The organism is Streptomyces sp. Q6 (genome assembly GCF_036967205.1).
GTDB lineage: Bacteria > Actinomycetota > Actinomycetes > Streptomycetales > Streptomycetaceae > Streptomyces > Streptomyces citrinus.
The window spans coordinates 2,154,129-2,211,799 of sequence record NZ_CP146022.1 but is presented as its reverse complement, the minus strand read 5'-3'; the positions used below and the strand labels follow the sequence as shown (position 1 = coordinate 2,211,799).

The 57,671-nt window shown below is 71.6% G+C and carries 41 protein-coding genes, 1 tRNA gene and 5 pseudogenes; 23 read left to right on the top strand and 24 right to left on the bottom strand.

Annotated features, from left to right (window positions below):
* The first annotated feature begins 46 nt into the window (after positions 1-46).
* Entirely contained in the window at positions 47-949 is a 903-nt protein-coding gene (locus V2W30_RS10340; protein ID WP_425244516.1) for an RNA polymerase sigma-70 factor, read from the top strand.
* A 47-nt stretch (positions 950-996) separates the two neighbouring features.
* Here V2W30_RS10340 and V2W30_RS10335 read toward each other — a convergent pair whose 3' ends face one another.
* The 3 genes and pseudogenes from V2W30_RS10335 to V2W30_RS10325 all read right to left on the bottom strand — a co-directional run bounded on the left by V2W30_RS10335 (position 997) and on the right by V2W30_RS10325 (position 3,848).
* A complete protein-coding gene (locus V2W30_RS10335; protein ID WP_338695525.1) occupies positions 997-1,725 on the bottom strand; it encodes a glucose 1-dehydrogenase in 729 nt (242 codons plus the stop codon).
* Position 1,726: 1 nt separating this feature from the next.
* A pseudogene (locus V2W30_RS10330) lies at positions 1,727-2,709 on the bottom strand (acyl-CoA dehydrogenase family protein).
* On the bottom strand, positions 2,709-3,848 hold the full coding sequence (locus V2W30_RS10325; protein WP_338695523.1) for an acyl-CoA dehydrogenase family protein: 1,140 nt from the start codon (positions 3,846-3,848) through the stop codon (positions 2,709-2,711). The pseudogene V2W30_RS10330 and the gene V2W30_RS10325 overlap by 1 nt, the downstream one beginning before the upstream one ends.
* A gap of 100 nt (positions 3,849-3,948) precedes the next feature.
* On the opposite strand from V2W30_RS10325, the gene V2W30_RS10320 reads away from it, so the two are divergent.
* The 6 genes from V2W30_RS10320 to V2W30_RS10295 all read left to right on the top strand — a co-directional run bounded on the left by V2W30_RS10320 (position 3,949) and on the right by V2W30_RS10295 (position 9,306).
* The gene (locus V2W30_RS10320; RefSeq protein WP_338695522.1) at positions 3,949-4,767 is read left to right on the top strand and encodes an SDR family oxidoreductase; all 819 of its coding nucleotides are present in this window, start codon (positions 3,949-3,951) and stop codon (positions 4,765-4,767) included.
* Positions 4,768-4,786: 19 nt separating this feature from the next.
* Positions 4,787-5,413, top strand: coding sequence for a TetR/AcrR family transcriptional regulator (locus tag V2W30_RS10315; RefSeq protein ID WP_338695521.1), 627 nt, complete (start codon positions 4,787-4,789; stop codon positions 5,411-5,413).
* A gap of 21 nt (positions 5,414-5,434) precedes the next feature.
* A complete protein-coding gene (locus V2W30_RS10310) occupies positions 5,435-6,592 on the top strand; it encodes an acetyl-CoA C-acetyltransferase (RefSeq protein ID WP_338695520.1) in 1,158 nt (385 codons plus the stop codon).
* A gap of 34 nt (positions 6,593-6,626) precedes the next feature.
* Positions 6,627-7,247, top strand: a complete 621-nt coding sequence (locus tag V2W30_RS10305) for a TetR/AcrR family transcriptional regulator (RefSeq protein ID WP_338695518.1) — start codon at positions 6,627-6,629, stop codon at positions 7,245-7,247.
* Positions 7,248-7,420: 173 nt separating this feature from the next.
* Positions 7,421-7,624, top strand: a complete 204-nt coding sequence (locus V2W30_RS10300; RefSeq protein WP_005318814.1) for a cold-shock protein — start codon at positions 7,421-7,423, stop codon at positions 7,622-7,624.
* An 83-nt stretch (positions 7,625-7,707) separates the two neighbouring features.
* Positions 7,708-9,306 carry a DEAD/DEAH box helicase gene (locus V2W30_RS10295; protein WP_338695509.1) on the top strand — a complete coding sequence of 533 codons (1,599 nt, stop codon included), beginning with the start codon at positions 7,708-7,710 and terminating at the stop codon, positions 9,304-9,306.
* 36 nt (positions 9,307-9,342) lie between these two features.
* On the opposite strand, the gene V2W30_RS10290 is transcribed toward V2W30_RS10295, so the two are convergent.
* From V2W30_RS10290 to V2W30_RS10270, 5 genes are read right to left on the bottom strand one after another with little or no spacing between them, the layout of a single operon-like run.
* Positions 9,343-10,248 (bottom strand): tyrosine-protein phosphatase, encoded by a 906-nt coding sequence (locus V2W30_RS10290; RefSeq protein WP_338695508.1) that lies wholly within the window; start codon positions 10,246-10,248, stop codon positions 9,343-9,345.
* Between the two features lie 43 nt (positions 10,249-10,291).
* On the bottom strand, positions 10,292-11,365 hold the full coding sequence (locus V2W30_RS10285; protein WP_338695507.1) for an NAD(P)H-dependent flavin oxidoreductase: 1,074 nt from the start codon (positions 11,363-11,365) through the stop codon (positions 10,292-10,294).
* Positions 11,362-12,138 carry a CoA-transferase subunit beta gene (locus V2W30_RS10280; RefSeq protein WP_338695506.1) on the bottom strand — a complete coding sequence of 259 codons (777 nt, stop codon included), beginning with the start codon at positions 12,136-12,138 and terminating at the stop codon, positions 11,362-11,364. Before V2W30_RS10280 ends, V2W30_RS10285 begins: the two co-directional genes overlap by 4 nt.
* Positions 12,135-13,010, bottom strand: coding sequence for a CoA transferase subunit A (locus tag V2W30_RS10275; RefSeq protein WP_338695504.1), 876 nt, complete (start codon positions 13,008-13,010; stop codon positions 12,135-12,137). The genes V2W30_RS10280 and V2W30_RS10275 overlap by 4 nt, the downstream gene beginning before the upstream one ends.
* Complete coding sequence (locus tag V2W30_RS10270; protein WP_338703553.1) at positions 13,007-13,828, bottom strand: enoyl-CoA hydratase family protein; 822 nt, start codon at positions 13,826-13,828, stop codon at positions 13,007-13,009. The genes V2W30_RS10275 and V2W30_RS10270 overlap by 4 nt, the downstream gene beginning before the upstream one ends.
* A gap of 108 nt (positions 13,829-13,936) precedes the next feature.
* Here V2W30_RS10270 and V2W30_RS10265 point away from each other — a divergent pair, with 108 nt between their 5' ends.
* Together V2W30_RS10265 and V2W30_RS10260 are read left to right on the top strand one after the other, a co-directional pair.
* Positions 13,937-14,677 carry an SDR family oxidoreductase gene (locus V2W30_RS10265; protein ID WP_338695502.1) on the top strand — a complete coding sequence of 247 codons (741 nt, stop codon included), beginning with the start codon at positions 13,937-13,939 and terminating at the stop codon, positions 14,675-14,677.
* Between the two features lies 1 nt (position 14,678).
* Complete coding sequence (locus V2W30_RS10260) at positions 14,679-15,620, top strand: SDR family oxidoreductase (protein ID WP_338695501.1); 942 nt, start codon at positions 14,679-14,681, stop codon at positions 15,618-15,620.
* Positions 15,621-15,816: 196 nt separating this feature from the next.
* Here V2W30_RS10260 and V2W30_RS10255 read toward each other — a convergent pair whose 3' ends face one another.
* From V2W30_RS10255 to V2W30_RS10245, 3 genes are all read right to left on the bottom strand, one after another.
* Positions 15,817-17,526, bottom strand: coding sequence for an ankyrin repeat domain-containing protein (locus tag V2W30_RS10255; protein WP_338695499.1), 1,710 nt, complete (start codon positions 17,524-17,526; stop codon positions 15,817-15,819).
* Between the two features lie 151 nt (positions 17,527-17,677).
* Positions 17,678-18,583, bottom strand: a complete 906-nt coding sequence (locus V2W30_RS10250; RefSeq protein WP_338695497.1) for a hypothetical protein — start codon at positions 18,581-18,583, stop codon at positions 17,678-17,680.
* 309 nt (positions 18,584-18,892) lie between these two features.
* Positions 18,893-20,635 carry a beta-galactosidase family protein gene (locus V2W30_RS10245; protein ID WP_338695496.1) on the bottom strand — a complete coding sequence of 581 codons (1,743 nt, stop codon included), beginning with the start codon at positions 20,633-20,635 and terminating at the stop codon, positions 18,893-18,895.
* Positions 20,636-20,812: 177 nt separating this feature from the next.
* Here V2W30_RS10245 and V2W30_RS10240 point away from each other — a divergent pair.
* The 5 genes and pseudogenes from V2W30_RS10240 (at position 20,813) to V2W30_RS10220 (ending at position 27,752) form a co-directional block, all read left to right on the top strand.
* Positions 20,813-21,699 (top strand): annotated as a pseudogene (locus tag V2W30_RS10240) (helix-turn-helix domain-containing protein).
* Between the two features lie 6 nt (positions 21,700-21,705).
* Positions 21,706-22,050 (top strand): chorismate mutase, encoded by a 345-nt coding sequence (locus V2W30_RS10235; protein ID WP_338695495.1) that lies wholly within the window; start codon positions 21,706-21,708, stop codon positions 22,048-22,050.
* 122 nt (positions 22,051-22,172) lie between these two features.
* Positions 22,173-24,671 (top strand): aminopeptidase N, encoded by a 2,499-nt coding sequence (gene pepN, locus V2W30_RS10230; protein ID WP_338695494.1) that lies wholly within the window; start codon positions 22,173-22,175, stop codon positions 24,669-24,671.
* Between the two features lie 266 nt (positions 24,672-24,937).
* Positions 24,938-26,322, top strand: a pseudogene (locus V2W30_RS10225) (pyridoxal phosphate-dependent decarboxylase family protein).
* A complete protein-coding gene (locus V2W30_RS10220) occupies positions 26,319-27,752 on the top strand; it encodes a lysine N(6)-hydroxylase/L-ornithine N(5)-oxygenase family protein (protein WP_338695493.1) in 1,434 nt (477 codons plus the stop codon). Before V2W30_RS10225 ends, V2W30_RS10220 begins: the two are co-directional and overlap by 4 nt.
* Before the next feature lie 7 nt (positions 27,753-27,759).
* Here V2W30_RS10220 and V2W30_RS10215 read toward each other — a convergent pair whose 3' ends face one another.
* Positions 27,760-29,565: a bifunctional metallophosphatase/5'-nucleotidase gene (locus V2W30_RS10215; RefSeq protein WP_338695492.1), complete on the bottom strand. Its 1,806-nt coding sequence runs from the start codon at positions 29,563-29,565 to the stop codon at positions 27,760-27,762.
* Positions 29,566-29,716: 151 nt separating this feature from the next.
* Here V2W30_RS10215 and V2W30_RS10210 point away from each other — a divergent pair, with 151 nt between their 5' ends.
* The gene (locus V2W30_RS10210) at positions 29,717-30,421 is read left to right on the top strand and encodes an SIMPL domain-containing protein (RefSeq protein WP_338695491.1); all 705 of its coding nucleotides are present in this window, start codon (positions 29,717-29,719) and stop codon (positions 30,419-30,421) included.
* Positions 30,422-30,564: 143 nt separating this feature from the next.
* Positions 30,565-32,001: a pyruvate kinase gene (gene pyk, locus V2W30_RS10205; protein WP_338695489.1), complete on the top strand. Its 1,437-nt coding sequence runs from the start codon at positions 30,565-30,567 to the stop codon at positions 31,999-32,001.
* A gap of 73 nt (positions 32,002-32,074) precedes the next feature.
* Here pyk and V2W30_RS10200 read toward each other — a convergent pair whose 3' ends face one another.
* Together V2W30_RS10200 and V2W30_RS10195 are read right to left on the bottom strand one after the other, a co-directional pair.
* On the bottom strand, positions 32,075-33,982 hold the full coding sequence (locus tag V2W30_RS10200; RefSeq protein WP_338695487.1) for an alkyl/aryl-sulfatase: 1,908 nt from the start codon (positions 33,980-33,982) through the stop codon (positions 32,075-32,077).
* A 401-nt stretch (positions 33,983-34,383) separates the two neighbouring features.
* Positions 34,384-34,466: transfer RNA gene (locus V2W30_RS10195), tRNA-Leu, on the bottom strand.
* Positions 34,467-34,573: 107 nt separating this feature from the next.
* Here V2W30_RS10195 and V2W30_RS10190 point away from each other — a divergent pair.
* A complete protein-coding gene (locus tag V2W30_RS10190; protein ID WP_338695485.1) occupies positions 34,574-35,230 on the top strand; it encodes an ANTAR domain-containing response regulator in 657 nt (218 codons plus the stop codon).
* Between the two features lie 71 nt (positions 35,231-35,301).
* On the opposite strand, the gene V2W30_RS10185 is transcribed toward V2W30_RS10190, so the two are convergent.
* The 6 genes from V2W30_RS10185 to V2W30_RS10160 all read right to left on the bottom strand — a co-directional run bounded on the left by V2W30_RS10185 (position 35,302) and on the right by V2W30_RS10160 (position 41,869).
* Positions 35,302-36,018 carry an ABC transporter ATP-binding protein gene (locus tag V2W30_RS10185; protein WP_338695484.1) on the bottom strand — a complete coding sequence of 239 codons (717 nt, stop codon included), beginning with the start codon at positions 36,016-36,018 and terminating at the stop codon, positions 35,302-35,304.
* Positions 36,015-36,803 carry an ABC transporter ATP-binding protein gene (locus V2W30_RS10180; protein ID WP_338695483.1) on the bottom strand — a complete coding sequence of 263 codons (789 nt, stop codon included), beginning with the start codon at positions 36,801-36,803 and terminating at the stop codon, positions 36,015-36,017. Before V2W30_RS10180 ends, V2W30_RS10185 begins: the two co-directional genes overlap by 4 nt.
* 5 nt (positions 36,804-36,808) lie before the next feature.
* The gene (locus tag V2W30_RS10175; RefSeq protein ID WP_338703551.1) at positions 36,809-38,590 is read right to left on the bottom strand and encodes a branched-chain amino acid ABC transporter permease; all 1,782 of its coding nucleotides are present in this window, start codon (positions 38,588-38,590) and stop codon (positions 36,809-36,811) included.
* Positions 38,591-38,595: 5 nt separating this feature from the next.
* Positions 38,596-39,525 (bottom strand): branched-chain amino acid ABC transporter permease, encoded by a 930-nt coding sequence (locus tag V2W30_RS10170; protein WP_338695482.1) that lies wholly within the window; start codon positions 39,523-39,525, stop codon positions 38,596-38,598.
* Between the two features lie 103 nt (positions 39,526-39,628).
* Positions 39,629-40,864, bottom strand: a complete 1,236-nt coding sequence (locus V2W30_RS10165; RefSeq protein ID WP_338695481.1) for a branched-chain amino acid ABC transporter substrate-binding protein — start codon at positions 40,862-40,864, stop codon at positions 39,629-39,631.
* 402 nt (positions 40,865-41,266) lie between these two features.
* Positions 41,267-41,869: a hypothetical protein gene (locus tag V2W30_RS10160; RefSeq protein WP_338695480.1), complete on the bottom strand. Its 603-nt coding sequence runs from the start codon at positions 41,867-41,869 to the stop codon at positions 41,267-41,269.
* 209 nt (positions 41,870-42,078) lie between these two features.
* Here V2W30_RS10160 and V2W30_RS10155 point away from each other — a divergent pair, with 209 nt between their 5' ends.
* On the top strand, positions 42,079-44,001 hold the full coding sequence (locus V2W30_RS10155) for a Xaa-Pro dipeptidyl-peptidase (RefSeq protein WP_338695479.1): 1,923 nt from the start codon (positions 42,079-42,081) through the stop codon (positions 43,999-44,001).
* Here V2W30_RS10155 and V2W30_RS10150 read toward each other — a convergent pair.
* The gene (locus V2W30_RS10150; RefSeq protein WP_338703550.1) at positions 43,970-44,464 is read right to left on the bottom strand and encodes a hotdog fold thioesterase; all 495 of its coding nucleotides are present in this window, start codon (positions 44,462-44,464) and stop codon (positions 43,970-43,972) included. The two genes, V2W30_RS10155 and V2W30_RS10150, sit on opposite strands and share 32 nt — an antisense overlap.
* 57 nt (positions 44,465-44,521) lie before the next feature.
* A complete protein-coding gene (locus V2W30_RS10145; RefSeq protein ID WP_338695478.1) occupies positions 44,522-46,810 on the bottom strand; it encodes an FdhF/YdeP family oxidoreductase in 2,289 nt (762 codons plus the stop codon).
* Positions 46,811-47,047: 237 nt separating this feature from the next.
* Here V2W30_RS10145 and polA point away from each other — a divergent pair, with 237 nt between their 5' ends.
* On the top strand, positions 47,048-49,717 hold the full coding sequence (polA, locus tag V2W30_RS10140) for a DNA polymerase I (protein WP_338703549.1): 2,670 nt from the start codon (positions 47,048-47,050) through the stop codon (positions 49,715-49,717).
* A 337-nt stretch (positions 49,718-50,054) separates the two neighbouring features.
* Positions 50,055-51,038, top strand: coding sequence for a serine hydrolase (locus V2W30_RS10135; protein ID WP_338695477.1), 984 nt, complete (start codon positions 50,055-50,057; stop codon positions 51,036-51,038).
* Here V2W30_RS10135 and V2W30_RS10130 read toward each other — a convergent pair.
* A complete protein-coding gene (locus V2W30_RS10130) occupies positions 50,935-51,804 on the bottom strand; it encodes a DUF4184 family protein (RefSeq protein WP_338695475.1) in 870 nt (289 codons plus the stop codon). The two genes, V2W30_RS10135 and V2W30_RS10130, sit on opposite strands and share 104 nt — an antisense overlap.
* 229 nt (positions 51,805-52,033) lie before the next feature.
* Between V2W30_RS10130 and V2W30_RS10125 the strand changes: the two are divergent.
* From V2W30_RS10125 to V2W30_RS10115, 3 genes and pseudogenes are all read left to right on the top strand, one after another.
* Positions 52,034-53,796 (top strand): annotated as a pseudogene (locus V2W30_RS10125) (lytic transglycosylase domain-containing protein).
* A 151-nt stretch (positions 53,797-53,947) separates the two neighbouring features.
* Complete coding sequence (locus V2W30_RS10120; RefSeq protein ID WP_338695473.1) at positions 53,948-54,082, top strand: SPW_0924 family protein; 135 nt, start codon at positions 53,948-53,950, stop codon at positions 54,080-54,082.
* A 58-nt stretch (positions 54,083-54,140) separates the two neighbouring features.
* Positions 54,141-55,133 carry a DUF3068 domain-containing protein gene (locus tag V2W30_RS10115; protein WP_338695471.1) on the top strand — a complete coding sequence of 331 codons (993 nt, stop codon included), beginning with the start codon at positions 54,141-54,143 and terminating at the stop codon, positions 55,131-55,133.
* On the opposite strand, the pseudogene hrpB reads toward V2W30_RS10115, so the two are convergent.
* A pseudogene (gene hrpB / locus V2W30_RS10110) lies at positions 55,123-57,627 on the bottom strand (ATP-dependent helicase HrpB). The gene V2W30_RS10115 and the pseudogene hrpB sit on opposite strands and share 11 nt — an antisense overlap.
* Between the last annotated feature and the right edge of the window lie 44 nt (positions 57,628-57,671).

The window sequence follows — 57,671 nt, the reverse complement described above, 5'->3', positions numbered from 1 at the left end:
GGGTGGGGGCTTGCCGGGTGGGGTGCGCGCTGGCAGCCTGACCGGCGTGATCGAGATCTCCGACGCTTTCGCGGAACACCGGCGGCTGCTGTTCTCCACCGCCTACCGGATGCTCGGCAGCGTCGCCGACGCCGAGGACGTGCTCCAGGACGCCTGGATCAAGTGGGACGGCGTGGACCGGGCCGGCGTCGCCAACCACCGGGCGTACCTCGTGCGCACCGTCACCAACCTCTGCCTGACCAGGCTCACTTCGGCCCGCGCCCAGCGTGAGACGTACGTCGGGCCGTGGCTGCCGGAACCGCTGCTCACCGACGCCGGGGGAGAGGCCGGGACCGAACCGGTGCCCGACGCGTCCGAGAAGGTCGAGCGGGCCGAGTCCGTCTCCCTCGCGATGCTCGTCGTCCTGGAGTCGCTCTCCCCGCTGGAGCGCGCCGTGTTCGTCCTGCGCGAGGCCTTCGGCTACTCGTACGCGGAGATCGCCGAAGCCACCGAACGCGGCGAGGCCGCCGTGCGCCAGGCCGGGCACCGGGCCCGCGGGCACGTCCAGGCGCGCCGCCCGCGCTACGACACGGACGACGACGCCCGCCGCGAGGTCACGGACAAGTTCCTCGCGGCGTGCTCGGGCGGCGACCTGAACGCCGTGATGGAACTGCTCGCCCCCGACGTCACCGCCTGGTCGGACGGCGGCGGCAAGGTGACCGCCGCGCGCCGCCCCCTGCACGGTGTCGACAACGTCGCCCGCTGGCTGCTCGGCGTGCTCGCCAAGCCCGGCACACGGAACGTCAGCTTCGAGAGCGTCGGCATCAACGGGCAGCCCGGCGTCCTGTTCACCGTCGACGGGCACCTCATCGGCGCGCTCGTCGTGGACACGGTCGACGGCCTCATCCAGGAACTCCGCTTCCAGGTCAACCCCGACAAGTTCGCCGGCCTCACCCGCCGCCCCGCCTGAACCGACCGCCCCGGGAGGGGGCCCGCGCCTGACCGACGTCCTCGCGGTCAGCCGGTCGTGGACCCCCCGTCCACGGCGAACTCCGCGCCGGTGATGTACGACGCCGCGTCCGACGCCAGGAACACCACCAGCTCACCGACCTCCTCGGGGCGGCCCATCCGGCCCAGCGGCAGATGCGACCAGTCGGTGCGGCCGACCTCCGCGACCATCGGGGTGTCGATCGCGCCGGGGTGCACCGAGTTGACCCGGATCCGGTGCGGCGCGAGGTCGAGCGCCGCCGACCGGGTCAGGCCGCGCAGCCCGAACTTCGACGACCCGTACGCCGCGTGGCCCTTGATGCCGACGAGCCCGGCGGTCGACGAGACGTTCACGATCGAGCCGCCGCCCGCCTCCTTCAGGGCGGGCAGCACCGCCTGTATGCCGAGGAACGGGCCGAGCAGATTGACCCGCAGCAGCGCCTCGAAGTTCTCGTACGTCTCCTCCTCGACGGGGGCGGTGCGCCACACCGCGGCGTTGTTGACGAGGGCGTCGAGCCGCCCGAACGCGTCCAGCGCGGTGCGCACGGCCCCGCCCCAGCTCTCGGCGGACGTCACGTCGTGACGTGTGAATCGCCCTTGGCCGTCGAGGGACTTGGCGACCTCGCGCCCCTCCTCCTCCCGTACGTCACCGATCACGACGCGCGCCCCGGCCGCCGCGAACAGGCGTGCCTCGGCCGCGCCCTGCCCCCGCCCGGCACCGGTGATCAGGACGACCTTCCCGTCGAGCGAGACCCCCATGTCAGGACCTGCCCACGCGGACCGCAGCCGTCACCGTCGCCCGGCACCGCGCGGGCGTCCCCACGCGTCCCGCAGCGGCCGCGCCTTGCGCAGCCAGAGCGACAGGTCCAGCTCCTGCGTGTAGCCGACAGCGCCGTGCAGTTGGAGCGCCGCCCGCGCCGCCGTGTACGCCGCCTCTCCCGCCGCGACCTTCGCCGCCGCCACGTCCGCCGCGGACAGGGTGAGCGCCGCGCCGAACAGCAGCGGCCGCGCGAACTCCAGGCCGACGAGCACATCCGCGAGCCGGTGCTTGACCGCCTGGAACGAGCCGACCGGAACCCCGAACTGCTCCCGCTGCCGCACGTATGCGACGGTGCGGCGCAGCAGTTCGAGTCCCACACCCAGTGATTGCGCCGCTGTCAGGAACGCCGCCAGGTCCCGCGCCCGCGCCACCGCCTCGCGTATCTCCGGGCCCCGCGCCACCACCTCACCGCTTCCGGGCGCGCACAGGCGCCGCGCCGGATCGGCCGACTCCCGCGGCGGCCCGTGCCCCGCGACGGCGAGCCGCACCTCGTCGCCCTCCGCCACGAACACCGCGTCCGCCGCGTCCGCGTCCAGCGCGAACACCTCCGACCGCAGCGACACCACCGCGTCGCCGGACGCGATCCGGGGCAGCCACTCCTTCGCGGGACCGGCGCCCTCCGGCAGCCCCGCGAGCAACGCCGCCACCGCCGCCGTCTCCACCACCGGGCCCGGCACCCCGTGCCGCCCCAACTCCACGTAGGCCACCGCCAGCTCGACCGGCAGCGGACCCACGCCCTCGTACGCCTCCGGGACCGCCAGCGCGAACACGCCCGCCTCGGCGATCCGCGCCCACAGTGCCCGCCCCGGCCCGTGGTCCCCGGCCGCCCACGCCCGGATCGCCGACGGGGTGTCCGCCGCGGCCAGCATCCGCTCCAGGGTGCGGCCGAACTCGGTCTGCTCCGCGTCCAGCAGGAACCTCATCAGCGACGCCCCTTCGGGAGGCCGAGCAGCCGCTCGGCGATGATGTCCCGCTGGATCTCGTTCGTCCCCGCGTAGATGGGGCCGGCCAGCGAGAAGACGTAGCCCTCCGCCCACGCGCCGTCCGCCAGCTCGCCCTCCGGGCCCAGGAGGTCCAGCGCCGTCTCGTGCAGGGCTATGTCGTACTCCGACCAGAACACCTTGTTCAGGCTCGACTCCGCGCCGATCCGCCCGCCCGCCGCGAACCGCGACGCGCCCCCGTACGTGAAGAGCTGGTACGCCCGCGCCCCGATCAGCGCGTCCGCCACCCGGTCCCGCGTCCCCGGATCCGCACCGCGCTCCCGCCACAGCCGCAGCAGCCGGTCGGCCGACGCGAGAAAGCGGCCCGGGGAGCGGAGCATCAGCCCCCGCTCGTTCCCCGTCGTCGACATCGCGATGCGCCAGCCCTGGCCCACCTCGCCGATCACGTCCTCGTCCGGCACGAACACGTCGTCCAGGAACAGCTCCGCGAACGCCGGCTTCCCGTCGAGGCGCCCGATCGGGCGGACCGTGACGCCGGGGGCGCGCAGGTCGAACATCAGGTAGGTCAGCCCGCGATGCGGCTTGTCCGCCTCCGGGTCCGAGCGGAAGATGCCGAACGCCCGGTCGGCGAACGCGGCCCGCGACGACCATGTCTTCTGCCCGCGCAGCAGCCATCCGCCGTCCGTGCGTATCGCCCGCGAGCGCAGCGCCGCCAGGTCCGACCCTGCCTCCGGCTCCGACCAGGCCTGCGCCCAGATCACCTCGCCGCTCGCCATCGACGGCAGCACCCGCGCCCGCTGCTCGTCCGTGGCGTGGTCGAAGAGGGTGGGGGCCAGCAGATTGATGCCGTTCTGCGAGACGCGGCCCGGGGCGCCCGCCGCGTAGTACTCCTCCTCGAAGATCAGCCAGCGGACGATGTCGGCGCCGCGGCCCCCGAACTCCCGCGGCCACGACACCACCGACCAGCGGTCCGCGTGCAGTTCGGCCTCCCAGGCGCGGTGCGCGGCGAACCCCTCCGCGGTCTCCAGGGACGGCAGCGGGTCGGCGGGCACGTGCGCGGTGAGCCAGGCCCGCGCCTCCTCGCGGAACGCGTCCTCCTCGGCCGTGAACTCCAGATCCATCGGGCCCCCACCTCGTACGCCCGGCGCGCCCGCCCGCTGTTCAGCGGACCTCGGCACACCACCCTTCCCTAACAAGTGTTTGGTAGGTTAGCGTACGAGCATGGACAGCGTCGAGGAGTTCGGAGCGAAGATCCGCCGGGCGGCACCCGCGTACGTGCCGGGGCACGAGTTGCTCGCCGGACGCACCGCCGTCGTCACCGCCGCCGCGGGCGCGGGGATAGGCGGCGCCACCGCGCGCCGCCTGCTGGAGGAGGGCGCCCGCGTCGTCCTCAGTGACGCCCACGCCCGCCGCCTCAAGGAGAGCGAGCAGGCGCTCGCCGCCGAGTTCGGCGCCGACCGGGTCTCGGCCCTGCCCTGCGACGTCACCCGGGAGGAGCAGATACAGGCGCTGTTCGCGCACGTCGGCGAGGTGCACGGCGGCCTCGACATCGTCGTCAACAACGCCGGTCTCGGCGGGACATCGGCCCTCGTCGACATGAGCGACGACCAGTGGAGCCGTGTCCTCGACGTGACGCTGAACGGGACGTTCCGCTGCGTACGCGCCGCCCTGCGCGCCTTCCGCGACACCGGCCGCACGGGCGTCGTCGTCAACAACGCGTCGGTGGTGGGCTGGCGTGCCCAGGCCGGGCAGGCGCACTACGCCGCCGCCAAGGCCGGCGTGATGGCGCTGACCCGCTGCGCGGCGACCGAGGCGGCGGACCTCGGCGTACGGGTCAACGCGGTGGCGCCGAGCCTGGCCATGCACCCGCACCTGGTGAAGGTCACCTCGGCCGAGCTCCTCGCCGAGCTCACCGAGAAGGAGGCCTTCGGCCGGTACGCGGAGCCCTGGGAGGTGGCCAACGTGATCGTGTTCCTGGCCTCCACCTACTCCTCCTACCTCACCGGCGAAGTCGTGTCCGTGAGCAGTCAGCGGGCCTGACGGAACCGGGACACGGCCGATGACTCCCTCGCCCGAGCGGCGCCGCCAGCTCCTCGCCACCGCCGCCGAGGTGTTCGCCGCCCAGGGCTACAGCGCGACCACCGTGCGCCGGATCGCCGACGCGGCCGGGATGCTCGCGGGCAGCCTCTACTACCACTTCGACTCCAAGGACTCGATCGTCGAGGAGATCCTGCGCGGCTTCCTCGACGAGCTGTGGGGCGGCTACGACGCCGTGCTCGGCGCCGGTCTCGGCCCCCGGGAGACGATGCAGGCGCTGGTCACCGAGTCGTTCCGGGAGATCGACCGGCACGGGCCCGCCGTCGCCATCTACCAGAAGGAGTCCGCGGCCCTCGCGGCGCGGGAGCGGTTCGCGTTCCTCGCCGCCTCGCAGCGCAGGTTCGAGACGACCTGGCTGACCACCCTGGAGAGAGGGGGCGCGGCCGGAGTGTTCCGGGCCGACCTCGACCCCCGGCTCACCTACCGGTTCGTGCGCGACACGGTGTGGGTGGCCGCCTCCTGGTACCGGCCCGACGGCCGACACAGCCCCGAGGAGATCGCCCGCCAGTACCTGGCGATGGTCCTCGACGGCATCGCCGTACAGGCATCCGAAGAACCCGATGGAACCGCCCAGTCGATCGCAGAGTGACCGCCAGCCGAAGGAGCCGTCATGGCCGAGGCCTACATCGTCGAAGCAGTCCGCACCCCGGTGGGGCGCCGCAGGGGCGCCCTCAGCGCCGTCCACCCCGCCGACCTCGGCGCCCATGTCCTCAAGGAACTCGTCGCCCGCAGCGGCATCGACGCGGCCGCCGTCGAGGACGTCGTCTTCGGCTGCCTCGACACGGTCGGACCGCAGGCCGGGGACATCGCCCGCACCGCCTGGCTCGCCGCCGGGCTGCCCGAGGAGGTGCCCGGCGTCACCGTCGACCGCCAGTGCGGCTCCTCGCAGCAGGCCGTGCACTTCGCCGCGCAGGGCGTCATGTCCGGCACCCAGGACCTCGTCGTCGCGGGCGGCGTGCAGAACATGTCGATGATCCCCATCGCCTTCGCCTCCCGGCAGGCCGCCGAACCGCTCGGCCTCACCGCGGGGCCCTTCGCCGGCAGCGAGGGCTGGCGCGCCCGCTACGGCGATCAGCCGGTGAACCAGTTCCACGGCGCGGAGCTCATCGCCGCGAAGTGGGGCATCAGCCGCCGTGACCAGGAGGAATGGGCCCTGCGCTCCCACCGGCGTGCCCTGCGCGCCATCGACGAGGGCCGCTTCGCCCGCGAGACCGTCGCGTACGGCGATGTCACCGTCGACGCGGGCCCGCGCCGCGACACGTCCCTGGAGAAGATGGCCGGCCTCGCTCCCGTCGTCGAGGGCGGCACCATCACCGCCGCCTGCTCCTCCCAGGTCTCCGACGGCGCGGCCGCGATGCTCCTCGCCTCCGAGCGGGCCGTACGGGAACACGGTCTGACGCCCCGGGCCCGCGTCCACCACCTCTCCGTACGCGGGGAGGACCCCATCCGGATGCTGTCCGCCCCGATACCGGCGACCGCCCACGCCCTGAAGAAGACCGGCCTGAGCATCGCCGACATCGACCTGGTCGAGATCAACGAGGCGTTCGCGCCCGTCGTCCTCGCGTGGCTGAAGGAGACGGGCGCCGACCCCGAGAAGGTCAACGTGAACGGCGGCGCGATCGCGCTCGGCCACCCCCTCGGCGCCACCGGCACCCGCCTGATGACCACCCTCCTGCACGAACTGGAGCGCACCGGAGGCAGGTTCGGCCTGCAAACCATGTGCGAAGGCGGCGGCCAGGCCAATGTGACGGTGATCGAACGCCTGTGAGGGATGGCTCGGCGCGGGGCGGGACAATGGGGCCGTGCCTACCAAGAAGAAGCCCCAGTCGACGACCGCCGCCCCGCCCGAGCGGCGCGGTGAACTCCTCCACACCGCGGCCGAGGTCTTCGCCGAGCAGGGGTACAACGCCACCACCGTCCGCAAGATCGCGGATCAGGCGGGCATGCTCGCGGGCAGCCTCTACTACCACTTCGACTCCAAGGAATCGATGCTGGAGGAGATCCTGCGCACGTTCCTCGACGAGCTGTGGACCGGCTACGACACCGTGCTCGACGCGGGCCTCGGACCGCGGCAGACCCTGGAGGCGCTGGTCACCGAGTCCTTCCGGGAGATCGACCGGCACCGCCCCGCCGTCGCCATCTACCAGCGCGAGGCGAAGGCCCTCGTCGCCCAGGAGCGCTTCGGGTTCCTCGCCGCGTCGCAGCGCCGCTTCGAGAAGGCCTGGCTGACCACCCTGGAGCAGGGCGTCGCCGACGGTGTCTTCCGCGCCGACCTGGACATCCGGCTCACCTACCGCTTCGTGCGCGACACGGTGTGGGTGGCCGCTTCCTGGTACCGGCCCGGCGGGCAGCACAGCCCCGAGGAGATCGCACGCCAGTACCTTTCGATGGTCCTGGACGGGATCGCCCGACGCGACACATGAGCGGGCCGCGTGCTATGATCTACGTGTTGCAGTTTTGGTACCCATAGACTTTATGTGCGCCTGACGGGAATGTTCCTCAGGCGCATTATTGTTTTCCGGGGTGTGTTCCCGGAATCCGGCGTTCCCATGAGCGTTCTCGGAATGGGGGCTGCTACCTGTTCAAGGAGAATGACATGGCCACCGGTACCGTGAAGTGGTTCAACTCGGAAAAGGGCTTCGGCTTCATCGAGCAGGACGGCGGCGGCGCCGACGTCTTCGCCCACTACTCGAACATCGCCACCTCGGGCTTCCGTGAGCTCCAGGAGGGCCAGAAGGTCACGTTCGACGTGACGCAGGGCCAGAAGGGCCCGCAGGCGGAGAACATCCTCCCCGCCTGATCCAGCATCACCGGGCCGGGGTCCGCACCGCTGACGGTGCGGGCCCCGGCTCGCGCTGTCCCCGTCCCCGGAAGGCATGCCGCATGGCCAGCTCACCCCGCCCGTCCCGCCGTCGCAGTCCCCGCCCCGCCACCACCGGCGGAAAGCGCCGCGCCCCCGAGCAGCAGCGCCGGCAGCAGCCCACGCCGCCGCGCGAGTTCACCATGCCGGAGAACACCACTCCCGCGCTGCCCCCGGTCGACACCTTCGCCGAACTCGACATGCCCGCAGCCCTGTTGAAGACCTTGGCCGCGCAGGGCGTCACCGCGCCCTTCCCGATCCAGGCCGCGACGCTGCCCAACTCTCTCGCCGGACGGGATCTGCTCGGCCGCGGCCGCACCGGCTCCGGCAAGACCCTCGCCTTCGGGCTTCCGCTGCTCGCCCGCACCGCCGGTGCGAAGGCCGAGCCGCGCACCCCGCTGGCCCTCGTGCTCGTCCCCACGCGCGAGCTGGCCCAGCAGGTCACCGACGCCCTCACCCCGTACGCCACCTCGGTCAACCTGCGCATGGCCACCGTCGTCGGCGGCATGTCGATCGCGCGGCAGGCCGGCCAGCTGCGCCGTGGCGCCGAGGTCGTCGTCGCCACCCCCGGCCGCCTCAAGGACCTCATCGAGCGAGGTGACTGCGACCTCGCCCAGGTCCGCATCACCGTCCTCGACGAGGCCGACCAGATGGCCGACATGGGCTTCATGCCGCAGGTCACCGCGCTGCTCAAGCAGGTCGAGGCGGGCGGCCAGACGATGCTGTTCTCCGCGACGCTCGACCGGAACGTGGACCGTCTCGTACGGCAGTTCCTCACCGACCCCGTCGTGCACTCGGTCGACCCGTCCGCGGGCGCCGTCACGACGATGGAGCACCACGTCCTGCACCTGCTCGACGAGACCGACAAGAAGGCCGTCACGGCGCGCATCGCCGCGCGTGAAGGCCGCGTCATCCTCTTCGTCGACACCAAGCGCTCCGCCGACCGGCTCGCCAAGCGCCTGCTGGCCAGCGGCGTGTTCGCCGCGCCGCTGCACGGCGGCCGCAGCCAGCCGCAGCGCAACCGCACGCTGGAGCAGTTCAAGGACGGCCGGGTCACCGCGCTCGTCGCCACGAACGTCGCCGCGCGCGGCATTCACGTCGACGACCTCGACCTCGTCGTGAACGTGGACCCGCCCACCGAGCACAAGGACTACCTGCACCGCGGCGGCCGCACCGCCCGCGCCGGTGAGTCCGGCAGCGTCGTGACGCTGGTCCTGCCCGAGCAGAAGCGCGATGTGCAGCGCCTCATGCGCGACGCCAAGGTCCAGCCCCGTACGACGCAGGTCCGGTCCACGGACGAGGAGCTGGTGGAGATCACCGGCGCCCGCGAGCCGTCCGGGGTGGCCGTCACCATCGCCGTGCCCGAGCCGACCGCGCCGTCCGCCGCCTCGAAGCCGCGCCGCTCGCGCCGCTCCCGCGGTGCCGGTTCCGGCAACGGGGGTACGGGCCGTGCGGCCGGTGGCGAGGGCCAGCAGCGCTCCTCGGCCGCCGGGTCCGGCGGCCGCCGCCGCTCCGCCGGTGGCGGTGCGAACGGCGCCGGTGCGGGTTCCGGGACCGGCGCGGGCGCCGGTGGCGCCCGGCGTGGCCGGGGTCCGCGTGGCCCCCGCAAGGCCGCCGCGTAACCCGGCCGAAGGTACCTCGAAGGAGACGGGCGCGACTCACTCGACGAGTCGCGCCCGCAGCATCGCCACCGTGCGCCGGTCGACACCGAGTCCGTCGGTGACGTACCGGCGGAGGCTGCCGTGGTCGGCGCGGACCTGATCGAGGGCGGCCCCCAGGTACTCCGTGCGCACCTCCTGGAGCGGGATCAGCAGCTCCGGATCGCGCATCGCACCGGACTGCCGCAGGCTCTCGCGCAGCTTCGCGTCGTGCGCCGCGCGGAAGGTGTTGGACGCCAAGTAGTCGTCGACAGCGATCCGTTCAGGCACGCCGAGCAGGCGCAGCAGCACGTACGTCGTCCAGCCGGTGCGGTCCTTGCCGGAGGTGCAGTGGTACAGCAGGCTGCCCCTGCCGTACGCGATGTCGTGCAGCGTCGCCGCGAACCGCGCGCGATTGTCGGCGCTGGTCACGAACATCGGGTAGACGCTCCGCATGAACGCGGCCGCCCGCCCGCCGCCCAGCATCTCCTCCTGCCGGACCGGGTCCTGGGAGGCGATGGCGGCCAGGATCCGCGCGTACAGGCCGTTGTCCGTGACCGGGCGCGCGACGCCGGGCACCCCCGCGGGCAGCCGGTCCGCGCCGTCGTACTGGACCTCCAACGGCACCCGGTAGTCGACGACCTGACGCAGCCTCAGCGCGCTGAGCGTCGTCACGTCGGCAGCGGTCAGCTTGCTCAGCGCGTCGGCCCGGTAGACCAGCCCGTGGCGCACCCGGCCGCCGTGGCCGGCCCGGTGGCCGCCGATGTCACGGACGTTCACCGCTCCTTGCAGCGGGATCTGCCGGATCCTGGGGGTGCCGGGAGCGGCGGTGGCGACGGCCGGGGCGAGTGCCGCCGCCGTCACCGTGCCGAGGGCGGCGCCGAGCACCCGGCGCCGCGGGAACATGGCTCTGCTCGTGGCTGGCATACGTGAACTCCCTTGCGGAAGCGGCCGGTCGACGGCCTGTGGATCACCCTGGTGTCGGCAGGGTGCCGAGCACGTGCCGGGCCTCGGCCAGCACGCGGTCGACGAGCTCCGCGCAGCTGGGCAGGTCCTCGATGAGCCCCGCGACCTGGCCCGACGCCATCACGCCGAGGTCGGTGCGGCCCTCGACCATGGACGCCTTCAGGAGCATGGGGGTGTTCGCGGCGAGCAGGACCTGGCTCCAGGTGAGGTCCTTGCCGTGCTTCATGGCGAGCCCGTCCCTGACCATCTGCGGCCAGGAGAGACCGGAGAGCCTGCGGAACCCGGCGGCGCGCCGTACCGCCTGGAACAGCGCACGCGAACGCCCCGCGCTCTCCAGGGAGTTCACGAGATCCGTGCGCAGCATGCGATGCGGAAGACCGTCGACCGCCCGCGTCACGGTGACGTCCTTCACCGACGCCGCGAGATAGCGGGCCTTCACCGCGTCGGGGACCGTGGAGTCGGACGTCAGCAGGAACCGTGTCCCCATCGCGACGCCCGCCGCCCCGTAGGCGAGCGCGGCGACCAGGCCACGCCCGTCGTGGAAGCCGCCCGCGCCGACCACCGGTATGTCCACCGCGTCGACGACCTGCGGCAACAGCACCGAGGTGGCCACCTCGCCCGTATGGCCGCCGCCCTCGCCGCCCTGCACGATCACCGCGTCCGCGCCCCACGCCGCGACCTTCTCCGCGTGCCGCCGCGCCCCGATCGACGGGATGACGACGACCCCGGCGTCCTTCAGCTCGGCGATCAGCTCGCGCGAGGGGGCGAGCGCGAACGAGGCCACCTTCACGCCCTCGTCCACGATGATCCGGACCCGCTCCCGCGCGTCGCCCGCGTCGGCCCGCAGATTCACGCCGAACGGCTCGTCGGTGCGGGACTTCACCTCCCGTACGGCGGAACGCAGTTGATCGACCGTCATGGTCGCGGAGGCGAGGATGCCGAGCGCCCCCGCGTTCGCCGAGGCCGACACGAGCCGGGGACCCGCGACCCAGCCCATGCCGGTCTGGACGAGGGGGTGGCGCACGCCGACGAGCTCGGTCAGGGGCGTACTGAGCGTGAACGCGCCGCCGCCGCTCATACGGACGGGACCTCCCGCTCCCGCGTCCCCTTCGGGTCGACGACCTCCCGGATCAGCCGCAGTTCCTCGGCCGTGGGCTCACGCGTGAAGGGCACCTCGCCGCCCCGCGGCAGCGCGAGCCGGAAACCCGTCGCCTCCCGCACCTCCTCGACCGTGACCCCCGGATGGACGGAGGCCAGCCGCATCGCGTGGTCGGGCGTCTCGAAGTCCAGGACGGCCAGGTTCGTCACGACGCGCGGAAGACGGTGATAGCGGGTCGCCGAAGGCCCGGCCGCGGCCGCACTGTCGTACCCCACTCCGCTGATCATGTCGACCTTCTCGACGAAGACCCGGCGACTGTGCCGCGGAACCCAGTAACTCACCGGATTGTTCAGGGTGTTGACGGGCGCGCCGCGCACCCCGAGCAGCTGCCGGTCGGGCCGCGCCCAGTCGCCGATGCACGAGATGTTCTGGTTCCCGAACCGGTCGAGCTGGCTCGCGCCCATCATCACGTGCCGCTTCCCGCCGCTCACCATCGCCAGATGCTGCCGGTACGGGAGCCAGCCCTCGGCCTCGCCGTCGAGGCCGATCAGTGTCGCCTCGCCGTCGGTGAGCAGCAGATCGGGGGAGAAGGTCCGCTTGGCGAGCCGCGCCCCGACCGACGGGATCAGGCCCATGGGGCTGGCGAGCACCTCCCCGTCGTCCCGCCAGGCGTCGGCGCACGCGATCACGCAGTACTCGGCGCGGCTGACGGTGGTGGCGCCGGCCTCGGCGCCCGTCTCGGGGGAGGTCACTTCTGCTCCTCGTGCCAGGCCTGTACGGCGGACTGGTACTGCTTCTCGTCGCCGCCCGGCGGCAGGAACCGCGCGGCGAACTCGGGCCAGGGCGTGGTCGCGTACAGCTTCTGGAACGCCTCGTCCCGGTCGTGGTCGGGCACGCAGGAGGTGAAGTGCGCCCCGTTCGGCGTCTCGACGACGCCCGTCACGGCGTACCGCTTGATGAGGAGGGACTGCGGGACGACATCGCTCCCGAAACCGTCGACCAGCCGCTCGCAGGAGACGTACGCCGCGTCGGCCGCCTCGCAGAACAGGTCGTCGAAGTACGGGTCGGGGCCCAGGTACTGGCCGTTGCCGTGCCGGTCCGCGCGGTTCACGTGCACGAGCGCCGCGTCCAGGCGCAGCGCGGGCATCGCGACGAACGTCTCCCCGTCCTCGTACGGTGAGGTGACGGTCCGCAGACGCGGGTTGACGCGCATCACGTCCGAGCCGATGCCCGCCCGCACCGGCAGGAACGGCAGCCGGTTCGCCGCCGCGTGCAGGCCCCACATGAACATCGCCTCGTCGACTTCCTCCATCTCCACCGTGCCCTGCTGGCGCGCGGCCCGGAAGTTCGGTTCGAGCGGGATCGAGTCGAGCGTCACGAACGCGGCGACCAGCTTGCGGATCTTCCCGGCGGCGGCGAGCAGTCCGACGTCCGGGCCGCCGTACGAGACGACGGTCAGGTCTGTCACGTCGCTGCGCAGCAACGCCCTCACCAGCGCCATGGGTTTGCGGCGCGAGCCCCAGCCGCCGATGCCGACGGTCATGCCGCTGCGCAGGCGGGCGACGACCTCGTCGGGTGTCATGGTCTTGTCCGTCGTGGTCCGGTTCCGGTCCGTCATGGTCATGTGTCCTCCTGTCCGGACGTACCGGACTGTCCGGAGGTACCGGACTGCCCGGACGTGTCGGGCTGTCCGAACGTCTCGCGGACCCGGTCGGCGACGCCGCTGAGGTTCGCCTCGAAGGTGAAGCCCTGCTCGAAGCGGTAGCTGCGGTGGACGTCCATGGGGTCGATGCCGTTCAGCGCGGCCTTCGCGAGGCGGATGAGGCTGCCGTCCTTGCGGGCGATGTCGCGCGCCAGCTCCACCGCCGCCTCGCGCAGGCGCTCGCGCGGGACGACCCGCCACACCGAACCGTGCGCGTGCAGTTCGGCGGCGGTGGCCGTGCGGGACGTGTAGAAGAGGGCGCGCATCAGATGCTGGGGGACCAGGCGCGAGAGGTGCGTGGCGGCGCCGAGCGCGCCACGGTCCAGCTCGGGCAGGCCGAACGTGGCGTCGTCGCTCGCCACGATCGCGTCCGCGTTCCCCACGAGCCCGATGCCGCCGCCCAGGCAGAACCCGGCGACGGCCGCCACGACCGGCACCTCGCACCGGTACACCGCCGAGAACGCCTCGTAGCAGCCGCGGTTGGCGCCGAGGAGCACGCTGTGGCCGCCCTTCGCCGCGGCCGTCTCGCGCTGCATCTCCTTGATGTCCACCCCTGCGCAGAACCCCCGGCCGCCCTCGGCGGACGTCAGCACCACGCAGCGCACGTCGGGGTCGAGGCCGGCGGCGCGCACGGCGTCCGCCAGGTCGTACCAGCCCTGTACCGGCAGCGCGTTGACCGGAGGGAAGTCCACCGTGACGACGGCGATCCCCTTTTCGGGTGAGGAGGTGTGGACACCCATGGCGTTCAGCTGCCTTTCCACCTAACGTTTGTTTGGTGAACATGACCGTAGCAGGCGACGGCAGGCAGCGGAATGGGCCGGGCGGGGTGCGGGGGAGAGGGGCGGGAGATGGATCTGACGGGCCGGGTCGCGGTGGTGACCGGTGGTACGAGGGGGGTGGGCGCGGGGATCGCGAGCGCCTTCGCGCAGGCCGGGGCACGTGTGGTGATCTGTGCGCGCAGGCCGCCCGAAGTGCCTTTGGCGGGCTGTGAGTTCCTGTCGGTCGACCTGCGGGACGCCACCGCCGTACGGGACTTCTTCGCGGGCCTCGACCGGGTCGACGTCCTCGTGAACAACGCGGGCGGTACGCCGTACCGGCTGCTCGGCGACAGCGACGCCGAGCGGCACGCACGCGTCATCGAGCTGAACCTGACGGCGCCGCTGACCGCGTCCCTCGCCGCCCGCGAGCGGCTCGCCGCGGCGCGCGGATCGATCGTGATGATCGGCAGCGTCAGCGCCACCCGGGCCTCACCCGGCAGCGCGGCGTACGGGGCGGCGAAAGCGGGCCTGGAGAACCTGGCGCGGTCGATGGCCGTGGAGTGGGCGCCGGAGATCCGGGTCAACACGCTGGTCCTCGGCATGGTGCGCACGGAACTCTCGGCCCTGCACTACGGGGACGAGGCGGGCATCGCCGCGGTCGGCGCGACGGTGCCCCTGGGACGGCTCGCCGAGCCCCGCGAGATCGGCGAGGCGGCGGTGTTCCTGGCGTCGGACGCCGCCTCGTACATCAGCGGGGCGAGCCTGCTCGTGCACGGCGGCGGGGAGCGCCCCGCCTTTCTCGACGCGGCAACGGCCAACAAGGAGGCATGAGATGACGGATCAGGGTGCGGCGTCGGCGGGCGGCGGTCTGTGCGCGGGACGCGTGGTCGTGGTGACCGGGGCGGGCCGTGGCCTGGGCCGCGCGCATGCCCTCGCGTACGCCGCCGAAGGGGCGAAGGTCGTCGTGAACGACCTCGGGGTGGGGCTCGACGGACAGCCCGCCCCCGACAGCCCGGCGGCCCACGTGGTCGACGCGATACGGGCATCGGGTGGCGAGGCGGTCGCGCACGGCGGCGACATCGCGACGTCGGAGGGGGCCGCTTCCCTCGTCGCCGCGGCCGTCGACACCTTCGGGAGGCTCGACACCCTGGTGAACAACGCCGGGTTCCTGCGCGACCGCATGCTGGTCAACCTCGACGAGGACGACTGGGACGCCGTGCTGCGCGTCCACCTCAAAGGCCACTTCCTGCCGCTCCGGCACGCCGCGGCCTACTGGCGCGGCGAGGCGAAGGCGGGCCGCACGCCGGTCGCCCGCGTCGTCAACACCTCGTCCGGGGCCGGCCTGTTGGGGTCGGTCGGCCAGGGCAACTACAGCGCCGCCAAGGCCGGGATACTCGGCCTCACCCTGGTGGCCGCCGCCGAGATGGGCCGGTACGGGATACAGGTCAACGCGATCGCACCGGCCGCGCGGACCCGGATGACCGAGGCCGCGTTCGCCGAGACGATGGCGGCCCCCGAGGCGGGCGCCTTCGACGCGATGGCCCCGGAGAACGTGTCACCGCTGGTGGTCTGGCTCGGCTCGGGCGCGCCCAGCGACGGGGTGACCGGGCGGGTCTTCGAGGTCGAGGGCGGCCGGATCACCGTGATGGAGGGCTGGCACCCGGGACCGACCGTCGACAAGGGCGAGCGGTGGACTCCGTCGGGGGCGGGGGACGCGGCGCGGGAGCTGGTGCAGCGGGCACGAACACCGGGGGAGGTGTACGGGGCTTCCTGACGCCGTGAGGTATCTCCTGGCCGACGCGTGGACGTGGCGCGCCCGCGGTGAGACCGGACGGCCCGTCGAAGCCCTCGCCCCGTACGAGGTGCTCGCCGTGCGGCGCGGCCACCACGGCGCGCTGCTGCGCGCAGGGCGGGCCCGCGGCACTCTCGACGCCGTGCCCCTCCCTCGGCGGGGAGGGGCGTCGGGTCGCTCAACTCCGGCGCGGGAGGGTCCACTCCAGTCGATTCCTGACCCGTACGTCGGTCAGGGCGCGGGCGCCGTCCTGGGCCACGTCACGCGCGTAGTCGCCGGGCGTGGCGCAGGCCAGCAGTCGCGCGAGCGTGTCCACGGCGCGTGCGTCCTGGCGGACGGCGAGCCCGCGGGCCGCCTCCGCCGCCACGTCGTCCCGCGGGTCGTCCAGCAGGGCGGCCAGCGCGGCACGCACCCGCGGGGTGTCCGCCCCGGTTCCGGCGAGCGCGGCCGCGGCCCACGTCCGGACGCCGGGATCGGTGTCGCGGGTGAGGGCGAGGAGCGCGTCGACGGCGGCACTGTCGTCGCCCGAGTCCCCAGCGGCCCCGGGAACACCGCCGGTCAGGCCGTGCAGGGCGAGGGCGACCGCACGCCGTACCTCGGGATGCGTATGACCCGCGAACCGGATCACCTCCGGCACGGCGGCGGGGTCGGTCGACTGCCCGAACGCGCCGATGATGGAACGGAGCTCGAACCAGCTCGGACCCTCGGCGCCACTCTCGTCCCCGGCCCCACTCCCGGCCCCGGCCCCGGCCCCAGTCCCGCTCTCGGCCCCGGCTCCAGTCCCAGTCTCGGCCCCGGCCCCACTCTCGGCCCCGGCCCCGGCTCCAGCCCCAGCCCCAGCACCCGCCGCGGCCCCAGCCCCCGCCGCCGTGTTCCCGCGTCGAGCCATCCTCCGTAGCGAAGGGAACGCCCGGCGGGCGAACGGACGGACCCCGCCCGGACCCGGCGACCCCAACTGCCCCAGCACATCCGCCGCGAAGGCCCGCCGCAACGGCTCCCGGTCCACGCACCACGCCGCCGCCGCGCGGAACGTCGCGTCGTCGCCGCGGCGGCGCAGCACCTCCATCGCCTCGATCCAGTCGTCGTTGTCGGGGTCGCCGCAGCGCACCGCCCGGTCGGCCAACTCGGCCGCGGGTGTCGGGACGCCGAGGTCGGCCTCCAGGAGCGTGGCGATCGCGGCATGGCCCGTCTGCTGATGGTTGCCGCTCGTCGGGCGGCCCGTCGCGTCGAGCAGTTCGACGACGACCGTGACGCCGCCGTCCTCCGGGAACCGCTGGACCACCGCCTCCCGGGACGCGCCGTCCGGCACCGACGCCACAAGCCCCTCCCGCAACCGCTCCGCCACATCCACCCCCAACCACCGCCGCGCCTCCGCCAGCGCCTCCTCGCGCCCCGCCGCCCCCTGTTCGAGGAGCGCCCGCACACACCCGGTCGACCCGCGCCGCGCGGCCACTACCAGCGGCAACTCCCCGCTCGGACCCGGCAGTCGAGGGTCCGCGCCGCCGTCGAGCAGGGCCCGCACCACGGCCTCGTGCCCCAACTGCACCGCCCACGTCAGCGCCCGCCAGCCGCCCTGCTCCACCCCGTCCGCCCGCGCCCCCGCCGACAGCAGGGCCCGCACCACCTCGGCGTGCCCGCCGCACGCCGCCCCGCACAACGGCAGATCCGTACCACTGCTCAACTTGTCGGGGTCCGCGCCGGCCGCGAGCAGCAGCCGTACGATGCCGGGCTCGTCGCACATCGCGGCCCGGTACAGCGCGCTCTCCCCGTCCGTATCGCACACCTCGCCCGGCACTCCGGCCCGCAACAGCCGCACCACCGCGTCCTCGTCACCGCCGTGCACCGCCTCGAACAGGCCGGAAACACCCGCCTTCCGCTCGTCCTCCATACGACGAGCCTCACCCGCAGACCCCCCGAACGCAAAGCAATTGCGGGCAAAAGACTCGCGCCGCCCCCGAGCCCCCCCGGACACCCCTCCGGCCACCCTCCGGACACACCTCCGGAGGCACCTCCGAGCCGCCTCCCCGGGCGCCGCCGCGCTACGTATCGCACTCCAGGACCGTGCGGCACAACCCGCACCGCGCCCGCACCCGTCCCCGTACCGGAACCCGGATCCGCTGATGGCACGTAGGACAGGGGAACGCCACCCGCAACCCGCTCCTGTCCTGCGGACCCTCCGCCGAGAAGGTGTAGGGGCCCGCCGGCGCGGGCCCGCGCGTCCCGTGATCCTGCGCGTAACGGCGGTCCTTCGCGTACCGGCGCCGGCCCGCCCACCCGGCGGCGGTCAGCGGCGGCTGCTGCTCGTCGCGCCGCGCCTGCGCGAGCCCCTTCGCGTACGCCGTGTACGCCTGCGGACTGGTGAACCACGTCTCCGGCGCCTCACCGAACACCAGCGACCGCTTCGCCAGTACGTAGCCGAACTCCTCCGGCGTCAGATAGCCGAGCTTCTGCGACGACGACGCGTCCTCCCGGTACGCGTCGAGGAGCAGCCAGCCCGCGCCCAGATACGTCGCGGCCGTGTCCGTGAGGATCTCGTTGTCGCGCGTCCCCGGGAACTCCAGGCCGAGGCGGTGCAGATACACGTGCATGACCTCGTGCGCGAGCGCCGCCCCGATGTCCCTGCGATGCGTACGGAACCGGTCGTTCAGCTCGATGAAGTACTCGGGGCCCGCCGCGAGTTCGACGCTCGCCGCGTGGTGCATCTCGCGGAAGCTCACGATCATCCGGGCGTCGGGCAGCCGGTAGTGCCGCACCAGTTCGCGGGCCACGCGCTGCGCCCCCATGTGCAGATCGTCCTGGTCGCAGAACGCCACGTCCGCCGGGGCGACACTCGTCGCGAACGTGTGCACCGTGTCGTACGAGAGGCGCTTGTACAGCGCGGTGACCGCCGACCGTACGGTCTCCAGATGCGGGTAGCCGTGCACCACCGGTCCGCCGTTCGCCACGCGCGCACCCCCAGGGGCCGCCGGGCCGTGTCCCTCCGGGGCCCGCCCCCGGGCCCGGCGCCTCCAGAGTACGGCGGGCCCGCCGCCCCCGAACAGCACGCCAGAGCGGCCCGCTCCGCCGGCCTCGGGGGAATCGGGTGCGGCGGAGCGGGCGCGCCGGGCCTCGCGCCACCGGTCCCGGGGGTGTCGGAGCGGCAGCGCAAGGCCGGGCACTCCTCCAGCGCGCCGACCCCACGAACTGTCACAGGGCCTGACACCCGTCTCCGCCGCACACGGGCGCGGAGAAGGGCCCTGCGGGGGCGGCCGTCCTCACCGCAGAGTGATCCGCTCCCCGGCCTCCTCCAGCTCCAGCACCCACACCTCGTTGACGCCCTCCCGCAGCACCGGGCCCGGAACGAACAGCGACTCCTGTGGTCCGACGGCCCAGTAGCGGCCCAGGCAGAACCCGTTCACCCACACGAACCCCCGGGTCCACCCCGGCAGTTCGAGCGCCGCGTCCCCCGCCCCGGACACCTCGAACGTTCCCCGGTGCAGGCCCCGACCGTCGCCGGACCGTCCGTCCCACGGCAGCGCGGCCACCCCCGCGGCCGTGAACGCGTCCAGCCGCAGGCCCCGCGCCCGTACTCCGTGCAGGAACTGCCGCTCGTGCAGCAGGCCGCCCGTGACGCCCTTCGACTCACCGGTGCGCGGACCGTAGTTGACCCGGCCCAGCGACTCCACCCACAGCTCCACGCGCGCGTGCCCCGCGACCTCCCGCGCGAGCTGCGGCTCGTCCTCCGTGAGGACACCGGCCCGCTCTCCGTCGACGTACACGAGAGCGAGGTCCCGCAGCCCGGCCGCCCGCAGCGGGTACGGCTTCCGCGGTCCGGGCACCGTCACCGCGTACCGGACCAGGCCACGGTCCACGTCGAGGTCCTCGAACGACGGGGGCACCGCGTACTCGGCCTCGGGGCCGCCCAGCGCCTCCAGGACGCCGCCCAGCGCCGTGCAGGCCGTCAGCTCGGCCGTGACCGGGCCCGCCAGGGCGGCGGGCTGCTCGGGCACGTCGGGCAGCGGACCGTCCGCGTAAGCGGCGAGCACCTCCCGGAACAGCCAGAACTTCTCCGTGGGCCGCCCGAACTCGTCGATCGGCGCGTCGTAGTCGTACGAGGTGACGTCCGGCTGAAGCTGTCCGCCGTGCAGCGCGCCCCCGCCCCGGTTCGCCCCCGCCCAGCCGCCGAAACTCGTCCCGCCGTGCGCCATGTACAGGTTCACCGACGCCCCGCACTCCAGGATCTCCCGCAGCGCCCGCGCCGCGTCCTGCGCGTCGCGTACGACGTGCTCCGCGCCCCAGTGGTCGAACCAGCCGCACCAGAACTCCATGCACATCAGCGGCCCCTTGGGGCGGTGCCTGCGCAGCGTCGCGAAGCCCTCGCGCGCGTGGGAGCCGAAATTCGCCGTCGCGAGGATCCCGGGAACCGAACCGCCCGTCAGCATGTGGTCCTCGGGGCCGTCCGACGTGAACAGCGGCACTGTCACACCGAGTTCGACAAGGAGGTCGGCAAGAGCGCGCAAGTAGAGGTGGTCCGAGCCGAAACTGCCGTACTCGTTCTCCACCTGCACCATGATCACCGGGCCGCCCCGATCGATCTGCCGCTCCACGACCTGCGGCAGCAGCGCTCCGAACCACCGCTCCACACAGGAGAGGAACTCCGTATCCCTGGTGCGGATCCGCGCGCCCAGGGCGCCCGTCACCCAGTGCGGCAGCCCGCCGTTCTCCCACTCGGCACAGATGTAGGGACCGGGCCGCACGATCACCCACAGACCCGCCTCCTGGGCCGCGTCCAGGAAACGGCCCACCGCCGCCGCGTCGCGCACCTCACCGGGACGCGGCTCGTGCAGGTTCCACGGCACGTACGTCTCCACGCAGTTCAGGCCCATCGCCCGCAGCATCCGCAGCCGGTGCGGCCACTGCTCCTCGTGCACCCGGAAATAGTGCAAGGCCCCCGACAGCAGCCGCACGGGCCGCCCGTCCACCTCGAAGTCGTCCTCGCCCACCCTGAACTCGGCCATCACGTGCTCCTCTTTGCCTGACGGGTCCGCCTGACGGGTCCGCCCGACGGGCGCATCACCCACCGGCCGCCACCTTCACCTCTGGCGGACGGAACGGTCCATGGACAAAGATCGGCTGTTGTTGGACGGCTCTTGTCGGACGGAGACCGGCGCGCGAATCACCACGGGAGGGGACACATGTCCACGTATCACACCTGGATGCGCTACTTCACGCCCAGCCCGGTCCACCACCGGCTCGGCCTCGTCTGCCTCGGCGTCGGACTCCAGCACGGCCTGCTGCCCACCGTCGGACCCCGCACCCTCGACCATCACGTCGCCGTCGTCGTCACCGCGGGCAGCGGCTGGTACCAGGACACCGAAGGGCGCCGCACCACCCTCACCGCGCCCGCCCTGATCTGGCTCACCCCCGGCCGCCCCCACCACTACGGAGCCGACCCCGGCACCGGCTGGGACGAGTGCTTCGTCGACTTCACCGGGCCCGCCACCACCACGTACACCGAACTCGGCTACATCGAGCCCGAGCGGCCCGTCGTGCCCCTCTCCGACGCCGCCCAGGCCCGCGCCGCCGTCGGCCGCATCGCCCGCGCCGCCCGCCGCGGCAACCCCTCCTGGAGGTGGAGACCGGAGCCGCCGTCCACGAGCTCCTCGTCGCCCTGCGCCGCGCCCGCGCCGACATGGCCCCCGACGGCGACCCCGTCCTCCAGGCGCTCGCCCGCGACGCCTTCCAGCCGCTGTCCGTCGCCGAACACGCCGCACGGCACGGCATGACCCCCGCCGAACTGCGCACGGCCGTGCGGCGCGGCGCCGGATGCAGCCCCAAGGACTACCTCCTCGGCATCCGCCTCGGCCGCGCCAAGGAACTCCTCGCCGCCACCGAACTGCCCGTCGCCGCCGTCGCCCGCCGCGTCGGCTACGACGACCCCGCCTACTTCTCCCGCCTGTTCACCCGCCGCGTCGGCACCGCACCCGTCCGCTTCCGCGAACAACAGGGCCGTGCCGTCCCCGGTGGCTGGTCCGACAAGATCCCCGACCCCGACGACCCGCCCATGCTCCACGTAGGCTGATCCGTCATGACCACCAGCACGCCCGAACAGCAGCCCGCAGTCGACCCGGCCGTCCGCGCCGAGCTCGGCCGCCTGCGCGACAGCATCGACAACATCGACGCCGCAGTCGTCCACATGCTCGCCGAACGCTTCAAATGCACCCAGCAGGTCGGACACCTCAAGGCCCAGCACGCCCTGCCCCCGGCGGACCCGGCCCGCGAGGCCCGCCAGATCGAGCGCCTGCGCCAGCTCGCCGAGAACGCCAAACTCGACCCGGCGTTCGCCGAGAAATTCCTCAACTTCATCATTTCCGAGGTGATCCGCCACCACGAGCAGATCGCCGAGGCGACCTCGAGCACCCCCGGCGCCTGAGAAGGCGCCCGGCCCGGAAGGCGTCCTCGACGGCTCCCGAGCGGCGGGGTCCGGGGGCTGAGCAGGAGACCTCGGCACAAACCCCCTGTCCCGATGTCAGTGCCATCAGGCAGCATGACCCCATGCCCGTACTGACGCGCGACGAAGCGCAGAACCGAGCCCGACTCATCGACGTCGAGCGGTACACGGTCGACCTCGACCTGACCACCGGCGCCGACACCTTCGGCTCCCGCACCGTGATCCGGTTCACCGCCCACACCCCGGGCGACACCTTCGTCGAACTCAAGCCCGACGCGCTGCGCTCCGTCACCCTCGACGGACAGCCCCTCGACCCCGCCACCCTCGACGGCAACCGGCTGCCGCTCACCGGCCTCACCGAAGGCACGCACGAACTGCGCCTCGACACCGTCATGCGCTACTCGCACACCGGCGAGGGCATGCACCGCTTCACCGACCCCACCGACGGTGAGACGTACGTCTACACGCAGCTGTTCATGGAAGACGTCCAGCGGGTCTTCGCCGCCTTCGACCAGCCCGACCTCAAGGCCGTCTTCGACCTCACCGTCAAGGCCCCCGAAGGCTGGACCGTCCTCGCCAACGGCGTCACCGAGCACCTGGGGGAGGGGACCTGGCAGGCCGCCACCACCCCCCTCCTGTCCACCTACCTCGTCGCCGTCGCCGCCGGCCCCTGGCACTCCGTCCGCACCGAGCACCGCGGCCTGCCCTTCGGCCTGCACTGCCGCCGCTCGCTCGCGCCCTACCTGGACGCCGACGCCGACGAGCTCCTCGACGTCACGCGCGCGTGCTTCGACCGCTACCACGAGAAGTTCCAGGAGCCGTACCCCTTCGACTCCTACGACCAGGCGTTCGTCCCCGAGTTCAACGCCGGAGCGATGGAGAACCCCGGACTCGTCACCTTCCGCGACGAGTTCGTCTACCGCTCCGCCGTCACCGACACCGAGCGCCAGACCCGCGCCATGGTCATCGCCCACGAGATGGCCCACATGTGGTTCGGCGACCTCGTCACCCTCCAGTGGTGGGACGACATCTGGCTGAACGAGTCGTTCGCCGAGTACATGGGCTACCAGACCCTGACCGAAGCCACCCGCTTCACCGACACCTGGGTCGACTTCGGCGTCGCCCGCAAGTCCTGGGGCTACGACGCCGACCAGCGGCCCTCCACCCACCCCGTCGCCCCCGAAGCCGTCCCCGACACGGCCTCCGCGCTGCTCAACTTCGACGGGATCTCGTACGCCAAGGGCGCCTCCGCGCTGCGGCAACTGGTCACCTGGCTCGGCGAGAAGGACTTCCTCGCCGGGATCAACACCCACTTCGAGCGGCACAAGTTCGCCAACGCCACGCTCGCCGACTTCATCGACTCCCTCGCCCACCACACCGAGCGCGACGTCCACGCCTGGGCCGAGGCATGGCTGGGCACCACCGGGGTCGACACCCTCACCGCGCGGGTCACCGACGACACCGACACCTCCTGGACGCTCGCCCTCGACCGCACGGGCAGCCGCCCGCACCGCGTCGCCGTCGGCCTCTACGACCGCGACCCCGCCGACCCGCACGCCTTCGTGCTGCGCGAGCGCGTCGACGTCGACGTCCCCGGCGAACCCACCGCCTTCCGCGGCCCGCGCCCCGCCCTGATCGTCCCCAACGACCAGGACCTCACCTACGCCAAGGTCCGCCTCGACCCCGCCTCCGAGGAAGCGGCCCTGCGCGGCCTGTCCGGCGTCCCCGACCCGCTCACCCGCGCCGTCCTGTGGAACGCCCTGCGCGACATGGTCCGCGACGGCGACCTCGAACCCGCCGCCTACCTGGAGGCGGCCGCCGCGCACCTGCCCGAGGAGAGCGACCTCGCCCTCGTCCAGGGCGTCCTCGCCTTCGCCCACACCCAGGTCGCCGACCGCTACAGCGGCCCCGTCGACCGGCCCGCCGCCCTCACCCTCCTCACCGCCCTGTGCGAGGAGCTCCTGCGCCGTACCGAGGACGGCAGCGACTCCGGCCTGCGCCTCACCGCCGTACGCCACGTCATCGACACCGCCCAGCACGCCGACACCATCCGCGGCTGGTACGACAACGGCGTGCCCGGCGGCCCCGAGCTCGACCCCGAGCTGCGCTGGCGGATCCTCGCCCGGATGAGCGTCCTCGGCGCCGTCGACGACGCCGTCATCGACGCCGAACTCGCCCACGACCCCAGCGCCACCGGACAGGAGGGCGCCGCCCGCTGCCGCGCCGCCCTGCCCGACCCCCAGGCCAAGGACGCCGCCTGGGACGCCCTGTTCACCACCGACCCCGGCCAGGAGCTGTCCAACTACCTGTTCACCGCCACCGCCCAGGGCTTCTGGCAGCCCGAACAGGCCGACCTGCTGCGCCGCTACGTCCCCCGCTACTTCAGCGACGCCCCCGCCCTCGCCGACCGCCGCGGCCCCGCCATCGCGGACGCCGCCGGACGGTACGCCTTCCCCGTGTACGCCATCGACGCCGACACCCTCAGCCTCGGCGAGAAGTGCCTCACCCACGGCGCCCCCACCCCCGCCCTGCGCCGCAAGCTCGTCGACCAGCTCGACGACCTCGCCCGCGCGGCGAAGGTCCGGGAGGCCGCCGGCTCCTGACCGCCGAACCCCGCGACGGGGCGCTGTCCGCCGACCCGGCGGACAGCGCCCCGTCGCGTTCTCCCGACCCACCACCCACATGATCAGACCCGACACAAAACGTTCAATTCCTGGCCGAACAGCCCCCGTTCGAGGGGAGCGTGCCACAAAACCCCCACAAGCCACCCCCCGCCCGTCCAGGCTGGTGCACCACGGCCGCACGGCCACCCCCGCACGCGCGTGCGCCACCCCCACGCGCGACACCGCCACCGCACCGAAGGACACGCATGAGTACGCTGCCGCCCCTCGCCGGAGGCACCCGAGGACCCCACGCCCTGCGGCCGCTGCTCGACACCGTCCTCGACGCACTCCACGACGGCGCCACCCGCCGCGGCGGCCCGCTCCCCGCCGGCGGCCCCGACGCCGTCACCGCCCGACTCCACGACCGGATCGGCGACGTGCTCCCCGAACACGGAACCGGCGCCGACACCGCCCTGCGCACCCTCGTCACCGCCCTCACCGAAGGCGCCGCCGACCCCGCCGACCCCTCTGCGCCGCCCACCTGCACTGTCCCCCGCTCGCCGTCGCCACCGCCGCCGACCTCGCCGCCGGCGCCCTCAACCCCTCGATGGACTCCTGGGACCAGGCCCCCGCCGCCTCCGCCCTCGAAGCCCTCGTCACCCGCACCCTCGCCCACGAGGTCTACGGCGACCACCACGACAGCGACGCCCTCGTCACCACCGGCGGCACCGAAGCCAACCAACTCGCCGTCCTCCTCGCCCGCGAGCACACCCACCATCCCGAACCCCTGCGCCTCCTCGTCGGCGCCAACGCCCACCACAGCCTCGCCCGCGCCGCCTGGCTCCTCGGCCTTCCCGAACCCCTCACCGTGCCCGCCCCCACCGGCACCCTCGACCCCGCCGCCCTCGACGAAGCCCTCACCGACCTCCCCGGACCCAAACTCGTCGCCGCCACCGCCGGCACCACCGACGCGGGCCTCATCGATCCGCTCCCCGAGATCGCCGACATCTGCGAACACCACGGCGCCCGCCTGCACATCGACGCCGCCTACGGAGCGGGCCTCCTCTTCAGCGCCCGCCAGGCTGCCCGACTGCACGGCCTCACCCGCGCCCACACCGTCACCCTCGACCTCCACAAACTCGGCTGGCAGCCCGTCGCCGCCGGCCTCCTCGCCGTCCGCGACCAGGCCGACACCCGCGCCCTCACCCACACCGCCGACTACCTCAACGCCGACGACGACACCGAAGCGGGACTCCCCGACCTCCTCGGACGCTCCCTGCGCACCACTCGACGCCCCGACATCCTCAAGATCGCCGTCACCCTCACCGCACTCGGCCGCACCGGAATCGGCGCCCTCGTCGACCAGGTCGCCGCCCTCGCGCACCACCTCGCGCGCCTCGTCGACGTACACCCCGCCTTCGAGCTCTACGACACCCCCACCCTCACCACCGTCCTCTTCCGGCCCACCGGCGCGAGCGACGACCGCGTCGCCGCCGTCCGCCGCGACCTCCTCACCGAAGGCCGCGCCGTCCTCGGCCGCGCCCGCATGGACGGACGCCTCTGGCTCAAAGCCACCCTGCTCAACCCGCACACCGAACCCGGCGACCTCGCCGCACTCCTGAAACTGGTGGAAGGACACACCGCCCGATGAACGCCGCGCCCGCACCGACCTCCACCCCCACGACCACCGAAGCACCCCGCGACCTCGTCGGCATCGGCATCGGCCCCTTCAACCTCTCCCTCGCCGCCCTCGCCCACCCCCTCACCGAACTCGACACCGCCTTCTACGACCAGCGCCCCGCCTTCCACTGGCACCCCGGACTCCTCATCGACGGCGCCACCCTCCAAGTCCCCTTCCTCGCCGACCTGGTGACCCTCGCCGACCCCACCAGCAACTGGACGTTCCTGAACTACCTCAAGACCCGCGACCGCCTCTTCCCCTTCTACTTCGCCGAGCGCTTCCACATCCAGCGCACCGACTACGACGCCTACTGCCGCTGGGTCAGCGAGCACCTGCCCGGACTCCACTTCGGCCACCAGATCGACGCCGTCCGCTGGAACCCCGAACGCGCCCTCTTCGAAGTCGACTTCACCCAACTCGACGACCAGGGCGAAGCCGAAGCGCTCGGCCGCACCTACACCAAGAACATCGCCCTCGGCGTCGGCACCGAGCCCTACGTCCCCGAACCGCTGAAACCGCTCGCCGACGCGCCCACCGTGCCCGTCGTCCACTCCGCCGACTACCTCACCCACCGCGAGCGCCTCCTCGCCGCCGACCACATCACCGTCATCGGCTCAGGGCAGTCCGGCGCCGAGATCTTCCTCGACCTCCTCAAAGCCCGCCCCGCAGGCCGCGAGAAGATCTACTGGCTCGCCCGCACCGAAGCGTTCGCCCCCATGGAGTACAGCAAACTCGGCCTCGAACACTTCACCCCCGACTACACCCGCTACTTCCACGCACTCCCCGAAGCCGAACGCGACCGCCTCGTCCCCGCCCAGTGGCAGCTCCACAAAGGCATCGACGCCGACACCATCGCCGCCATCCACGACGAGCTCTACCAGCGCTCCCTCCACGGCGGCTGGCCCGACGCCACCCTCACCCCCGGCGTCAGCGTCCGCACCGCCGGCCGCGTCGCCGCCACCAAGGTCGAACTCCACCTCGAACACCGCCAGCAGGGCACCCGCTCCCGCCTCACCACCGACGCCGTCGTCCTCGCCACCGGCTACAAGGAACGCCCGCTCGGCCAACTGCTCGCCGGCCTCGACCCCTACCTCCGCCGCGACAGCTCCGAACGACCGCGCATCGACGACCAGTTCCGCCTCGTCCTCGACCCGTCCGTCACCGGAGCGGTGTACGTCCAGAACGCCGAACGCCACACCCACGGCGTGGGCGCCCCCGACCTCGGACTCGCCGCCTGGCGCAGCGCCACCATCCTCAACTCCCTGACGGGCAAGGACCCCTACCCGCAGCCGCAGCGCACCGCGTTCACCACGTTCGGCCTCACCGGACACGAGAACCGCGCCACCCAGCACCCCCAAGGGGCCGGGCAGCGCGGCAACCTGATCAAACTCGTCGACTAACGGCGACTCACGAGAACACCGGCGTCCCGTCCCGCGTCAGCTTCCAGTCCACCGAAGCGAAATCGGCCGGGTCGAGGACGCCCTTCGCCGTCACCCACTCCGCGATCCGCGTCCGGATCTCCGTCGACTCCGCCCACAGCTCCTGCGCCGTCGCCACCCCCGGGAACGCGCCGCCACCGTTCGCCCGGTAGTTGTTCACCGCGAACACGAACCGCGCCGCGTCGTCCAGCGCCGCACCCCCGAACGTCAGGTTCTTGATCCGCGAACCCGCCGGCTGCGCGATGTCGATGTCGTACGACACCCCCGACACGTAGTCGTAGTTGTAGTCCGGCCGGTTCCCCGCGTTCGTCAGCTTCTCCACGTCGACGACCGCACCCGCCGCCGTCTGCACGAAGTACTCCGCCGAGTACTCCAGGTACGCCCGCACCTGCGCACCCGTCATCAACTTCGCGACCAGCGTGTTGTCGTACACGTACAGGCTCGACAGATCCCGGATCGTCACGTCACCGGCCGGAATCTCCGAGGTACGCGAGAACGGCGACGCCTGCGACAGCACCGGCAGCGACGCGTACTGCGTCGACTTCAGCGCCTCCGTCACCACATCGGCCTGCACCTTGTTGATCAGGTCGATGATCGGCGCGTCCTTGTAGCGGGCGTCCACGGTCGTCAGCGTCGTCGTCGCCCGGCCCACGACCTGGTTCACGTACTTCACGACCAGCGCGTGCTCGTCCGCCAGCAGCTTCGTGATCTTCGGATCGTCGGCCACCGACGCCGAGTTCAGCAGCTTCGACGACGCCGAGACCACCGTCCAGCGGCCCTTGTCCCACTCCAGATCGAAGTCGAACAGCGCGAGACGCTCCGCGTAGCACAGCGGCTCCGCCAGTACGACCGACCTGCCCGTCTCGTCGTTCGTCACCAGCTGCTGCGGGATCTCCACGTGCGCGTGCCCGACCAGGATCGCGTCGATCCCCGGCACCTTCTTCGCCACGTTCGCCGCCGCGTTCTCCACGTACGGCAGCTGGTCACCCCACGACGACGTCCCCGACGCCCCCGAGTGCGCCGAGATGATCACGACGTCCGCGCCCATCGACCGCAGCTTCGGCACCCACAGCGCGGCCTGCTCCTCAAGCCCGGGGAACTTCAACACGCCCTGCACATACGCCTTGTCCCAGATCGCGATACCCGGGTTCGTCAGCCCCAGGACCGCCACCTTCACGTCCTTGCCGTGCGGCGTCCGCAGCGTCTTGATGACGTACGGCCGGAACGCCGGCTTCTCGGTCTTCGCGTCCACCGCGTTCGCACCGAGTAGCGGGAACTTCAACTGCGACTCGAACTTCCGCAGCGTGTCGATGCCGTAGTTGAACTCGTGATTGCCGAGCGCGGCCGCGTCGTACCCGATCGCGTTCATCGCCTGCGCCATCGGGTGCACCGGGCCGTTCTCCGCGGTGATCGGGTCCACCCGCGCGAAGTAGTACGTCAGCGGCGTCCCCTGGATCGTGTCACCCGCGTCGATCAGCAGCGTGTTCTGACGGCCCTTCTCCGCACGCACCTGCTGCACCAGGGTCGAGATCCGCGACAGACCCTGAGCGTTGCCCGCCGCGTCCTTGTAGTCGGCGTCCTTGTAGTAGTCCCAGTTGAAGACGTGACCGTGCAGGTCCGTCGTCCCCATCACGGTGAAGGAGTACCGCTTCTTCTTCCGGGCCCGGCTCTCCTGCGCGGCCTCGGCCGACGGTGCCACCACGGCACCCGTGAGCGCGACACCGGCACCGGTCGCGGCGGACTTGCCCAGGAAGGATCTGCGGTTCAACGGCATGGAAAGGCTCCTGACCTTCGTGACGTACGTACGAGGCTCACACACTGCAACGCGCGTAGATTCTGGCCCAGTCGACCCACCCCGCAACACCCCTTACAGGTTTCGATCTGATGACCTGAACCCGAACCCGAACAGTGTCAAAGTGGGACCCATGACCCATGACGCCCCCAGCCTGAGCGGCCCCTGTGGAACCCCTGAGGCCCCCCGCCTGGCCGTCCGCGGCGAAGCGCACCTCGAAGCAGACCCCGAACTCGCCCGGATCACCGTCACGGTCACGGCCCGCGGCACCGACCGCCGCGCCGCGCTCGACGACCTCACCCGCCGCAACACCACCACCCTCGACCTCATCAGGTCCTACGGCGACTGCGTCGAGAGACTGCAGACCGGCGCCTTCTCCCTCACCCCCGAACTCACCCGGCACGGCCGCGGCGAACGCGTCCGCACTTATCACGGACGCGTCCACATCACCGCCGAACTCACCGACTTCACCGCTCTGGGTGAACTCACCACCCGCCTCGCCGACCTCGAACTCACCCGCGTCGACGGTCCCACCTGGTCCCTGCGCCGCACCTCACCCGTCCACGCCCAGGCCCGTCAACAGGCCGTCCGCGAAGCCGTCCAGCGCGCCCGTGAATACGCCGACGCGCTCGGCACCACCCTCGCCGCCCTCGTCGAACTCGCCGACACCGGCACCGAAGGCCCCGCGCTCTTCGCACACAGCCGCAGGGCCGGCCTGGCGGGCATCGACACCACGGGCCCGGACGACCCGCCACCGGTCCTCGACCTCGAACCCGAACGCCAGCACATCCACGCCACCGTCAACGCCCACTTCACCCTTCACCCACCCACCCTCTGAATTGCTCATCAGAGCACCACCCCGCGCACATTCAAAACTTGGCGACTACTCTCCGCCGCTTGTCAATAACCCTTCATGCAAAGGTTGTTGAGTAGTCATACCCATCCAATTCTCTACCCGCCGGTAGGGCCTAGGCTCGAACCATGCGCCGAGCAAAGATCGTCTGTACTTTGGGCCCCGCCACCGACTCGTACGAGCAGATCAAGGCCCTCGTAGAAGCCGGAATGGACATCGCCCGCTTCAACCTCAGCCACGGCACCTACGCCGAACACGAGGAGCGCTACCAGCGCGTGCGAAAGGCCTCCGACGAGACCGGCCGCAGCGTCGGCATCCTCGCCGACCTTCAAGGCCCGAAGATCCGCCTCGGCCGCTTCAGCGAAGGCCCCGTACTCCTCGAACGCGGCGACGAGTTCACCATCACCGTCGAAGACGGCATCCAGGGCGACCGCCAGCGCTGCGGCACCACCTACGACGGCCTCGCCGCCGACGTCACCCCGGGCGAGCGCATCCTCGTCGACGACGGCAAAGTCAGCCTCGAAGTCACCGGAGTCGACGGACCCCGCGTCCGCACCCAGGTCATCGAGGGCGGCATGGTCTCCGACCACAAGGGCCTCAACCTCCCCGGCGTCGCCGTCTCCGTCCCCGCCCTCAGCGAGAAGGACCAGGCCGACCTCCGCTGGGCCCTGCGCATCGGCGCCGACGTCATCGCCCTCTCCTTCGTCCGCAGCGGCCGCGACATCGAAGACGTCCACCGCATCATGAACGAAGAAGGCCGCCACCTCCCCGTCATCGCCAAGGTCGAAAAGCCCCAGGCCGTCGACAACATCGAGGACATCGTCGCCGCATTCGACGGCATCATGGTCGCCCGCGGTGACCTCGGCGTCGAAATGCCTCTCGAACAAGTCCCGATCGTTCAAAAGCGCGCCATCAAACTCGCCAAGCGCAATGCGAAACCGGTCATCGTCGCCACACAAATGCTCGACTCGATGATCGACAACTCCCGACCCACCAGGGCGGAAGCGAGCGACGTGGCCAACGCGGTCATCGACGGCACCGACGCCGTCATGCTCTCCGGCGAAACCAGCGTCGGCAAATACCCCATCGAGACCGTCAAGACCATGGGCCGCATCGTCGAAGCGGCGGAAGAAGACATCCTCGCCAAGGGCCTGCCCCCGCTCACCGAACGCAACAAGCCCCGCACCCAAGGCGGCGCCGTCGCCCGCGCCGCCGCCGAAATGGGCGACTTCCTGGGCGCGAAGTTCCTCGTGGCGTTCACCCAGTCCGGCGACACCGTGAAGCGGCTCTCCCGCTACCGGTCCCCGATCCCGCTCCTCGCCTTCACCCCCGTCCAGGCCACCCGCTCCCAGCTCAACCTCACCTGGGGCGTGGAGACCTTCCTCGGCCCCCACGTCGACTCCACCGACGCCATGGTCGCCCAGGTCGACGAGCAGCTCCTCAAGATCGGCCGCTGCAAGAAGGGCGACATCGTCGTCATCACCGCGGGCTCCCCGCCCGGCGTCGCCGGCTCCACCAACCTCGTCCGCGTCCACCACATCGGCGAGGACGACAGCCCGAAGTAGCCGCACCCGATACGCGGTGGGGGCCGCGCCCGGAGTCACGGGCGCGGCCCCCGCCGCGTACTGGGCTGTCCGGCTACGGCGTCACGATCGCGAAATTCGGATCCGGCTTGTCGACCACCGCGAGCAACTTCTGCAACAGCGACACATCACCCGACACCTTGATGTCACCCAGCCCCTTCCCGCCCAGCAGGGCGAGCAACTGCGGCTTCGTCATCGTGAGCGTCACCCCGGCCCCGCCATCGGCCTTCGCATCGCTCCTGTACGTCAACACGCCGTTGCGCAGGGTCAAGTGGTACACCGTGCCCAGCGCCGGGAAACTCCAGTCCATGGTCATCCCCAGATCCCAGGCCTTCGGACCATTGATCCGGATCGCCACGGAATCGATGAGCTGGTCCACGCTCAGCGCCATCATCATCGTCGCGCTGACCGTCGTCGACGCACCCGCCCGCACCCCGTCCGTCAGCTCCTGGGCCCCGGTCAGATAGAAGTTCCGCCACACCGCGTTCTCCGAGGCGTACCCCAACGTCGTATATAAGCGGGCCAGTTCAGCCTTCGCGGCCCGATGGTCCGGATCGGCGAACACCACATGATTCAGCAACGTCGCCGCGAACCGCAGATCCCCGTCCCGCACGAACCCCTTGGCCTTGGCGACCGTCGCCGACCGCCCACCCATCGCCTTCACATACCGCTTCGCCTCCTCCACCGGCGTGTGCTCCCAGAGATGAGCCGGATTCGCGTCGAACCAGCCCATGTACCGCTGGTAGATGCCCTTCACGTTGTGACTCAGCGACCCGTAGTACCCACGGTTCGCCCACCCCTGCAGACCCGGCGGAAGCGTGATCTCCTCCGCGATCTCCCGCCCCGTCATCCCCAGATTGATCATCCGCAGCGTCTGGTCATGCATGTACGCATACAAGTCCCGCTGCTGCGCGAGCAGTTCCGTGATCTCCTGCGCACCCCACGTCGGCCAGTGATGCGAAGCGAACGCCACGTCCACGCGACCCCCGAACAGATCGATGGACTCATTCAGATAGTGCGCCCACTCGCGGGCGTCCCGCACCTGGGCACCTCGCAACGTGATGATGTTGTGCATCGTGTGCGTCGCGTTCTCCGCCATGCACACCGCACGCAGCTCCGGGAACACGAAGTTCATCTCCGCAGGCGCCTCCGTCCCCGGCGTCATCTGGAACTCGATCCGCACCCCGTCGACCGTCTCCACCTGACCGGTCTGCGAGACACTCCGGGTCGGCGCGATCAGCCCGACCGTCCCCAGCGACACCGTCTGCCCCAGACCGCACCCCACCTGACCCCGTGCCGACTTCGGCAGATGCGACCCGTACATGTACGACGAACGCCGCGTCATCGCCGTACCGGCATACACGTTCTCCGAGACCGCGTGCCCCAGGAACCCCTCCGGAGCGATCACGGGAACGTCCCCCGCCCCGTCCGGCAACACCCCGTACGCGCCACCGAAGTGATCCACGTGCGGATGCGTGTAGATCAGCGCTGTGACCTTCTTGGCGGCGGCGTCCCGGTGGTCGCGGTACAGCTTGAGCGCGGCGGCGGCCGTCTCGGCGGAGATCAGCGGATCGATGACGATCAGCCCCGTGTCACCCTCGACGATCGTCATGTTCGACAGATCGAGCCCACGCACCTGATAGATCCGGTCCGTGACCTTGTACAGGCCCTGCTTGCGCACGAGTTGGGACTGCCGCCACAGGCTCTTGTCGACGGTCGAGGGCGCGTCACCCTTCAGGAAGTCGTACGCGTCGTTGTCCCACACGACCTTCCCGGCGGCGTTCCTGACCACGCCCGGCGTGAGCGCGGCGATGAACCCCCGGTCGGCGTCGGCGAAATCGGCGTCAGGAGCGGCGCCGGCCGCGGACGGGGCGGCGAACGCGGATCCGGGACTCACGGCCACGGCGGCCGCGGCGGCGCCTGCCGCGGCCGCGACGAACTGGCGCCGGTTGATCGGGGGCATGGATACCTCTTCGGATCACGGGTGGCTGATGGTGATCCCGAACATCGTCGGAGGCGACCGGACCGGTCAAGGTCTGCCGGGGAGATTGGGGCAGGTCCCAGGGGGCGGCCGGGGTCGCTGTGACGGGTCATATTGCGGGTCAGCGCGTGGGGCCCACGGGGAGGTCGAGCAGGGCCACGTCCGCTCTGCGGGCGACGGAGACGTCGTACGGGTTTCCGTGCGGAGCTGACATTGCGCGCACTCGCGGCGTCGGCAGTCCTGGATCCGCCGCGCAGCAGCGTGATGGCGCGTCGCCGGGACCCAGGCGCGCGGATACTTATGCGGAAATTCTGCATGAATATGTGACGCGAGGCAGAGAAAAAGCGGATGTTCACGAGAAGGTGAACATCCGCTTCAGGAGGTGCCCGGTGTGGGATTCGAACCCACATGTTCTTTCGAACAGATGTGTTTGAGACATCAGCGTATGCCGTTCCGCCAACCGGGCAGGGTGCGGTGAGCTGCAGGGAAGCATACCGGGTCTTCGTATCGCGACGCAGCTAGGTAGGCTCTTGTCAGCAGTACCCCCGCCCTGCTCAACCAAGGAGCGCCCCCGTGACCGCCCCCGAGTCGCCCCAGCCCGTTGACGCCGCCGACGACGACAAGTCGCACGTCCCGCCGCTGACGACCCGTGTCGTCATCGCCGAGGACGAGGCCCTGATCCGCCTCGACCTCAAAGAGATGCTCGAAGAAGAGGGCTACACCGTCGTGGGTGAGGCCGGCGACGGCGAGGAGGCCATCGAGCTGGCCCGCGAGCACAAGCCCGACCTGGTGATCCTCGACGTGAAGATGCCGAAGATGGACGGCATCAGCGCGGCGGAGAAGATCGCCGAGGAGTCCATCGCCCCGGTGCTCATGCTGACCGCGTTCTCGCAGCGCGACCTCGTCGAGCGTGCGCGTGACGCCGGTGCCATGGCGTACCTGGTGAAGCCGTTCAGCAAGAGCGATGTCGTGCCGGCGATCGAGATGGCCGTCTCGCGGTTCACGGAGCTGAAGACGCTGGAGCAGGAGGTCGCGGACCTCACACAGCGTCTGGAGACGCGGAAGCTGGTGGACCGGGCGAAGTCGATTCTCCAGACGGAGTACGGGCTGACGGAGCCGGCCGCGTTCCGCTGGATCCAGAAGACGTCGATGGACCGTCGGCTGTCGATGCAGCAGGTCGCCGAGGCGGTCATCGAGGACGCCGCGGAGAAGAAGGCGTCGAAGGGCTGATCGCACCTGATCGCAGTGATGAGGCCCGCGCCCCGAAAGGGGGCGCGGGCCTCATCGGCGTACGGGGTGGATCAGTCCTCGCCGAGGTACGCCTTGCGGACGGACTCGTCGTGGAGGAGGTCCTGGCCGCTGCCGGAGAGGACGATGGAGCCGACCTCCATGACGTGGCCCTCGTCGGCGAGGGAGAGCGCCGCCTGGGCGTTCTGCTCGACGAGGAGGATGGTCGTGCCCTGGGCCTTGAGTTCGACGATCGTCGCCATGATCTTCTGCATCATGATCGGGGAGAGGCCCATGGAGGGCTCGTCGAGCATCAGGAGTTTGGGCTGGGACATCAGGGCGCGTCCCATGGCGAGCATCTGCTGCTCGCCGCCGGAGAGCGTGCCCGCGGCTTGCTTTCGACGTTCGCCCAGGATGGGGAAGAGGTCGTAGGCGCGCTGCATGTCCTTCTCGATGCCCGCGGTGTCCTTGCGGAGGAAGGCTCCGAGTTGGAGGTTCTCGGCGATGGACAGGCGGGGGAAGATCCGTCGCCCCTCGGGGGAGTGGGCGAGGCCCATGGCCACGATTTTGTGGGCGGGGACGGAGTGCAGCGGTTGCCCGTTGAACGTGATCTTGCCGCTCAGCGGCTTGAGGAGTCCGGAGAGGGTGCGCAGGGTGGTCGTCTTGCCGGCGCCGTTGGTGCCGATGAGGGTGACGACCTGGCCTTCCTCGACGCTGAAGGAGATGCCTTTGACGGCTTCGATCTTGCCGTAGGCGACCTTGAGGTCTTCGACTTCGAGCAGTGCGGTCACTTGGTGTCTCCTTCCGCGCCTTCGTAGGGGGTGCCGAGGTAGGCGGCGATGACGCGTTCGTCGCCTTGGACGACGTCGCTGGTGCCTTCCACCAGTTTCTCGCCTTGGACGAGGACGGCGACGCGGTCGCAGAGGTTGAAGATGAACCGCATGTCGTGCTCGATGACGAGGACGGCGACGCCCTTGTCGCGGATGGCGAAGACGAGTTCCTCGGTGGCGCGGGTCTCCTGGGGGTTCATGCCGGCCGTGGGCTCGTCGAGGAGGAGGAGTCCGGGCTCGCTCGCGAGGGCTCGGGCGATCTCCAGTTTGCGCTGCTCGCCGTACGGCAGGCTGCGGGCCAGGTGGTCGCGTTTGTGGGCGAGACCGATGAACTCCAGGAGTTCCATGGCGCGTTCTTCGGAGGTGGCTTCGGCTTTGCGGAAGCCGGGTCCGCGCAGGAGGGCCGACCAGAGGCCTTCTTTGGTGCGGGTGTGGCGGCCGACGAGCACGTTCTCCAGGACGGTCATGTTGGCGAAGAGCCGGATGTTCTGGAAGGTGCGGGCCATGCCGGCCTGGGTGACGAGGTGGGGCTTGGGCGGGAGGACGGTGCCCTTGTAGGAGACCTTGCCCTCGGTGGGGATGTAGAGGCCGGTGAGGCAGTTGAAGAAGGTGGTCTTACCGGCGCCGTTGGGGCCGATGAGGCCGACGATCTCGCCTTCGCTGACGGTGAGGTCGACGTTGCGGACGGCGGTGAGACCGCCGAAGCGCATGGTGACGCCGCTGGCTTCGAGGACGGTGTTGGTCATGGTGGTCACGCACCTGCCTTGGTGGCCTTGGCAGCGCCGATGGTTCCTTCGGGCAGGCTCTGTTGTTCGGGGATGTCGAGTTGGCCGGTCTCGTGGAATTCGAGCTGGCGGCGGCGGTTGGCGATGATCCCCTCGGGGCGGAAGCGCATGAGGAGGACGAGGGCCAGGCCGAAGGCGAGGAGCGAGTAGTTCTGGAGGAACTGGAGCTTCTCGGGGATGAGGTACAGCAGGCTGGCGCCGAGGAGGGGTCCGCTGACGGTTCCCATGCCGCCGAGGACGACGGCGGCGAGGAGGAAGGCGGAGTTGGGGGGTACGGCGTCGGCGAACTTGTAGGGCTGCGGGTTGACGCTGTAGTTGACGTGCGCCATGACGGTGCCCGCGAGGCCGGCGAGGGAGGCGCCGAGGGCGAAGGCGATGAGTTTGACGCGGAAGCCGTTGATGCCCATCGCGGTGGCGGCGGTCTCGTCCTCGCGGATGGCGATCCAGGCGCGGCCGATGCGGGAGTCCGCGGCGCGGGTGAAGACGAGGACGACGATCGCGGTGACGAACAGCATCAGGAAGAGGTAGTTCGCGAATCGGCCGAGGGTGAAGGAGCCGATGTCGTGCGGGACGCCGAGGTTGAAGCCGAAGATCTCGAGGTCGGGGATCTGGGAGATTCCGTTGGGCCCGTTGGTGATGTTGGGGCCGGAGGAGCCGTCCATGTTGTTGACGGCGATGCGGAAGATCTCACCGAAGCCGAGGGTGACGATGGCGAGGTAGTCGCCGCGCAGTCGCAGGGTCGGTGCGCCGATCAGGACGCCGAAGACGAGGGATGCGGCCATACCGGTCAACGCGGCGGCCCAGAAAGGGAATTGGACGCCGGAGAAGCGGGAGAACTCGGAGCCGGAGACGAGGGCGGCGGCGTAGGCGCCGACGCCGAGGAAGGCGACGTATCCGAGGTCGAGGAGGCCGGTGAGGCCGACGACGATGTTCAGGCCGAGGGCGACGGTGGCGAAGATGAGGATGCTGACGCCGAGGTTGGCGTTGTGGTCGTCGCTCTGGGTGAAGGGGAAGATCGCGGCGGCGAGGAAGGCGAGACCGGCGGCGAATCCCTTGTGGCGTCTGCCGATGTCGGCGTAGCGGTCGAGGAGCCCGGCGTGGGTGGCGGACCAGACGGCGAAGATGATCAGCAGCAGGTAGCCGATGAACGTTTCGCTGTCTTCGTCGTCGATGCCGATGCCGTAGGTGAAGACGATCAGCGCGATGGTGGTGCCGGCGGTGAGCACGAGGCGTTCGGCGAGCGGGCCGAGTCGCGTCGGGCGGGGCTGGTCGGACTTGGTGATGTAGTCCTTGAGCGTGGTGCCGGGCAGGGCGAGTGCGCCGACGACGGGGATCGCGGAGGCGACCATGGCGACGTAGGCGCCGGGGTCGAGGTTGGCGAGTCCGCCGAGGTCGACGGCGATGGCGATGGCGGTGAACCAGCAGACGGTGAAGCCGCTGAGCGTCATCAGGAAGACGGGGGAGGTGGCGCCCGCGGGGTTGAGGAATCGCAGGGGTTTCACGCCCTGGAGGGCGAGTCCGTGGAGGAGCGTGAACAGGCCGGCGACGAGGGCGATGATCTGGAGGCCGGCGGGGTAGCCGTAGACGGTCAGGTCGCCGGGGAATTCGTCGGTCCAGGTCCAGGACATGAAGGTGCTGGCGATGGTGCCGACGGCGCCGATGAGGATGAGGGCGCGGGCGGTGGCGGTGGGGAGCGGGACGAGTCCGCTCTCCTGCGCCGGTGCCTGGGCGGTGGTGGTGTCGGTCATGGTGGTCACGCCCTGTCCGCGACGCGTTCGCCGAGTAGGCCTTGTGGCCTCAGTAGGAGCACGAGGATCAGCAGGACGAAGGCCCAGACGGCGGACCAGCCCTGGCCGCCGAGTTGTTCCATGCCGGGGATGTCGGAGATGTAGGCGGTGGCCATGGCTTCGGCGAGGCCGAGGACGAGGCCGCCGAGCATGGCTCCGTAGATGTTGCCGATGCCGCCGAGGACGGCCGCGGTGAAGGCTTTGAGGCCGGCGAGGAAGCCCATGTTGTATTCGACGGCACCGTATTTGACGCCGTACGCGACGCCGGCGACAGCGGCGAAGAGACCGCCGATGGCGAAGGCGATGACGATGATGCGGTTGGTGTCGATGCCCATGAGCTGGGCGGTGTCCGGGTCCTGAGCGGTGGCCTGCATGGCGCGGCCGGTGCGGGAGAGGCGGACGAAGAAGGCGAGGGCGGCCATGCAGAGGGGGGCCGCGATGATGAGGAAGATGTCGCCGCTCTGGATCCGGATCGAGCCCAGGTGGTAGGGGCCGAAGGGGAGCTGGGGGAAGACGCGGGCGTTCTCGGCCTTGGGGTACAGGTTGAAGACGAGCTGCTGGAGTGCCAGCGAGAGGCCGATGGCGGTGATGAGGGGGGCCAGCCGTGGTGCTCCCCTGAGTGGTCGGTAGGCGAACCGTTCCGCTCCGACGGCGATGAGGACGGCGACGAGCGCGCCGCCGATGAGCATCGCCGGCAGGGCTATCCACATGGATATGCCGTCCGGCAGGACGAGGTAGACGGTGAGGGCGCCGAAGCCGCCCGTCATGAAGATCTCGCCGTGGGCGAAGTTGATGAGCTGGACGATGCCGTACACCATCGTGTAGCCGATGGCGATCAGCCCGTACATCGAGCCGAGGAACAGCCCGTTGGCCAGCTGCTGCGGCAGGGTGTTCACCGCATGGCCTCCATGTGGTGGGGAGCGAGCAGGGTATGTGGGTGGGCCGCGCGGTTGACGGTGGTCTGTGCCGCGCGGCCCGGGGTGGTGCGGGGTGCTTCGGTCAGTTCTTGGGCTCGAAGGTGCCGCTCTTGACGGACTTCCACTCGCCCTTGACGACCTGGTAGACGGTCAGCTGCTTGTTGGTCGTGTCGCCGTACTCGTCGAAGGCGACCTTGCCGGAGAGACCGTCGAAGGAGGTCTTCTGGACGGCGTCGACGACCTGCTGGCGGGCGTCGGAGGGGACCTTGCCGTCCTTCACGACGGTGCCGACGGCCTTGATGATGGCGGTGGCGGCGTCGTAGGCGTAGGCGCCGTAGGTGCCGTAGTCACCGGGGTACTTCTTGGCCTTGTACGTGTCGACGAACGTCTTGGCGGCGGGCAGGGTGTCCACGGGGACGCCGATGGAGGTGACGAGGTCGCCCTCGGCGGCCTTGCCCGCGGTCTTGATGTAGGTCGGGGTGAACATGCCGTCGCCGCCGAAGAGCGGGATGTCGGCGCCGGCTTCCTTGAGCTGCTTGGTGAGGACCTGCGACTCGTCGTACTGGCCGCCGTAGTAGAGCAGGTCGGCGCCGGAGTTCTTGATCTTGGTGACGAGGGTGGAGAAGTCGCGGTCACCGGTGTTGACGTGGTCGGTGGCGACGACCTTGCCGCCCGCGTCCTTGAAGCCGGCGGTGAAGAGCTTGGCGAGGCCCGCGCCGTAGGTCTGCTTGTCGTCGACGACGAAGACCTTCTTCTTCTTGAGCGTGTTGTACGCGTAGTCGGCGGCGAAGCCGCCCTGGAGCGCGTCGGTGGTGGCGGTGCGGAAGTACGTCTTGTAGGCGCGCTTCTTGTCCGTCTGCCAGTTCTTGCCCTGGGTGAGCTCGGGTGCGGTGTTCGAGGGCGAGATCTCCACCAGGTTGGCGGTGGCGAAGACCTGCTGCATCTGGGTGGCCACACCGGAGTTCAGGGGGCCGACGACGCCGAGGACGTCCTTGTCGGCGACCAGCGCGGTGGCGTTCTGCTGGCCGGTGGCGGGCTGCGCCTTGTCGTCCTTGGCCACGAGCTTGAAGGTGACACCGGGGACGGTGTTGTTCTTGTTGGCGTCATCGACAGCGATCTTGGCGCCGTACTGGATGCCGAGGCCGGTGGCGGAGTTGGCGCCGGTCAGGGGGGCGTCGACGCCGATGACCACGGTGGTCTTCTTGTCGCTGCTCGACCCCTCTTTGTCGTCGTCACGCGATCCGCAAGCGGTGAGCGTGAGGGCTCCGGTGGTGAGCACGGTCGTGAGTATGAGCAGAGAACGGTGTCGCACGATCATTCCTCTCCCTGGCGCGGCTCCCGGTCGGGGGCCGTGTGTCTCGCCGGGCCGTACTGGTCTGGTACAGGGGCCGTGCAAGTGACGCGCCCGGCGGCGCGGTAACTGGCCGTGACTATAAGCGCAGGTCGGGGCGTGGGGAGCGGCGCGGGTGAGGATGTGACGCTCTTGTTATGCCGAGGTGTGTCCGCGGGGGTGCAGTGGGGGTGTTTGGGGCGTATGCATACCGAGTCGTGATGTTCGCATTTCGAGAACGCCCTGTTCCGCTAAGGGACTTGAGACGATCTTGAGCGGGGCGGAATGATGTATTCCGTGATGTCCCAAGGGTTGTGCGGGGGGTCGCGCGGGTGTAAAAGGCGGCGCGCGATCCTTCCCTTGCCGTGTTGCGCCCCTGGTAACGGAGTGTTACCGGCGTGTGAGATCGTTCCGCGCGTCGCAGACGGTGTGGATCCACCGCCACAGGTCGCGGGGGTAGCGGCCCTCGAAGATGAAGCTGTGCCTCTGCTGGGCGCGGCGGTTGCGCAGGGTCAGCTCCACGTAGGGCTGGTTGATACCGGCGGGCAGGGTGGCGCAGTCCTGGACGGCGATCCGGACGCTCAGCCGCGCGGGGGAGTCCGGTTGCACGATCCGTGGCAGTGCCGGGGTGACCGTCGCGGCCAACTGAGGTATCCCCGTGCCGAGGTGACGGACGATCACCGGATCCTCGCCGGTGATGCTGACGGTGAAGGCGAAGCGGCCCGCGTGCTTGCCGGGGCCGTCGTAGTGCAGCGTGGTGGTCTGGGAGGGCCAGGACGCGGGGGCCGGGGGCGGCGGGTCGGGGCGTGTCACCAGGAAGGTGGCGGTGGCGGCGACCGCGGCGACGAGAGCCGCGGCGGTGCGGCGCCGGCGGGCGGGGAGCGCGGCCCAGCGGTCGCCGGGGCGGGGCGCGTCGGTGCCGATCGCCTCGCCGGGGTGCGCGGGGCTGTCCGTGCCGGGGTCGTACGGCTCGACGGGCCCGATGCCGGTCATGCTCGACGATAGGCCGGAGCGTTCGGCTCCGCCAACGGCCCAACGGCCCAACGGCCCAACGGCTCAGCGGCTCAGCGGCTCAACCGCTCAACGGCCCAACGGCCCAACGGATCAAGGAAGTTGTGCGGGCCCTCTGGTGGGTGGGGGTGCGGCGCGATGGAATACGCCTGTCCCGCGAGTGAACTCCCTTACCGCGCCCTGGAGGCACGATGGTGAGATCCACCGGCAACAGACGCACCGGCATCGCCGTGGTGTGCGCGATGGCCGCGGTGCTGGCCACGCCGTCCGCCCACGCCGCTCAACCAGCTCCCGAACGGGCGGAGTTGAAGATATCCGGCGGGGAGACGCAACCCGTCTTCTCCCGGGCCGACGCCGTGCTGCAACAGGTCGACGTCCAGACGGAGGTAGACAGCGACGGGGACGGGGAGCGCGACACCGTACGGATGCGGATCCTGCGCCCCAAGGAGACCGACACGGCGGGTCTGAAGGTCGCCACGGTCGTGGAGGCGAGCCCGTACTGGGCGGGTGGCAACGATGTCCCGAACCATGTCGTCGACCTCGACGAGGACGGACTCCCCGCGAACAAGAGCCACCGACTCGACCCGCGGAAGCCCGGGTTGACCGGTCCTGCCGTCGCCTACTCCGGGTACTACGACAACTACTTCCTGCCGCGCGGATACGCCGTCGCGCAGGTCGACAGCCTCGGCACCGGCGGCTCCACCGGCTGCCCGACGTCCGGCGGACGCAACGAGACGCTCGGCGCGAAGGCCGCGATCGACTGGCTGAACGGCCGCGCCAAGGGCTGGGACCTCGACGGCGAGGAGACCCGCGCGAACTGGTCCACCGGCGACGCCGCGATGATGGGCATCTCCTACAACGGCACGCTGCCGACGGCCGTCGCCACCACGGGCGTCGAGGGCCTCAAGGCGATCGTGCCGATCTCCGGGATCTCCTCCTGGTACGACTACTACCGGGCGAACGGCGGGGTCGTCGCCCCCGGCACCTACCAGGGCGAGGACACCGACGTCCTCGCCAAGTACGTGTACTCGCGGGCCGACCGCGAGATCTGCGCGCCGGTCCTCGACGCCCTGGAGCGCGACCAGGACCGGGCGACCGGCGACTGGTCGGCGTACTGGCGGGAGCGGGACTACCTCAAGGACGCCGACCGGATCAAAGCGGCGACGTTCGTCGTGCACGGCCTCAACGACTGGAACGTGAAGACCAAGAACGCGGACCGGTTGTGGGAGGCGCTGAAGAAGAACCATGTGCCGCGCAAGCTGTGGCTGCACCAGGCCGGGCACGCCAACCCGATGCCCCTGCGCATGGAGGAGTGGCTGCGCCAGGTGCACCACTGGTTCGACCACTACCTCTACGGCCTCGACAACGGCATCACGTCCGAGCCCCGGGTCGACGTCGAGCAGGCCGACTTCAGCTGGAAACGGCAGAACGACTGGCCGGCCACCGGCACCCGTGACACGGCGCTGCGGCTGAACGCCGACGGCACCCTGGGACGCGCCGCGGGCCCGGCCACCGTCCGGTCCCTGACCGACGCGGGGCGCACGGTGCCCGCCGAGCAACTCGTCACGTCGCCGGACACGGCGAACCCGAACCGGCTCGCGTACACGACGGGAGCCCTGACGAAGGACCTGCGGCTGAACGGCGTCCCGGAGGTCGACGTGCGGGCCTCGCTCGACGGAACGTCGCCCTACGTGACCGCCCTGCTCGTCGACTACGGCCGCGACACCCGCGCGACGTCCGGCACGGTCACCGACACGTCGCGGCAGGTCTGCTACGGGGAGGGCGTGCCGGGGCTGCCCGGCGAGACGGGCTGCGCGTACCGGACCAGACACGCCACCGAGACGGCGGACTTCAAGATCGTGACGCGGGGCTGGCTGGACGCGCGCAACCGCGTCTCGTACGCGCGCCAGTCCAAGGTCGTCGAGGGCCGCGAGTACCGGCTGAGCTGGGACATGCAGCCCCAGGACTACGTCTTCAAGGCCGGTCACCGGCTCGGCGTGGTCCTGATCTCGACGGACTACGACTACACGCTGCGCCACCCGGCGGGCACGGTGATGACCGTGCGCGCCGGGGTCAGCTCGCTCACGCTGCCGGTGGCGCCTGACCGGCCGTAGGCGGCACCAGCGCGGAGTCCTTGAGGACGCAGGTCAGGCGGGCCGTGCAGACCCGCCTGTCCTGCTCGTCGGTGATGACGACCTCGTACGTCGCCGTGGTGCGGCCGCGGTGCACGGGCGTGGCCACACCGGTGACGAGGCCGGAGCGGGCGCTGCGGTGGTGGGTGCAGTTCAGGTCGACGCCGACGGCGAGCTTGCCGATGCCGCCGTGCAGCATCGAGCCGACCGAGCCGAGGGTCTCGGCGAGGACGGCGGAGGCGCCGCCGTGCAGCAGTCCGTAGGGCTGGGTGTTCCCCTCGACGGGCATCGTGCCGACGACGCGGTCGGCGGAGGCCTCCTTGACCTCGATGCCCATCCGGGTGCCGAGGTGCCCGGCGGAGAACAGGGCGGGCAGGTCGACGCCGAGCGCCGCGTACTCGTCGATGACCTCTTGCGGGAACTTCACGTGGTTCTGCTCGCCCATGGGGCCCGGCTCCGTCCGTCGTGCCATACCTGAGAGTCTGCGTGACTGAGCAAACGCTCAGTCGGTCCTCGATTGTTCCAGGCGTACGACGACGGACTTGCTGGCGGGGGTGTTGCTGGTGTCCGCCGTGGCGTCCAGCGGCACCAGCACATTGGTCTCCGGGTAGTACGCGGCCGCGCAGCCGCGGGCCGTCGGGTAGTGCACGACGCGGAAGCCGGGCGCCCTGCGCTCGGACGAAGACCCTTCGGACTCCCACTCACTCACGAGGTCGACGTAACTGCCCTCGGCGAGGTCGAGCTCCTTGGCGTCGTCGGCGTTCACGAGGACGACCCTGCGGCCGTTCCTGATCCCCCGGTAGCGGTCGTCGAGGCCGTAGATCGTGGTGTTGTACTGGTCGTGCGAGCGCAGCGTCTGGAGCAGCAGACGGCCTTCGGGCAGCCGCGGGTACTCGACGGGCGCGGCTGTGAAGTTGGCCTTGCCGGTGGCCGTCGGGAAGCGGCGCTCGTCGCGCGGGGCGTGCGGCAGCGCGAAACCCGACGGGTTCGCCACGCGCGCGTTGAAGTCCTCGAAGCCGGGGATGACACGGGCGATGCGGTCGCGGATCGTCGCGTAGTCCTTCTCGAACTCCTCCCAGGGGGTGCGGGAGTCCTGGCCGAGGACGCGGCGGGCGAGGCGGGCCACGATCGCGGGCTCGGACAGCAGGTGCGTGCTCGCCGGGTCCAGGCGGCCGCGCGAGGCGTGCACCATGCCCATGGAGTCCTCGACGGTCACGAACTGCTCGCCACTGCCCTGGAGGTCGCGTTCGGTGCGGCCGAGGGTCGGCAGGATGAGCGCGCGGGCGCCGGTGACGACGTGCGAGCGGTTCAGCTTCGTCGACACGTGGACGGTGAGCCGGGCGCGGCGCATGGCCGCCTCGGTGACCTCGGTGTCGGGGGACGCCGACACGAAGTTGCCGCCCATGGCGAAGAAGACCTTCGCCTCGCCGTCGCGCAGGGCACGGATGGCCCGTACGACGTCGAAGCCGTGCTCGCGCGGCGGCGCGAAGCCGAACTCCTTCTCCAGGGCGTGCAGGAAGGCGGGCGCTGGGCGCTCGAAGATGCCCATGGTGCGGTCGCCCTGCACGTTGCTGTGGCCGCGCACGGGGCAGACGCCGGCGCCGGGCCGTCCGATGTTGCCGCGCAGCAGAAGGAAGTTGACCACTTCGCGGATCGTCGGCACGGAGTGCTTGTGCTGGGTGAGGCCCATCGCCCAGCACACGACGGTCCGCTTGGAGGCGAGGACCATCTCCAGGGCGCGCTCGATGTCGGCGCGCGACAGACCGGTCGCCTTCAGGGTCTCGCCCCAGTCGGCGGCGCGGGCGGCCGCGGCGAACTCCTCGTACCCATGGGTGTGTTCGGCGATGAAGGCCTCGTCGGTGGCGCCCTCGGTCTCCAGGACGAGCTTGTTGAGGAGGCGGAACAGCGCCTGGTCGCCGCCGAGCCGGATCTGGAGGAACAGGTCGGTGAGCGAGGCGCCCTTGGTGAGGCCCTTCGGCGTCTGCGGGTTCTTGAACTTCTCCAGCCCCGCCTCCGGGAGCGGATTCACGGAGATGATCCTCGCGCCGCCGGCCTTCGCCTTCTCCAGGGCGGAGAGCATGCGGGGATGGTTCGTGCCCGGGTTCTGCCCGGCCACGATGATCAGGTCGGACTTGTACAGGTCCTCCAGGAGGACGCTGCCCTTGCCGATGCCGATGGTCTCCACGAGCGCCGAACCGGACGACTCGTGGCACATGTTCGAGCAGTCGGGCAGGTTGTTCGTGCCCCACTCGCGGGCGAACAACTGGTACAGGAACGCGGCCTCGTTGCTCGTACGGCCCGACGTGTAGAAGACCGACTCGTCGGGGGAGTCGAGGGCCTCCAGCTCCTCGCCGATGATGTCGAAGGCCCGCTCCCACGCCACCGGCTCGTAGTGCGTGGCGCCCTCGGCCAGGTACATGGGGTGGGTGAGGCGGCCCTGCTGGCCCAGCCAGTAGCCGGAGCGCGTCGCGAGGTCCGCGACCGGGTGGGCCGCGAAGAACTCCGGGGTCACGCGGCGCAGCGTGGCCTCCTCGGCGACCGCCTTCGCGCCGTTCTCGCAGAACTCCGCCGCGTGCCGGTGCTCCGGCTCGGGCCAGGCGCAGCCGGGACAGTCGAAGCCGTCCTTCTGGTTGACGCGCAGCAGCGTCAGCGCGGTCCGCTTCACGCCCATCTGCTCCCGGGCGATCTTCAGGGAGTGCTTGACGGCGGGGAGCCCGGCGGCATGGTGCTGCGGCGCCGCCACCTGCGGTGCGTCCTGAACCGGATCGGATGCCGGCGGCTTGCTGGCCATGTCGTGCTCCCCTTCGAGCGGGTGCTGCGGACGTGCGCGTACGAGCGTGGTGCGCGTGTGGATCGCGCGTGTGAGGTACGTCTCCGATCCTCGCACGTACGGCTGACAGCGCCCCGGGCCGGTCCGGGATGGGCCGCAGTGTCAGTGGGGCGTGGCAGGATCGGGGACGTGGCAGAGAAAGCAGCAAAGACGGCGCAGACGGCAGCAGACAACAGCGCGGGTGGGCGCCCCCGCCTGATGCTCATGGACGGGCACTCGCTGGCGTACCGGGCGTTCTTCGCGCTGCCCGCGGAGAACTTCACGACGGCGACGGGGCAGCCGACGAACGCGATCTATGGTTTCGCGTCCATGCTGGCGAACACCCTGCGCGACGAGTCGCCCACGCACTTCGCGGTGGCGTTCGACGTGTCCCGCAAGACGTGGCGCTCCGAGGAGTTCACCGAGTACAAGGCGAACCGGTCGAAGACGCCGGACGAGTTCAAGGGGCAGGTCGAGCTGATCGGCGAGCTCCTCGACGCGATGCACACCCCGCGCTTCGCGGTCGACGGCTTCGAGGCCGACGACATCATCGCCACGCTCGCCACCCAGGCCGAGGCCGCCGGGTTCGACGTCCTCATCGTCACCGGTGACCGCGACTCCTTCCAGCTGGTCACCGACCACGTGACGGTTCTGTACCCGACCAAGGGCGTCTCCGAGCTGACGCGCTTCACCCCGGAGAAGGTCCAGGAGAAGTACGGGCTGACCCCGGCCCAGTACCCGGACTACGCGGCGCTGCGCGGCGACCCGTCGGACAACCTTCCGGGCATCCCTGGCGTCGGCGAGAAGACCGCCGCGAAGTGGATCAACCAGTTCGGCTCGTTCGCCGAGTTGGTCGAGCGCGCCGACGAGGTCAAGGGCAAGGCGGGGGCGAACCTGCGGGAGCACCTGGACGCCGTCAAGCTGAACCGCCGCCTCACCGAGATGGTGCGCGACGTCGAGCTGCCCAAGACGGTCGCCGACCTGGAGCGCGCGGCGTACGACCGCACGGCGATCGCGATGATCCTGGACACCCTGGAGATCCGTAACCCGTCGCTGCGCGAGCGCCTGTTCGCCGTCGACCCGGGCGCCGCCGAGGCCGAGGAGACCCCGGCCGAGCCGGGTGTCGACGTCGACGGCAAGGTGCTCGCCACCGGCGAGTTGGCGCCGTGGCTGGCCGAGCACGCCCAGGCGGTCCTGGGCCTCGCGAGCGTCGACACCTGGGCGCTCGGCACCGGCTCCGTCACCGAGGTCGCGCTCGCCGCCGCCGGCGGAGAGGCCGCCTGGTTCGACCCGGCGCAGCTCGACCAGGGCGACGAAGAGGCGTTCTCGGCGTGGCTCGCCGACGCCACGAAGCCCAAGGTGCTGCACAACGCCAAGGCCGTCATGCGGGTCTTCGCCGAGCACGGCTGGAGCGTCGAGGGCATCACCATGGACACCGCGCTCGCCGCGTACCTGGTCAAGCCGGGGCGCCGCTCCTTCGCGCTCGACGCGCTGTCCCTGGAGTACCTGGGCCGCGAGCTCGCCCCGGCGGGCGCCGCCGACGGGCAGCTGGCCTTCGGCATCGACGAGGACGACCAGGCCGAGGCCGACGCCCTCATGGTGCAGGCCCGCGCGATCCTCGACCTGGGCGAGGCGTTCGGTGAGCGCCTCAAGGAGGTCGGCGCGGCGGACCTCCTCACGGACATCGAGCTGCCCACGTCCACGCTCCTCGCCCGCCTGGAGCGGCACGGCATCGCCGCCGACCGCGCCCACCTGGAGTCGATGGAGCAGATGTTCGCGGGCGCCGTGCAGCAGGCGGTGAAGGAGGCCCACGCCTCCGTCGGCCACGAGTTCAACCTCGGCTCGCCCAAGCAGCTCCAGGAAGTCTTCTTCGGCGAGCTGGACCTGCCGAAGACGAAGAAGACGAAGACCGGCTACACGACGGACGCGGACGCGCTCGCCTGGCTGGCGACGCAGACCGACCACGAACTGCCCGTGATCATGCTGCGCCACCGTGAGCAGGCCAAGCTCCGCGTCACCGTCGAGGGCCTGATCAAGACGATCGCCGCGGACGGCCGCATCCACACCACGTTCAACCAGACGGTCGCGGCGACCGGCCGGCTGTCGTCGACCGACCCGAACCTCCAGAACATCCCGGTCCGCACCGACGAGGGCCGCGCGATCCGGCGGGGCTTCGTGGTGGGCGAGGGCTTCGACTCCCTGATGACCGCCGACTACAGCCAGATCGAACTGCGCGTCATGGCTCACCTCTCCGAGGACGAGGGCCTCATCGAGGCGTTCACCTCCGGCGAGGACCTGCACACCACGGTCGCCTCGCAGGTGTTCGGCGTGGAGCGGTCCGCGGTCGACGCGGAGATGCGCCGCAAGATCAAGGCGATGTCGTACGGCCTCGCGTACGGTCTCTCCGCGTTCGGTCTCGCCGGGCAGCTGAACATCGACCCGGGCGAGGCCCGCGGCCTGATGGACACGTACTTCGAGCGGTTCGGCGGCGTACGGGACTACCTCCGGCGGGCCGTCGACGAGGCGCGGGCCACCGGATACACGGAGACGATGCTCGGCCGTCGCCGCTACCTGCCCGACCTGAACTCGGACAACCGGCAGCGCCGCGAGATGGCCGAGCGGATGGCGCTGAACGCGCCGATCCAGGGCACGGCCGCGGACATCGTCAAGATCGCGATGCTGAACGTGGACAAGGCGCTCACCGAGGCGGATCTGCGGTCCCGGATGCTGCTCCAGGTCCACGACGAAATCGTCCTGGAGATCGCGCCCGGCGAGGCCGCCGTCGCGGAGGAGCTGGTGCGCCGCGAGATGGCCGGAGCAGTGTCGCTCCGCGCGCCGCTGGACGTGTCGGTGGGCCTGGGCACGGACTGGGAGTCGGCCGCGCACTAGCCCTCCGACGGTGGGGCGGACCCGGAGGCGCGTCCACCGGGTCCGCCCCACCGTCGTATGCGTATGCGTATGCGTATGCGTATGCGGATGCGTATGCGAGGGCGAGTGCGGATACGAGTACGGGTACGAGTACGGGTACGGGTACGGGTACGGACTCGCTAAGGGCCGGTCGCGCGTTCCCCGCGCCCCTGACGCGCGCCTTCGGTGCGGCGTCCCAGGGGCACGCCCGGTCACGGCGAAACCCGCACCGGCGCACCCCACCCCCACGGCGTAGCACCGCACACCCGTTCAGCCGTCACGCCGGGCCCCGCGCACCCCCCGCCCCCACGATGGGCGAATGCCGCACCGACGTCGCCGCAGGCGAACCGCCCTCGCCGTACTGACCGGCACCGCACTGATCGCCGCCGTCCCCGTCGCCGCCACCGCCGCGGACCGGAACCCGATCTGCCGCGCCCCCAAGAGCCCGGCCCTCGCCAAGCGGGTCACCCGCGATCTGCGCACCGCCCTGGCCGGGCGCGGCGGCACCGTCTCCGTCGCCCTGTACGACGACCGCACCCGCCTCAGCTGCACCCTCGCCGGAGGCACCCGCTACGACGCGGCGTCCGTCGTCAAGGTCCTGATGCTGGAGGCCACCCTGCGCCGCGCCGCGGGCTGGGGCCGCCCCCTCACCGCCTGGGAGCGGCGCAACCTCCGCCCCATGATCCGCAGTTCGGACAACGCCGCCGCGAGCCGTATCTGGAGCGACCTCGGCCGCACCTACCTCGCCGGCACGCTGCACCGCGCCGGCACCACCCGCACCGGCCTCGGCCCGTACGGGTACTGGGGCCTGACCAGGACCACGGTCAACGACCAGCTGCGGCTGCTCGGCGCGCTCACCGGCCCCCGTTCGTTCCTGAGCACCGGCGCCCGCGCGTACGGGCTGCGGCTGATGAGCGAGGTCAGGAAGGACCAGCGGTGGGGGGTGAGCGCCGGGATGCCGCGCGGCCTGCGCGCGCACCTGAAGAACGGCTGGCTGCCGCGCGCCACGCACGGCTGGCGCGTCCACAGCATCGGCGCGTTCACCGGCGGCGGCCGCACCTACCGCATCGCCGTCCTCAGCCACGGCAATCCGTCGATGAAGTACGGCGTGCGCACCGTGGAACGCGTCGCGCAGGCCGTCCACAAGGCCCTCAACAAGGGCCGCTCCCTCGCGCGCGGCGCCACCCCGGACAGCGAGATCAGTGAACGGTCCGACGGCTCGGTTCCGCCGGACGCTCCGGAACTCCCCGATCTCCGGGACCGGTTGAACCCTCGGCCGGTGTGGGGCGCCGACGCGCCCTGACCACCACCGCGTACAGGATCAGACCGAGGACCAGGCCCGCACCCGCCCCGAAGCACACCGTCGGGACGATCTCCCACGGCTTCCAGGCGAGCCGGGCCTCGTCCACGTACGAGAGCCAGCGCACCACCCGTACGGCGCCGCAGCCGCACGCGCATCCGCCGATCAGCGCGCAGGCCAGCCACCGCTCGCCCGGGGTCGCGGCCGCGAGACCGGGAGCGGCACCGGCGCCGCGCACCGACCGCCACACGAACCACCCGATGACGGCCAGCGCGATCGCCGAACCCCCGTACTGCGCGTACCAGTAGAGCGGCGAACCTGCGATCTCCTCGCCGAGGACCGGCAGCACCCGCATGCCCCACCGGTCGAGATGCGTGAACGCGTCCCACACCACGTGCGTCAGGGCACCGAGGGCCGCCGAGACGTACCACCACAGCGGCCACCAGCGGCCCCGCGCGCGTCCCCGGGCCACCGCCCACACCCGTCCCCGCACCCGCCCCGGGACCAGCGCCAGCACCGGTTCGCGGACCAGCCGCCACAGTGCCACCAGGGCGAGCGCGATCAGGACGTCCGCGGTGAAGACCCCGGGGAACGAGTGCGTGAACGCGCCGAACTCCATCGCCCCGGGGACCGCGCTCGCCGCGAAGTACGTGACGTCCGGCGCGAACGACCCGGCGACGAGCAGCGCGGGCACGAACGGCCCCCGCCCCGAGCCGTCGCGGCGCACGAGCGGCAGCACCGCCGCGGCGTGGCTGATCGTGAACGGCACGAGGCCCCCTCGGGGTGTAGGCGGGACGTATTCGGACAAGCGTCGAAGGATACGGCACCGCGTACTTGGCCAACCGGCAAATAACGGTCACGAACAGGTGTCTGCGCGGCGGAAGTTGTCGTAGTGTCGGGCGGGTCCGTGCGCTGGGGAGCGTGCGGGTCCGGATCGCTCCGTGACCCGGGGCGCCCGGATACAGGGCTGGATCAGGCGACAGGGGAGGACTCGCGGCATGGCTGCGGTTTTCGGCAGGCGGTTGCGTAGGGGTGCGATGACGGCAGCGGTCGCCGCGGTCGCGGTGGCGGCGCTCTCCGCGTCCCAGGCACCGGGCGTGACCCCACCGGCGCAGGCGGACAGCGGGCACTCGGCCTCGGACCGTGCCGACGACGTCCCCGACGCGGCGTCCGGCCCGGACTACTACAAGGACCTGCCGGACCTCAACAGCCCCACCGACTCCCCGTCGGCCTCACCCGGCGGCGGCAGCGGCAGTGGTACCGCGACCGACGAGGACTCCGAGATACCGGCGACCGTCCTCGACGCGTACAAGAAGGCCGAGGCCGAACTCGCGACGTCCAAGCCCGGCTGCAACCTGCCGTGGGAGCTGCTCGCGGCGATCGGCAGGGTCGAGTCGGGCCATGCCGACGGCGGCAACGTCTTCGCGAACGGCGACACGAAGGACCCCATCAAGGGCCCGCCCCTCGACGGCAACGGCTTCGCGAAGATCACCGACACCGACGGTGGCTCGTACGACGGCGACACGGTCCACGACCGGGCCGTCGGCCCCATGCAGTTCATCCCCTCCACCTGGGAGTGGGCCGGCCGCGACGGCAACGACGACGGCAAGAAGGACCCCAACAACGTCTACGACGCCGCCCTCGCCGCCGGCCACTACCTGTGCCGCAACGGCTGGGATCTGTCGAACGCGACGGACCTGAACAAGGCGATCCTCAGCTACAACAACTCCTCGGACTACCTCGGCAAGGTCCTGTCGTGGCTGGAGTTCTACCGCAAGGGCACGCACGAGGTCCCCGACGGCACCGGCCCGCTGCCGAAGTACCCCACCGGCAATGGCGGCGGTACCGGCTCGGGCTCGGGATCCGGCAGCGGCACCGGCGGCAACACGGGAAGCCCGTCCCCGACGCCGCCGAGGGCCCCGAGCACGCCCGGCGGCGGAGGCGGCAGCGGCAGTGGTGGAGGCGGCGGTTCCACGAGCCCCTCGCCGGCCGATCCGACGACACCGCCCGCCACCCCCACGCCCACCGAGTCCGTCCGCAAGCTCGCCGACGCGGGCACCGGCACGCTCAGCGCGATGGCCGGGGACACCTTCGGCGAGCGGGTCGCGGTGCGCGCGAAGAACGCGGCGGGCACCGGCGTCGCCGACGTCCGGATCCGCTTCACGATCGTCGGCACCACGGACGCGACGTTCTCCGGCGGCGCGACCAGCGCCGTCGTCACCACCACCGGCGCGGGCACCGCCACGGCACCGGTCCTGCGCGCGGGGAGAACACCGGGCGGTTCACGGTCCGCGCCACCGTCGTCGGCCGCACCCTGAGCGGCCTCGACTACGCGGCGACCGTCACCGCCCGCGCGGCCGACGCGCTGGCCCGTACCGGCGACACGGCGCTCACCTGCGTCGCCGGCGGCACGTTCGCCGACGCCGTCGAGGTGAAGGCGACGTACAAGGGAGCGGTCGCCGACGGCGTCGCCGCGACCGCCACGCTGATCACGTCCGCCGACGACCCGACCGCGGCCACCAAGGGCCCGTACTTCAAGAACGCGGACGGCACGACGGTCCGCACCCTCACGGGCCTGAAGACGGACGCCGACGGCAAGCTCACGCTGCCGAAGCTGTACGCGGACGACACCGCCGGCACGTTCCTGCTCCGCGTCACCACCACCGGCGGCGCGACGCTGACGATCGAGCTGAAGGTGACCGCCGCGCCGACCGGCGGGGCGAGCGAGACCCCCACGGCGTCCGCGAGCCCGTCCGCGTAACCCACCGCGCGCACGGCGCACATGAGCCCCCGGCCGTCCTACGGCCGGGGGCTCTTTTCGGTCCTGCGCGACGTGTTCTCATTCTTCACCGCCGTTGCTACGGTGCACCGACCCAAAGGCTGACGCACCATCAGATCCGCGGAGGTCGGACATGCGTGCCCTCATAGCCGCGGCGATCGGGCTCGCCGCGGCCTTCGCCCTCGTCCTCACCCTCACGGCAGTGGGCTCACCCGCGGGCGAGACGTCCCCGAAACCACTGCTCACCACCGTCCCCGCGCATCCATGACCGGGCCGTCGCCCAGGAGCGCGCCGTTGTCCACGAGTCGCCGAGGAGGGCCGCCGAGATGCGCCGCAAGGCCAGCCTGATCCTGCTCGCCCTCGCCGTGTTCTGCACGGCGCTGTCCCCACTGATGCGCTGGTACGTGTTCCCGCGCCTGGCCAAGATCCCGGCCGACCAGTACCAGACCGCCGTCCTGGAGGCGAAGAACCCCACCCTCCTCGACTACGGCTCCCTCCAGGCCAAGAAGGTCTCCAAGGTCACCGTCGTCCAGACCCTCAAGGGCAACGTCGAGGAGTCGGACAAGATCGAGAAGAGCGCGGGGCGCGATGTCGTCGTCTGGGACGCGCTGTCGTACATCGTCGGGCCCGACGGCGAGATGGTCTCCAAGGTCCCCGAGCGCTACATCTTCGACGCGCACAGCCAGGAACCCGTCCACGCCACCGGCGAGATGGTCGATGGCGACCAGGTCAAGCGCGAGGGCATCGAGTTCAAGTGGCCCTTCCTGACGGAGAAGCGCGACTACGAGTACTACGACGCGCAGGCCCGCGTCACCCGCCCCATCCACTACAAGGGCACCACCACGTTCCGCGGCGTGAAGGTCTACTACTTTGAGCAGACCATCCCCTGGACGAAGGTGCCGCTGCCGAAGTCGATGCCGGTCAAGGGCATCACACCGGAGTCCGTCGCCAAGACGGGCACCACCCGCTGGTACACGACCGTCCGCAAGTTCTGGGTCGAGCCGACCACCGGGGCGCCCGTGTACGGCGAGGAGATCCAGAACAACGAGCTGCGCGGCGGCACCCTCCTCGGCGGCCGCGACAAGGTCACCGTCTTCAAGGGCCACGTGAAGATGCGCGAGGACTACATCAGGTCGACCGTCGACCTGGTCAACTCCAACCGCGTCCTGGTCCTCCTGCTCACCTCGTACCTCCCGTGGGGCTTCCTGACCCTCGGCGTCCTGCTGCTCGCGCTCGCCCTGTGGCTGGAGGCGCGCGGCCGCAGGCCCGGCGGACCGGAACCGGAACCCGCCAGGGAACCGGAACCGGTCATCGCCTGAGGCGGGCGTTCGTGTGCCGGGTGGGCTCGGCCGTCGCCGGGTCCTCGGGCCACGGATGCCTCGGGTAGCGGCCCCGCAGATCGGCCCGCACCGACCGGTACCCGTCGCGCCAGAACGAGGCGAGATCGGCGGTCACGGCGGCGGGCCGCCCGGCGGGCGACAGCAGATGCACCAGAACGGGGACCCCCGCCACCCGCGGCGTCTCCTGCAACCCGAACATCTCCTGCAACTTCACGGCCAGCACGGGCTGTTCGGGATCGGCGTAGTCGACCCGCACCCGTGACCCGCTCGGCACCTCGATCCGCTCCGGCGCCAGCGCGTCGAACCGCGCGGCGTCGCCGCTGGCCCACGGCAGCAGCCGCTTCAGCGCCTGCCCGGCGTCGATCCGCCCGAGGTCGGCCCGGCGCCGCGCCGCGCTCAACTCCGGCTCCAGCCACTCGCCGGCGCGCGCCAGCAGCCCCTCGTCGCTCACGTCGGGCCACGGCTCCCCGGCCTGCCGCCGCACGAACGCGAGCCGCCGCCGCAGCGCCTCCGCGTCCCGGTCCCACCGCAGAAGACCCAGCCCCTCCCGCCGCAGCCCGTCCAGCAGAGCGTCCCGTACGAGACCGGGCGCGGGGTTCCTCAACGGGCGCACGGCGAGTTCGACGGCGCCCAGCCGGGTCACGTGCCGCGCGATCAACTCCCCCTCGCTCCACGCCACTTCGTCACCCTCGGCGGAGAACGACGCGGCGGCCCAGCGCGCCGTCTCCTCGTCCACGACCGCCCCGAGCCGCAACCGCGCGTGCCCCGCGCCCACCGGCCGGTCGGCGACAGCGGCGGCCACCCACGCGGCGTCCCGCAGCGCCGACCCGTCCGACACCTCCGCCCGCGTCCCCGACACCATCAGATACGAGCCCTTGTCCTTGCGGGCGACCCGCTCGGGGAACGCGAGGGCGGCGACCACCCCGGCGACGTGATCGTCCCCGCCGCCGCGCGCCGCTTTGCCCGCCCCGGGACGAGCCCCGTCAGCCGTCGCACCTCCTGGCGCCACCGCGCACCGTAGGCGTCCCCGCCGCGCCGGGCCGCCCGCAGCGCCCCGCCCAGATCGTCCCCGTAGTCGCGCGGCGGCTCCTCGCTCAGCAGCGCGACCACCTCGGCCGCCGCCCGCGCGCCCACCACCGGCGCCGCGTCGACCAGTGCGCGCCCCAGGCGCGGGTGCAGCCCGAGCCGGGCCAGCCGTACCCCGCGCTCCGTCACCCGGCCCGCACCCGGCTCCACCGCCCCGACCGCCGTCAGTACCGATCGGGCCGCCGCCATCGCCCCGCCCGGCGGCGCGTCGAGCAGCGCGAGCCCCGACGCCTCCGGGTCGCCCCAGCACGCCGCCTGCAACGCGAACGCCGTCAGGTCCGCCACCTTGATCTCCGGGGACGGGAACCGCGCGAGCCGCCCGTCCTCCGCCTCGTCCCAGCACCGGTACACCGCGCCCGGCGCCTCCCGCCCGGCCCGCCCCGCCCGCTGCGTCCCCGCCGCGCGCGAAGCCCGTACGGTCGTCAGCGCGCTCAGCCCCGGGCGTGATCCACCCGGGGCTCGCGCGCGAGGCCCGCGTCCACGACGATCCGTACGCCCGGCACCGTCAGTGACGACTCCGCGACGGCCGTGGCCAGGACGACCCGCCGCCGGGACCCCGGCGCGAGCACCGCGTCCTGCACGGCGGCCGGTGCCCGGCCGTGCACCTGGAGCACGTCGACGTCGCCCAGGCCCCCAGCTGCCCCGCGACCCGGGCGATCTCACCGACACCCGGCAGGAAGCACAGCACGTCCCCGTCCCGCTCGCCCAGGGCGCGGCGCACCACGGCCGCCACATGCGTCAGGAGCGCCGGATCCACCCGCATCCCGTGCGGCGGCCGCACCGGGCGCGCGGGCGGCGCCCACACCACCTCCACCGGATGGGCGGTGCCCCGCGCCTCGACGACCGGCACGTCCCCGAGCAGCCGCGCCCACCCCTCGGCGTCCGTCGTCGCGGACGCCGCGACCAGCTCCAGATCCGGGCGCAGCGCCTCCCGCACGTCGCACAGGAAGGCCGCGACGGTGTCCGCGTCCAGATGCCGCTCGTGGACCTCGTCGAGAAGGACGGCGTCGACGCCGCTCAGCTCCTGGTCCCGCTGGAGGCGCTGGAGCAGCACGCCGGTCGTGACGACCTCGACGCGTGTGCCGGGGCCCACGACCCGCTCGCCGCGCACCGTGTAGCCGACGCGCCCGCCGACCTCCTCGCCGAGCAGCCACGCCATCCGCCGGGCCGCCGCGCGCGCGGCGATCCGCCGCGGCTCGGCGACCACGACCCGCCGCGCCGGGCCGTCCGGCGTCAGGAGTCCGGTTAGCGCGAGGGGCACCAGCGTCGTCTTGCCGGTGCCCGGCGGTGCCACGAGCACCGCGACGCCGCCCGTGTCGAGCGCGGAACGCAGCGCGGGCAGCGCGGAGCGGACGGGCAACTGGTCGAGGAGGTCGCTGCGGATCACGCCCCCAGTCTCCTTGACGCGCGGGTGGGCCCCCGGGCGGTCCC

What these genes read in the sequence shown, in the direction of transcription:
- V2W30_RS10335 (WP_338695525.1), bottom strand. Translation starts at nt 1,725, where the DNA reads ATGGGGGTCTCGCTCGACGGGAAGGTCGTCCTGATCACCGGTGCCGGG.
- V2W30_RS10325 (WP_338695523.1), bottom strand. Translation starts at nt 3,848, where the DNA reads ATGGATCTGGAGTTCACGGCCGAGGAGGACGCGTTCCGCGAGGAGGCG.
- V2W30_RS10320 (WP_338695522.1), top strand. Translation starts at nt 3,949, where the DNA reads ATGGACAGCGTCGAGGAGTTCGGAGCGAAGATCCGCCGGGCGGCACCC.
- V2W30_RS10315 (WP_338695521.1), top strand. Translation starts at nt 4,787, where the DNA reads ATGACTCCCTCGCCCGAGCGGCGCCGCCAGCTCCTCGCCACCGCCGCC.
- V2W30_RS10310 (WP_338695520.1), top strand. Translation starts at nt 5,435, where the DNA reads ATGGCCGAGGCCTACATCGTCGAAGCAGTCCGCACCCCGGTGGGGCGC.
- V2W30_RS10300 (WP_005318814.1), top strand. Translation starts at nt 7,421, where the DNA reads ATGGCCACCGGTACCGTGAAGTGGTTCAACTCGGAAAAGGGCTTCGGC.
- V2W30_RS10295 (WP_338695509.1), top strand. Translation starts at nt 7,708, where the DNA reads ATGGCCAGCTCACCCCGCCCGTCCCGCCGTCGCAGTCCCCGCCCCGCC.
- V2W30_RS10290 (WP_338695508.1), bottom strand. Translation starts at nt 10,248, where the DNA reads ATGCCAGCCACGAGCAGAGCCATGTTCCCGCGGCGCCGGGTGCTCGGC.
- V2W30_RS10285 (WP_338695507.1), bottom strand. Translation starts at nt 11,365, where the DNA reads ATGAGCGGCGGCGGCGCGTTCACGCTCAGTACGCCCCTGACCGAGCTC.
- V2W30_RS10275 (WP_338695504.1), bottom strand. Translation starts at nt 13,010, where the DNA reads ATGACCATGACGGACCGGAACCGGACCACGACGGACAAGACCATGACA.
- V2W30_RS10270 (WP_338703553.1), bottom strand. Translation starts at nt 13,828, where the DNA reads ATGGGTGTCCACACCTCCTCACCCGAAAAGGGGATCGCCGTCGTCACG.
- V2W30_RS10265 (WP_338695502.1), top strand. Translation starts at nt 13,937, where the DNA reads ATGGATCTGACGGGCCGGGTCGCGGTGGTGACCGGTGGTACGAGGGGG.
- V2W30_RS10260 (WP_338695501.1), top strand. Translation starts at nt 14,679, where the DNA reads ATGACGGATCAGGGTGCGGCGTCGGCGGGCGGCGGTCTGTGCGCGGGA.
- V2W30_RS10255 (WP_338695499.1), bottom strand. Translation starts at nt 17,526, where the DNA reads ATGGAGGACGAGCGGAAGGCGGGTGTTTCCGGCCTGTTCGAGGCGGTG.
- V2W30_RS10245 (WP_338695496.1), bottom strand. Translation starts at nt 20,635, where the DNA reads ATGGCCGAGTTCAGGGTGGGCGAGGACGACTTCGAGGTGGACGGGCGG.
- V2W30_RS10235 (WP_338695495.1), top strand. Translation starts at nt 21,706, where the DNA reads ATGACCACCAGCACGCCCGAACAGCAGCCCGCAGTCGACCCGGCCGTC.
- pepN (WP_338695494.1), top strand. Translation starts at nt 22,173, where the DNA reads ATGCCCGTACTGACGCGCGACGAAGCGCAGAACCGAGCCCGACTCATC.
- V2W30_RS10220 (WP_338695493.1), top strand. Translation starts at nt 26,319, where the DNA reads ATGAACGCCGCGCCCGCACCGACCTCCACCCCCACGACCACCGAAGCA.
- V2W30_RS10215 (WP_338695492.1), bottom strand. Translation starts at nt 29,565, where the DNA reads ATGCCGTTGAACCGCAGATCCTTCCTGGGCAAGTCCGCCGCGACCGGT.
- V2W30_RS10210 (WP_338695491.1), top strand. Translation starts at nt 29,717, where the DNA reads ATGACCCATGACGCCCCCAGCCTGAGCGGCCCCTGTGGAACCCCTGAG.
- pyk (WP_338695489.1), top strand. Translation starts at nt 30,565, where the DNA reads ATGCGCCGAGCAAAGATCGTCTGTACTTTGGGCCCCGCCACCGACTCG.
- V2W30_RS10200 (WP_338695487.1), bottom strand. Translation starts at nt 33,982, where the DNA reads ATGCCCCCGATCAACCGGCGCCAGTTCGTCGCGGCCGCGGCAGGCGCC.
- V2W30_RS10180 (WP_338695483.1), bottom strand. Translation starts at nt 36,803, where the DNA reads ATGACCAACACCGTCCTCGAAGCCAGCGGCGTCACCATGCGCTTCGGC.
- V2W30_RS10175 (WP_338703551.1), bottom strand. Translation starts at nt 38,590, where the DNA reads ATGACCGACACCACCACCGCCCAGGCACCGGCGCAGGAGAGCGGACTC.
- V2W30_RS10165 (WP_338695481.1), bottom strand. Translation starts at nt 40,864, where the DNA reads ATGATCGTGCGACACCGTTCTCTGCTCATACTCACGACCGTGCTCACC.
- V2W30_RS10160 (WP_338695480.1), bottom strand. Translation starts at nt 41,869, where the DNA reads ATGACCGGCATCGGGCCCGTCGAGCCGTACGACCCCGGCACGGACAGC.
- V2W30_RS10155 (WP_338695479.1), top strand. Translation starts at nt 42,079, where the DNA reads ATGGTGAGATCCACCGGCAACAGACGCACCGGCATCGCCGTGGTGTGC.
- V2W30_RS10150 (WP_338703550.1), bottom strand. Translation starts at nt 44,464, where the DNA reads ATGGGCGAGCAGAACCACGTGAAGTTCCCGCAAGAGGTCATCGACGAG.
- V2W30_RS10145 (WP_338695478.1), bottom strand. Translation starts at nt 46,810, where the DNA reads ATGGCCAGCAAGCCGCCGGCATCCGATCCGGTTCAGGACGCACCGCAG.
- polA (WP_338703549.1), top strand. Translation starts at nt 47,048, where the DNA reads ATGCTCATGGACGGGCACTCGCTGGCGTACCGGGCGTTCTTCGCGCTG.
- V2W30_RS10135 (WP_338695477.1), top strand. Translation starts at nt 50,055, where the DNA reads ATGCCGCACCGACGTCGCCGCAGGCGAACCGCCCTCGCCGTACTGACC.
- V2W30_RS10120 (WP_338695473.1), top strand. Translation starts at nt 53,948, where the DNA reads ATGCGTGCCCTCATAGCCGCGGCGATCGGGCTCGCCGCGGCCTTCGCC.
- V2W30_RS10115 (WP_338695471.1), top strand. Translation starts at nt 54,141, where the DNA reads ATGCGCCGCAAGGCCAGCCTGATCCTGCTCGCCCTCGCCGTGTTCTGC.